59 protein-coding genes and 1 riboswitch (1 of these 60 only partly in view) are annotated in these 57,435 nt (G+C 48.3%); of the genes, 5 read left to right on the forward strand and 54 right to left on the reverse strand.

All coding sequences use genetic code 11. From position 1 onward, the window contains the following. Nucleotides 1-284: 284 nt before the first annotated feature. From rnz to mce, 5 genes are all read right to left on the reverse strand, one after another. Nucleotides 285-1,229: a ribonuclease Z gene (rnz, locus tag DIJ65_RS10975; RefSeq protein ID WP_117302315.1), complete on the reverse strand. Its 945-nt coding sequence runs from the start codon at nt 1,227-1,229 to the stop codon at nt 285-287. 7 nt (nt 1,230-1,236) lie between these two features. Further along, complete coding sequence (locus DIJ65_RS10980) at nt 1,237-2,478, reverse strand: DNA polymerase IV (RefSeq protein ID WP_117302320.1); 1,242 nt, start codon at nt 2,476-2,478, stop codon at nt 1,237-1,239. Nucleotides 2,479-2,565: 87 nt separating this feature from the next. Continuing rightward, on the reverse strand, nt 2,566-3,684 hold the full coding sequence (locus tag DIJ65_RS10985; protein WP_117302313.1) for a M20/M25/M40 family metallo-hydrolase: 1,119 nt from the start codon (nt 3,682-3,684) through the stop codon (nt 2,566-2,568). Nucleotides 3,685-3,932: 248 nt separating this feature from the next. Next, entirely contained in the window at nt 3,933-5,474 is a 1,542-nt protein-coding gene (locus DIJ65_RS10990; protein WP_117302311.1) for an acyl-CoA carboxylase subunit beta, read from the reverse strand. A gap of 15 nt (nt 5,475-5,489) precedes the next feature. Then, nucleotides 5,490-5,888, reverse strand: coding sequence for a methylmalonyl-CoA epimerase (gene mce / locus DIJ65_RS10995; protein ID WP_117302309.1), 399 nt, complete (start codon nt 5,886-5,888; stop codon nt 5,490-5,492). A gap of 166 nt (nt 5,889-6,054) precedes the next feature. On the opposite strand from mce, the gene prli42 reads away from it, so the two are divergent. Continuing rightward, a complete protein-coding gene (gene prli42, locus DIJ65_RS16350) occupies nt 6,055-6,150 on the forward strand; it encodes a stressosome-associated protein Prli42 (RefSeq protein WP_154718724.1) in 96 nt (31 codons plus the stop codon). A 29-nt stretch (nt 6,151-6,179) separates the two neighbouring features. On the opposite strand, the gene DIJ65_RS11000 is transcribed toward prli42, so the two are convergent. The 13 genes from DIJ65_RS11000 to DIJ65_RS11060 all read right to left on the reverse strand — a co-directional run bounded on the left by DIJ65_RS11000 (nt 6,180) and on the right by DIJ65_RS11060 (nt 23,633). Next, nucleotides 6,180-7,169, reverse strand: coding sequence for an aromatic acid exporter family protein (locus DIJ65_RS11000; protein ID WP_117302307.1), 990 nt, complete (start codon nt 7,167-7,169; stop codon nt 6,180-6,182). 64 nt (nt 7,170-7,233) lie between these two features. After that, nucleotides 7,234-7,674: a BrxA/BrxB family bacilliredoxin gene (locus DIJ65_RS11005; RefSeq protein WP_071152336.1), complete on the reverse strand. Its 441-nt coding sequence runs from the start codon at nt 7,672-7,674 to the stop codon at nt 7,234-7,236. A gap of 65 nt (nt 7,675-7,739) precedes the next feature. Next, the gene (gene meaB / locus DIJ65_RS11010) at nt 7,740-8,807 is read right to left on the reverse strand and encodes a methylmalonyl Co-A mutase-associated GTPase MeaB (RefSeq protein ID WP_117302305.1); all 1,068 of its coding nucleotides are present in this window, start codon (nt 8,805-8,807) and stop codon (nt 7,740-7,742) included. Then, entirely contained in the window at nt 8,807-10,954 is a 2,148-nt protein-coding gene (scpA, locus tag DIJ65_RS11015; RefSeq protein WP_117302303.1) for a methylmalonyl-CoA mutase, read from the reverse strand. Before scpA ends, meaB begins: the two co-directional genes overlap by 1 nt. Then, a complete protein-coding gene (locus DIJ65_RS11020; protein ID WP_117302301.1) occupies nt 10,947-12,650 on the reverse strand; it encodes a methylmalonyl-CoA mutase family protein in 1,704 nt (567 codons plus the stop codon). Before DIJ65_RS11020 ends, scpA begins: the two co-directional genes overlap by 8 nt. 99 nt (nt 12,651-12,749) lie before the next feature. Continuing rightward, nucleotides 12,750-14,081 carry a dihydrolipoamide acetyltransferase family protein gene (locus tag DIJ65_RS11025; RefSeq protein WP_071152335.1) on the reverse strand — a complete coding sequence of 444 codons (1,332 nt, stop codon included), beginning with the start codon at nt 14,079-14,081 and terminating at the stop codon, nt 12,750-12,752. A gap of 283 nt (nt 14,082-14,364) precedes the next feature. After that, a complete protein-coding gene (locus tag DIJ65_RS11030) occupies nt 14,365-15,348 on the reverse strand; it encodes an alpha-ketoacid dehydrogenase subunit beta (protein WP_071152334.1) in 984 nt (327 codons plus the stop codon). Further along, on the reverse strand, nt 15,348-16,352 hold the full coding sequence (locus tag DIJ65_RS11035; RefSeq protein ID WP_117302299.1) for a thiamine pyrophosphate-dependent dehydrogenase E1 component subunit alpha: 1,005 nt from the start codon (nt 16,350-16,352) through the stop codon (nt 15,348-15,350). The genes DIJ65_RS11030 and DIJ65_RS11035 overlap by 1 nt, the downstream gene beginning before the upstream one ends. Before the next feature lie 15 nt (nt 16,353-16,367). Further along, on the reverse strand, nt 16,368-17,795 hold the full coding sequence (gene lpdA, locus DIJ65_RS11040; protein ID WP_117302297.1) for a dihydrolipoyl dehydrogenase: 1,428 nt from the start codon (nt 17,793-17,795) through the stop codon (nt 16,368-16,370). Nucleotides 17,796-18,318: 523 nt separating this feature from the next. Then, entirely contained in the window at nt 18,319-19,404 is a 1,086-nt protein-coding gene (gene buk, locus DIJ65_RS11045) for a butyrate kinase (RefSeq protein ID WP_117302293.1), read from the reverse strand. A 21-nt stretch (nt 19,405-19,425) separates the two neighbouring features. After that, nucleotides 19,426-20,520, reverse strand: coding sequence for a Leu/Phe/Val dehydrogenase (locus DIJ65_RS11050; protein WP_117302291.1), 1,095 nt, complete (start codon nt 20,518-20,520; stop codon nt 19,426-19,428). A gap of 21 nt (nt 20,521-20,541) precedes the next feature. Next, nucleotides 20,542-21,420, reverse strand: a complete 879-nt coding sequence (gene yqiS / locus DIJ65_RS11055) for a phosphate butyryltransferase (protein WP_230321397.1) — start codon at nt 21,418-21,420, stop codon at nt 20,542-20,544. Between the two features lie 167 nt (nt 21,421-21,587). Then, on the reverse strand, nt 21,588-23,633 hold the full coding sequence (locus DIJ65_RS11060; RefSeq protein WP_117302318.1) for a sigma-54 interaction domain-containing protein: 2,046 nt from the start codon (nt 23,631-23,633) through the stop codon (nt 21,588-21,590). 122 nt (nt 23,634-23,755) lie between these two features. Between DIJ65_RS11060 and DIJ65_RS11065 the strand changes: the two genes are divergently transcribed. After that, nucleotides 23,756-23,989 (forward strand): DUF2627 domain-containing protein, encoded by a 234-nt coding sequence (locus tag DIJ65_RS11065; RefSeq protein WP_117302288.1) that lies wholly within the window; start codon nt 23,756-23,758, stop codon nt 23,987-23,989. Nucleotides 23,990-24,092: 103 nt separating this feature from the next. Here DIJ65_RS11065 and DIJ65_RS11070 read toward each other — a convergent pair whose 3' ends face one another. The 18 genes from DIJ65_RS11070 to DIJ65_RS11155 form a co-directional block, all read right to left on the reverse strand. Next, on the reverse strand, nt 24,093-24,812 hold the full coding sequence (locus DIJ65_RS11070; protein WP_117302286.1) for a glycerophosphodiester phosphodiesterase: 720 nt from the start codon (nt 24,810-24,812) through the stop codon (nt 24,093-24,095). 118 nt (nt 24,813-24,930) lie between these two features. Further along, the gene (gene spo0A, locus DIJ65_RS11075) at nt 24,931-25,689 is read right to left on the reverse strand and encodes a sporulation transcription factor Spo0A (RefSeq protein WP_117302284.1); all 759 of its coding nucleotides are present in this window, start codon (nt 25,687-25,689) and stop codon (nt 24,931-24,933) included. A 35-nt stretch (nt 25,690-25,724) separates the two neighbouring features. After that, entirely contained in the window at nt 25,725-27,422 is a 1,698-nt protein-coding gene (gene recN, locus DIJ65_RS11080) for a DNA repair protein RecN (protein WP_117302282.1), read from the reverse strand. Between the two features lie 17 nt (nt 27,423-27,439). Beyond that, on the reverse strand, nt 27,440-27,889 hold the full coding sequence (gene ahrC / locus DIJ65_RS11085; protein ID WP_117302280.1) for a transcriptional regulator AhrC/ArgR: 450 nt from the start codon (nt 27,887-27,889) through the stop codon (nt 27,440-27,442). A gap of 102 nt (nt 27,890-27,991) precedes the next feature. Further along, the gene (locus DIJ65_RS11090; protein ID WP_117302278.1) at nt 27,992-28,813 is read right to left on the reverse strand and encodes a TlyA family RNA methyltransferase; all 822 of its coding nucleotides are present in this window, start codon (nt 28,811-28,813) and stop codon (nt 27,992-27,994) included. Further along, complete coding sequence (gene dxs, locus DIJ65_RS11095) at nt 28,810-30,714, reverse strand: 1-deoxy-D-xylulose-5-phosphate synthase (RefSeq protein ID WP_117302276.1); 1,905 nt, start codon at nt 30,712-30,714, stop codon at nt 28,810-28,812. The genes DIJ65_RS11090 and dxs overlap by 4 nt, the downstream gene beginning before the upstream one ends. A 93-nt stretch (nt 30,715-30,807) precedes the next feature. Continuing rightward, nucleotides 30,808-31,686 carry a polyprenyl synthetase family protein gene (locus DIJ65_RS11100; RefSeq protein ID WP_071151776.1) on the reverse strand — a complete coding sequence of 293 codons (879 nt, stop codon included), beginning with the start codon at nt 31,684-31,686 and terminating at the stop codon, nt 30,808-30,810. After that, entirely contained in the window at nt 31,683-31,919 is a 237-nt protein-coding gene (locus DIJ65_RS11105) for an exodeoxyribonuclease VII small subunit (RefSeq protein ID WP_071151775.1), read from the reverse strand. The genes DIJ65_RS11100 and DIJ65_RS11105 overlap by 4 nt, the downstream gene beginning before the upstream one ends. Then, nucleotides 31,920-33,272: an exodeoxyribonuclease VII large subunit gene (gene xseA, locus DIJ65_RS11110; protein ID WP_071151778.1), complete on the reverse strand. Its 1,353-nt coding sequence runs from the start codon at nt 33,270-33,272 to the stop codon at nt 31,920-31,922. An 84-nt stretch (nt 33,273-33,356) separates the two neighbouring features. Continuing rightward, complete coding sequence (gene folD, locus DIJ65_RS11115) at nt 33,357-34,217, reverse strand: bifunctional methylenetetrahydrofolate dehydrogenase/methenyltetrahydrofolate cyclohydrolase FolD (RefSeq protein WP_071151774.1); 861 nt, start codon at nt 34,215-34,217, stop codon at nt 33,357-33,359. Between the two features lie 15 nt (nt 34,218-34,232). Beyond that, nucleotides 34,233-34,622, reverse strand: a complete 390-nt coding sequence (gene nusB / locus DIJ65_RS11120) for a transcription antitermination factor NusB (RefSeq protein ID WP_071151773.1) — start codon at nt 34,620-34,622, stop codon at nt 34,233-34,235. Nucleotides 34,623-34,814: 192 nt separating this feature from the next. Further along, nucleotides 34,815-35,213, reverse strand: a complete 399-nt coding sequence (locus DIJ65_RS11125; protein WP_071151772.1) for an Asp23/Gls24 family envelope stress response protein — start codon at nt 35,211-35,213, stop codon at nt 34,815-34,817. A gap of 14 nt (nt 35,214-35,227) precedes the next feature. Beyond that, nucleotides 35,228-36,577: an acetyl-CoA carboxylase biotin carboxylase subunit gene (gene accC / locus DIJ65_RS11130; RefSeq protein ID WP_117302274.1), complete on the reverse strand. Its 1,350-nt coding sequence runs from the start codon at nt 36,575-36,577 to the stop codon at nt 35,228-35,230. A gap of 17 nt (nt 36,578-36,594) precedes the next feature. Continuing rightward, nucleotides 36,595-37,098: an acetyl-CoA carboxylase biotin carboxyl carrier protein gene (accB, locus tag DIJ65_RS11135; RefSeq protein ID WP_071151771.1), complete on the reverse strand. Its 504-nt coding sequence runs from the start codon at nt 37,096-37,098 to the stop codon at nt 36,595-36,597. A 102-nt stretch (nt 37,099-37,200) separates the two neighbouring features. Next, a complete protein-coding gene (efp, locus tag DIJ65_RS11140; RefSeq protein ID WP_071151770.1) occupies nt 37,201-37,761 on the reverse strand; it encodes an elongation factor P in 561 nt (186 codons plus the stop codon). A gap of 15 nt (nt 37,762-37,776) precedes the next feature. Continuing rightward, nucleotides 37,777-38,844, reverse strand: a complete 1,068-nt coding sequence (locus DIJ65_RS11145; RefSeq protein ID WP_282955787.1) for a M24 family metallopeptidase — start codon at nt 38,842-38,844, stop codon at nt 37,777-37,779. Continuing rightward, nucleotides 38,841-39,281 (reverse strand): type II 3-dehydroquinate dehydratase, encoded by a 441-nt coding sequence (aroQ, locus tag DIJ65_RS11150; RefSeq protein ID WP_071151768.1) that lies wholly within the window; start codon nt 39,279-39,281, stop codon nt 38,841-38,843. Before aroQ ends, DIJ65_RS11145 begins: the two co-directional genes overlap by 4 nt. Before the next feature lie 149 nt (nt 39,282-39,430). Beyond that, a complete protein-coding gene (locus DIJ65_RS11155; RefSeq protein ID WP_071151767.1) occupies nt 39,431-41,989 on the reverse strand; it encodes a vitamin B12-dependent ribonucleotide reductase in 2,559 nt (852 codons plus the stop codon). Nucleotides 41,990-42,474: 485 nt separating this feature from the next. On the opposite strand from DIJ65_RS11155, the gene DIJ65_RS11160 reads away from it, so the two are divergent. Then, nucleotides 42,475-42,858 carry a rhodanese-like domain-containing protein gene (locus DIJ65_RS11160; RefSeq protein ID WP_071151766.1) on the forward strand — a complete coding sequence of 128 codons (384 nt, stop codon included), beginning with the start codon at nt 42,475-42,477 and terminating at the stop codon, nt 42,856-42,858. Nucleotides 42,859-42,964: 106 nt separating this feature from the next. Here the strand turns inward: DIJ65_RS11160 and gcvPB are convergent, their stop codons facing one another. The 11 genes from gcvPB to comGA form a co-directional block, all read right to left on the reverse strand. Next, a complete protein-coding gene (gene gcvPB, locus DIJ65_RS11165; RefSeq protein ID WP_117302272.1) occupies nt 42,965-44,428 on the reverse strand; it encodes an aminomethyl-transferring glycine dehydrogenase subunit GcvPB in 1,464 nt (487 codons plus the stop codon). Next, entirely contained in the window at nt 44,421-45,767 is a 1,347-nt protein-coding gene (gene gcvPA / locus DIJ65_RS11170; protein WP_117302270.1) for an aminomethyl-transferring glycine dehydrogenase subunit GcvPA, read from the reverse strand. The genes gcvPB and gcvPA overlap by 8 nt, the downstream gene beginning before the upstream one ends. Nucleotides 45,768-46,040: 273 nt before the next feature. After that, nucleotides 46,041-47,138 carry a glycine cleavage system aminomethyltransferase GcvT gene (gcvT, locus tag DIJ65_RS11175; RefSeq protein ID WP_117302268.1) on the reverse strand — a complete coding sequence of 366 codons (1,098 nt, stop codon included), beginning with the start codon at nt 47,136-47,138 and terminating at the stop codon, nt 46,041-46,043. A gap of 140 nt (nt 47,139-47,278) precedes the next feature. Next, a riboswitch (glycine riboswitch) is annotated at nt 47,279-47,370 on the reverse strand. 142 nt (nt 47,371-47,512) lie between these two features. After that, nucleotides 47,513-48,025, reverse strand: coding sequence for a shikimate kinase (locus DIJ65_RS11180; RefSeq protein WP_117302266.1), 513 nt, complete (start codon nt 48,023-48,025; stop codon nt 47,513-47,515). A 23-nt stretch (nt 48,026-48,048) separates the two neighbouring features. Next, nucleotides 48,049-48,252 carry a hypothetical protein gene (locus tag DIJ65_RS11185; RefSeq protein WP_117302264.1) on the reverse strand — a complete coding sequence of 68 codons (204 nt, stop codon included), beginning with the start codon at nt 48,250-48,252 and terminating at the stop codon, nt 48,049-48,051. After that, nucleotides 48,233-48,685 (reverse strand): ComGF family competence protein, encoded by a 453-nt coding sequence (locus tag DIJ65_RS11190; RefSeq protein ID WP_117302262.1) that lies wholly within the window; start codon nt 48,683-48,685, stop codon nt 48,233-48,235. Before DIJ65_RS11190 ends, DIJ65_RS11185 begins: the two co-directional genes overlap by 20 nt. Further along, nucleotides 48,673-49,005, reverse strand: coding sequence for a hypothetical protein (locus DIJ65_RS11195; protein WP_117302260.1), 333 nt, complete (start codon nt 49,003-49,005; stop codon nt 48,673-48,675). Before DIJ65_RS11195 ends, DIJ65_RS11190 begins: the two co-directional genes overlap by 13 nt. After that, nucleotides 48,962-49,456 carry a type II secretion system protein gene (locus DIJ65_RS11200; RefSeq protein WP_117302258.1) on the reverse strand — a complete coding sequence of 165 codons (495 nt, stop codon included), beginning with the start codon at nt 49,454-49,456 and terminating at the stop codon, nt 48,962-48,964. Before DIJ65_RS11200 ends, DIJ65_RS11195 begins: the two co-directional genes overlap by 44 nt. After that, the gene (gene comGC, locus DIJ65_RS11205; RefSeq protein ID WP_117302256.1) at nt 49,387-49,707 is read right to left on the reverse strand and encodes a competence type IV pilus major pilin ComGC; all 321 of its coding nucleotides are present in this window, start codon (nt 49,705-49,707) and stop codon (nt 49,387-49,389) included. The genes DIJ65_RS11200 and comGC overlap by 70 nt, the downstream gene beginning before the upstream one ends. Before the next feature lie 13 nt (nt 49,708-49,720). Continuing rightward, nucleotides 49,721-50,764, reverse strand: coding sequence for a competence type IV pilus assembly protein ComGB (gene comGB, locus DIJ65_RS11210; protein WP_117302254.1), 1,044 nt, complete (start codon nt 50,762-50,764; stop codon nt 49,721-49,723). Further along, the gene (gene comGA, locus DIJ65_RS11215; RefSeq protein ID WP_117302252.1) at nt 50,718-51,761 is read right to left on the reverse strand and encodes a competence type IV pilus ATPase ComGA; all 1,044 of its coding nucleotides are present in this window, start codon (nt 51,759-51,761) and stop codon (nt 50,718-50,720) included. The genes comGB and comGA overlap by 47 nt, the downstream gene beginning before the upstream one ends. 295 nt (nt 51,762-52,056) lie before the next feature. On the opposite strand from comGA, the gene DIJ65_RS11220 reads away from it, so the two are divergent. Then, nucleotides 52,057-52,299 (forward strand): DUF2626 domain-containing protein, encoded by a 243-nt coding sequence (locus DIJ65_RS11220; protein WP_117302250.1) that lies wholly within the window; start codon nt 52,057-52,059, stop codon nt 52,297-52,299. Between the two features lie 63 nt (nt 52,300-52,362). On the opposite strand, the gene DIJ65_RS11225 is transcribed toward DIJ65_RS11220, so the two are convergent. After that, nucleotides 52,363-53,001 (reverse strand): MBL fold metallo-hydrolase, encoded by a 639-nt coding sequence (locus DIJ65_RS11225; RefSeq protein WP_117302248.1) that lies wholly within the window; start codon nt 52,999-53,001, stop codon nt 52,363-52,365. Between the two features lie 154 nt (nt 53,002-53,155). Here DIJ65_RS11225 and DIJ65_RS11230 point away from each other — a divergent pair, with 154 nt between their 5' ends. Further along, nucleotides 53,156-53,341, forward strand: coding sequence for a DUF2759 domain-containing protein (locus DIJ65_RS11230; RefSeq protein ID WP_117302246.1), 186 nt, complete (start codon nt 53,156-53,158; stop codon nt 53,339-53,341). A 101-nt stretch (nt 53,342-53,442) separates the two neighbouring features. Here DIJ65_RS11230 and DIJ65_RS11235 read toward each other — a convergent pair whose 3' ends face one another. The 6 genes from DIJ65_RS11235 to pstB form a co-directional block, all read right to left on the reverse strand. Then, nucleotides 53,443-55,356, reverse strand: a complete 1,914-nt coding sequence (locus DIJ65_RS11235; RefSeq protein WP_117302244.1) for an LTA synthase family protein — start codon at nt 55,354-55,356, stop codon at nt 53,443-53,445. A gap of 192 nt (nt 55,357-55,548) precedes the next feature. Next, complete coding sequence (locus DIJ65_RS11240) at nt 55,549-55,740, reverse strand: YqgQ family protein (RefSeq protein WP_117302242.1); 192 nt, start codon at nt 55,738-55,740, stop codon at nt 55,549-55,551. Further along, the gene (locus DIJ65_RS11245) at nt 55,737-56,312 is read right to left on the reverse strand and encodes a 5-formyltetrahydrofolate cyclo-ligase (protein ID WP_117302240.1); all 576 of its coding nucleotides are present in this window, start codon (nt 56,310-56,312) and stop codon (nt 55,737-55,739) included. Before DIJ65_RS11245 ends, DIJ65_RS11240 begins: the two co-directional genes overlap by 4 nt. 60 nt (nt 56,313-56,372) lie before the next feature. Further along, nucleotides 56,373-56,522: a 50S ribosomal protein L33 gene (gene rpmG / locus DIJ65_RS11250; protein ID WP_084226083.1), complete on the reverse strand. Its 150-nt coding sequence runs from the start codon at nt 56,520-56,522 to the stop codon at nt 56,373-56,375. Nucleotides 56,523-56,747: 225 nt separating this feature from the next. Beyond that, nucleotides 56,748-57,407, reverse strand: coding sequence for a phosphate signaling complex protein PhoU (gene phoU / locus DIJ65_RS11255; RefSeq protein WP_071152128.1), 660 nt, complete (start codon nt 57,405-57,407; stop codon nt 56,748-56,750). A gap of 18 nt (nt 57,408-57,425) precedes the next feature. Further along, nucleotides 57,426-57,435, reverse strand: partial view of a phosphate ABC transporter ATP-binding protein PstB gene (pstB, locus tag DIJ65_RS11260; RefSeq protein ID WP_117302238.1) — the 3' portion only. It continues 821 nt past the right edge of the window; the window shows 10 of its 831 coding nt (coding positions 822-831); its start codon lies beyond the right edge, outside the window; it ends in the stop codon at nt 57,426-57,428.

The raw sequence follows: 57,435 nt of genomic DNA on the forward strand, positions 1-57,435 counted from the left end.
CACCTATCTGCTTCATTTACTGCATGCGACCTTCGGCAGAAAGGACTTCGCCTTGTTTGGCAGGCTCACCCAATCGCACATAGCCTTCTATGAAGTTCGTGTTCCTCAGACCGGAGGTTTGCCGCCCACTTCCTTCAGATTTCACGTCGCCGTGAACACCCTTGCGCTTGGCTAACTGTTACTTCTGCCTTCACAGCTCGGGACTTGCACCCTATAGATTACGCCCATGCCGGGCACACCAAAAAAAGAACCTTTGGGGTCAAAGGCTCTTTGTTCATTGCAGATTATTTTCTTTTCATCTTCGCTTCATGCACTTTCCATTCGAATTCGTCAAAATCATGCGCGATGTAACTTTCTTTATGGACGGTCTGCATGTCCTTCACCAGCCTCTTTTCATCCTCCGGTAAAAAACGAGAGCTCAAATGATTGACGATCAAGGTTTTGGCTTTCGCCTGTTTTGCTGTTTCTGCTGCTTCCCGGATTGTCGAATGGCCATATTCACCGGCCAATTTTTGTGTCTCGGCATCGAACGTTCCTTCGTGGACCATGAGATCGGCGTCCCTGGCAAGTTCGATTGCCGCAGGGCAGAATCGGGTATCTCCGAGAATCGTGGCAACAAAGCCCTTATTTCCCGCTTCAGTCACATCTTCACTCTTTACTACATCTCCGTTTTCAAGAAAGACATCTTCACCGTTCTTCAACTTTGCCAGCAAAGGCCCTTTGGGAACACCCAACTCCCGCGCACGTTCGATCAGCAACTTGGGTGGAAGTGGACGCTGTTCAATACGGTAACCGTAGGATGGGATTACGTGATCCAGTTTTGCCGCACGCACCGACATCCCTTCATCTTCAAAAATCAAACCCTCCATTTGTTCAATAAAACGCACCTCAAAACCCAGATGCGTCCGGCTGATGCGCAGAACACTTTCAACATACTCACGGATACCCGGCGGACCGTAGATCTCCACCGCGTCCTCTCCTCCCTGGAAAGAACGGGAAGCCAGAAATCCAGGCAAGCCGAAAATATGGTCTCCGTGAAGATGAGTGATAAAAATCTTGTCGATTTTTTTCGGTTTCAGCGTGGTGTGCAAAATTTGATGCTGCGTTGCCTCTCCGCAGTCAAACAGCCAGACCGTTCCCCGTTCTTCGAGCAGTTTTAATGCCAATGAAGACGTATTGCGCTGTTTGGACGGCATGCCGGCTCCGGTGCCTAAAAATAATAATTGCATGAGTCTCCTACTTTCTGCCGTGATCGTGGTCATCCAGGAAATCTTTACTGAAACTCGTTTTCGAATCGAAATTCGCTTTCTTCAGTTTGGCCCCTTTTGACAGCACACTTTTGCCGAATTTTTTCTCGAGCTTCGACATCAAATCAAGAATTGGCTCGTCTTTTGCATGTTCCTGAAAATTAAAGAGCGATAACTGCTCAGTCATTTCCCCTTTATCGACGACGTTGGAAACGGTCACCCCGACCAGGCGAAGAGGCTCTCCGTTCCAATGCTTCATGAATAGATGCCAGGCATTGCGGTTGATATCTTCCGCTTTCCAAACGGTGTTTTTCAACGTGATACTCCGCGTCCGGTTCTGCCAGTCGGCACTGCGTGTTTGGATGCTGACTGTCGGGCCTGCCAGTTCTTTCGCTTCCAACCGTTTGGCAACTTTATCACTGAGCTGACGGAAAATCTTGCGCAGGTTTTCTTCATCGGTTTCATCAATCGGCAGCGTTGTGGATGTACCGACGCTTTTTGTATCATAGATGGAATCCGGGTCGACTTCACGGCTGTCGATGCCGTTGGCGCGGTCCTGCAGCCGGATGCCATTCTTGCCCATTCTTTCTTTGATGAGCCCGGGATTTGCGGTGGCCAGATCTCCTATGGTCAGGATTTTCAACTTCTTCAACTTTTCCGCAGTGCTGTCGCCGATGCCATGCATGTCGATTACCGCCAGCGGCCATAACAGCTGCTGAATGTCCCTTTTCCGAAGGATTGTAATGCCCATCGGCTTTTTCATGTCACTGGCGGTTTTTGCCAGAAATTTATTTGGGGCGATGCCGATTGAACATGGCAGATCCAGTTCAGCTTTTATTCGCTGCTGCAGTTCTTCAGCCAAACCCGGAGCGGTCCGTTCATCGAGCAAATCGGTGACGTCCAGATAGGCTTCATCGATTGAAACCGGTTCGACCTGCTGGGTATAGGATCGTAAAATGTCGAACATCGCTTTGGAAGCGGCCCGATAGCGCTCAAAATTCGGGGGCAACAGGAGGAGTGCCGGATATTTACGCTTCGCTTCATGCACTTGCATGGTTGTGTATATACCGTGGGCGCGCGCTTCATAGGAACACGTTACGATGATGCCGCGGCGTTCCTTCGGATTTCCCGCAATCGCGAGTGCTTTTCCTTTCAGTGAAGGGTCATGCGATTGCTCCACCGAGGCATAGAAACTATTCATATCGATATGGAATATTACCCGTCCTGCCATTGCAATCGCTCCAATTTGATTTTCCTTTATTTTATCAAAAAAAGAGAGAACATACATCCTGTTCTCTCTTTTCCTGTCTCTGTTCACTTATACAATTGTGGTCTCTTTAATGATTTCAATCAGTAATTCAGCCAATTTTTCTAGTTCAACAATCGGCATGCGTTCGTTCTTCGTGTGGATTTCTTCGTAGCCGACACAAAGATTGACGGTCGGGATGCCGAAGCCGTTGAAAATGTTGGCATCGCTTCCTCCACCGCTTGTCAGAACGGGTGACGGGCGTCCGATTTTCTGTGCGGCCCGTTTGGCGATTTCGACAACCGGTTCGTTTTCTGCAAAGTGGAAGCCGGGATACATCAGTTTCACTTCCGTTTTGGCAGAACAGCCAAAGCTGGCAGCGGTGTCTTCAAAAACGCTTTCCATATGGGCTGTCTGAACAGCGAGTTTATCTTCACTGATGGAACGCGCTTCAGACAGGATATTCACTTCTTCACAAACGATATTCGTTGCTTTGCCGCCTTCGAAACGCCCGATGTTGGCTGTAGTTTCCGAATCGATACGTCCCAGTTTCATCGAAGAAATGGCTTTTGCAGCGATATTGATGGCTGAAACCCCTTTTTCAGGCGCGACTCCGGCGTGGGCTGTTTTGCCGTAAATCGTTGTCCATAACTTGGCCTGGTTTGGAGCGGAAGTGACAATGCCCCCCACTTTGCCATCACTGTCGACAGCATAGCCGAACTTGGCAAACAACAGCGACGAATCGAATTCTTTGGCTCCTGCCAGACCGCTTTCTTCACCCGCGGTAATGACCAATTGGATGTCTCCGTGTTCGATTTGCTGTTCCTGGATGGAACGGATCATTTCGAACAAAGCTGCGATGCCTGCTTTATCGTCAGCACCGAGAATCGTGGTGCCGTCCGAATAGACATACCCGTCCCGAATTTGCGGTTTTATCCCGTTGCCGGGAACAACTGTATCCATATGAGCGGTGAAGTAAATCGCCGGTACATTGGAAGCTCCTCCACGCAGCGTGGCAACCAGGTTATTGGCGCCGTGGCCATTGCGCATCGATGAGTCATCTTCTGCAACATGAAACCCCATTTTTTCGAGTTTCACTTTCAAAACTTCTGCAATATGGCCTTCATTTTTCGTTTCGGAATCGATTTGAACCAATTCCAGAAATTCATTCAACAATCTTTCTTTTTTCATTTGGCAGCACCTCTTTTCAAAAAATAGAAACAATTAAAGTTCTTTCAGCGTAAAAGATTTTGGAATGGGGGACATCTCTGTCCAGACTCCAGCGGCCCAGCTCTTCGGGTCATAAGCCACTTTGGTGTCTAGTCTCCAGTGCCTAGCTCTTCGGGACATAAGTCAACCCAGCTGTGTGGCAAAGAGCGCCACTTCGCTGGTCTGCCTTATGCCTGTCAGAGCTGAACAGGCACTTCCGCTTTTCTTTACTATAACGGCATATTGCCGTGTTTTTTCGCCGGACGTGAATCTTTTTTATGGCGCATCATTTCAAGTGCCTGGATCAATTTTATGCGGGTTTCGCGTGGATCGATGACATCATCCACCATACCGCGCGCCGCAGCCACATAGGGATTGGCGAATTTAACACGGTATTCCTCGATTTTCGCGGCACGGGTTGCTTCCGGATCATCACTTGCAGCAATTTCACGGGCAAAGATGATATTTGCCGCCCCCTGCGGACCCATTACGGCGATTTCGGCATTTGGCCACGAATACACCAGATCTGCTCCAATCGACTTCGAATTAAGTGCAACATAAGCGCCGCCGTAAGCTTTCCGCAAAATAACGGTCATTTTTGGAACTGTCGCTTCTGAATAAGCATAAAGTATCTTAGCTCCGTGGCGGATGATGCCGCCATGTTCCTGCTTGATGCCCGGGAAGAATCCGGTGACATCTTCAAATGTGATCAACGGAATGTTGAACGAATCACAGAAACGGATAAAACGTGCCGCTTTGTCGGAAGAATCGATATCAAGTCCGCCTGCCATGACTTTCGGCTGGTTGCAGACAAGGCCGACTGTTTCGCCTTTGATGCGGGCAAGTCCTACGACTATATTTCGGGCAAATTCCGGCTGCACTTCCATGAAACTGTCCTGATCGACCACCTGCTCCACAACTTTCCGCACGTCGTAAGGACGGATTGCTTCATATGGCACGACGTCCGCCAGATCCGGCCGGTAATCGTCCGCATCATCGGTCTCGAGGCGCGGCGGCATTTCCTGATTGTTCTGTGGCAAAAATGCAATCAGCCGGCGGACCATTTGCAGGACTTTTTCCTCGGAGTCCGAGCGGAAATGGGCATTGCCGCTGATGGCAGTATGTACACGGGATCCCCCGAGGTCTTCGGAAGAGATCTTTTCCCCGGTAACCGTTTCAATGACTTTTGGTCCCGTAATGAACATTTGGCTCGTTTTATCGACCATGAATACAAAATCCGTAATGGCGGGTGAATAAACCGCACCACCGGCTGACGGCCCCAGAATCACTGAAATCTGCGGGATTACGCCTGAATAGATGGAGTTGCGATAAAAAATCTGGCCATAACCGTCAAGCGAAAGGACACCTTCCTGGATGCGGGCACCACCGGAATCATTCAAGCCGATGAACGGTGCGCCGTTTTTTGCGGCAAGGTCCATCACATTGGCGATTTTCATTGCGTGCATTTCACCCAGCGCTCCACCGAAAACTGTGAAATCCTGGGAGAACAAATAGATTGGCCGTCCATTCACTTTGCCGTAGCCGGTGACAACCCCTTCACCCGGTCCCTCGGCCAAATCGAAATCGACCGTGCGGTGTTCGATGAACGGGTTCAATTCGACAAATGAATCTTCGTCGACAAGAAGATCGATCCGTTCCCGTGCAGTTAACTTGCCTTTTTCATGCTGTTTATCAATTCTTTCTTCTCCGCCGCCAAGCTCAATTTTTCTTTTGCGGTCATATAATTCATTTATTCTTTCATAAATATCCATAAAGCCACCCCTTATTTACTGTTTCTGACACAATTCGTACAGCACACCGTTCGACGATTTCGGATGCAGGAAAGCAACCAAAGCACCACCGGCTCCATTTTTCGGCTGTTCATTCAATAGACGGACTCCGTCCCTTTTCAATTCTTCCATGCGCTCTTCGATATTTGCCACACCAAACGCGATATGATGAATGCCTTCCCCTTTTTTCTCCAAAAATTTATGGATGGCGCTGCTGCTGTCCATCGGTTCAAGCAACTCGAGCTTGATGTTGCCAGCATCAAGAAAAGCCACGCGCACCTTTTCGGATGCAACTTCCTCAATTTTCAATAAAGGACAGCCGAGAGTATCCGTGTAATAAGGAAGTACTTCATCCAGATTTCTGACGGCGATACCGATATGATCGACTTTGTTCATCTTCTATCCCACCTTTTTTCTGCTTCTTTCTTATTGTACCGATTCACAGGGGAAAACTCTAGTTGTGGAGGGATATTTGGCGCAAAGGACTTGCCTCTTCAAAACTCCGGGAATTTATGTTATTCTACCTGTAAGTTCAAATGCACAAAAAGGAGATTAACGTTTAATGAGAAATCAGACTTTCCGTAAAGTCATCGTTTATGCGATGGTTGCTCTTATGCTTCTGTCGAGTTTAATGATGGGATTAAGCTTCGTCATTTAAACACCATATGAATATGAAAAGACGGCCGATTACACATCGGCCGTCTTTTTGTTTGTGAAACCTCTATAGGATTTTTTAATCTCCAGATAGGAATCCAGCTCTTCAATGATTTGGTACAGGGCTGCCATCGACTGGAATTCTTCATGTGTGGTTGGAAGGGGCAATTGGGAAAACTCGGTTTTAACGTCATCCAATTTACCCAAATACCGGGAAGCTGTGCTCCCCGCATGGACATGGTCCGCAAGATCGTTGAGGAAATCTCCGATCAATTGTGCGTGTTTCACCAAAACCGGCAATGTGGAAATTTTGGGCAGAATGCGTTCGATGATTTCAAATTGATCTTCGCGCATATCAAAATAGCGGTAATATTTATTCTCCAGACGGGTTACATGGTTCTCCACATCCTGATAGGCAAGCGCTTTGGCCTTGCTGAGCAGTTCGGCGGTTTCCACCAGCTCCCGGCCATCCCAGTCATTGTCGCCTTCCTTCAGAAAGCGAGCCATTTCATGCAGCATTTTGGCATAGAGAACTTCAATACGGTAGCGATAATCTTCCAGTTTCTTTTCAATGCTTGGCATGTACATATTGACCACCAAAGCCGTTCCAAAACCGATGACCATCAACAGAATTTCATTCAGGACCAGGCTGCCGGTAAGATTTCCGACGCTGTATATGTGGAAAATGATGACAGAGCTTGAAACAAACCCGTCAGCAAAACGCAGGCTTACGAGAACCGGGATGAACAGCAGGATCATGAAACCGACTACTACCGGATGGTACGCAATCCCTTCCAAAAAAACAAAAGCATAGGCGATTGCAATAAGGCTGGCGATAAACCGGGAAAGCGCTGCCCGAATTGAGCGTTTCTTTGTCGGCTGGATGCACAGGATCGTCAGTATCCCGGCCGATACATAAAAATCGAGCTGCAGTAATTGCGCAAGTGAAATGGCAATGATTACGCCGACCGCCGTTTTCAATGTGCGGTAACCAATCGACAGGCGTTTGAGGTTCAATTTCAGCTTCTATCCCTCCCATTTGTTCTGACATAAAAAAACGCCCCTTTTTGAGGGGCATTTCACTTTTTTAGATTTCGCTGCAATGCTCTTCAAACAATGCCTGGACATGTGTGATGACCGACATCGGATCATGGCCTTCAATTTCATGGCGTCCGATTTCGCCAACCATTTTTCCGTCTTTGACAATTGCAAACGATGGAGAAGAGGGTAAGTGGTCATCGCCGAAAATATCACGTGCCTGCGCAGTCGCTTCTTTGTCCTGTCCGGCAAACACCGTGTACAGGTTATCCGGGCGTTTGTCGTAATGGATTGCGTGAAGTGCAGCCGGTCTTGCAATTCCTCCCGCACATCCGCACACTGAATTGATCATGACAAGGCTGGTTCCCGGTTTCGCCAGGGCTTCCGTAACTTCATCAGGAGTCGTCAATTCTTTATAGCCGCCGTCGGTCAATTCTTTGCGGGCTTGTGTTGCTATATCATTCATCAGGAAATTAAAATCCATGCTCATAGGTACCACTCCTTCTATTATCTGTAATAATCATAGCAGGTGTTAGATCAGACTGCAAAAAAAGCCTACTCGAATAATTCGCGGATGGCCTGTGCCACTGTCAGCTGATCATCCAATATCTGCTGTTCAAGCTTTTTGACCAGTTCACGCTTATTGGAATCCTCAAAAAACCTGCCGTATAATTCGTCGGTGATCATTGAACGGAACCAGTCTTTCGTTTGCGCCTGACGCCTTTTTTTGAATACCCCGTTTTCTTTTGCGGCAGCTTCAAATTCCTTTGCCATCTCCCATACTTCCTGAATCCCGGTGTTTTCAATGGAAGAAACGGCAAGTGCCCGGGTTTTCCAACTTTCGGTTGCCGGCTGCAAAAAGTGAAGCATCCCTTTGTATTCACGGACGGTCTTTTCTGCCAATTGGCGGTTTGCAGTGTCGGCCTTGTGTACCAGGATGGCATCTGCCAGTTCAAGAATCCCTTTTTTCATCCCCTGCAGTTCATCTCCCGCTCCCGTCAGAACGAGGAGCAGGAACATATCGACCATTCCCCGCACCAAGGTTTCGCTTTGGCCGACGCCAACGGTTTCAACCAATATAACGTCATAACCGGCCGCTTCACATACCAGCATTGTTTCACGTGTTTTTTTATGGACGCCGCCAAGCGTCCCGGCAGTCGGCGACGGACGGATGAAAGCCCGAGGATTTTTCGCCAGCTGCTCCATCCTTGTTTTATCCCCGAGAATACTGCCCCCTGTCACGGAGGAACTTGGATCAATCGCGAGCACTGCGACCCGTAATCCGTTTGCGGTCAGCATTTCTCCGAAAGTCTCGATAAAGGTGCTTTTGCCGGCTCCCGGCACACCGGTAATGCCGATGCGCAGGCTGTTGCCGGTGTGGCGCAAGAGCTGGTTCAAAAGCTCCTGGCCATTTTGCTTGTCGGAAGGATTCGAACTTTCGAGCAGTGTGATCGCTTTGCCGAGATGAAGCCGCGAGCCCTGTTTAACGCCTTCAGCTATTTCAGCTATATCCACCGTTTTCTTTCCGGGTTTCCTGAATTTTTTCCGTGGCGCCTGCGACATGCCGTCATGGGCAGCGTTGACACCGCCCATGACACGTCTTGAGCCGCTATCCTGTTCCATCAGTCCACCACTTCCTCATAACCGAGGCGGACATAAATTTCTTCAATCACTTTCTGGGCAGCGACAGGTATCACCGTGCCGGGACCGAAAATGGCACTCGCTCCGTTATTGCGCAGGAATTCATAATCCTGTGCCGGTATGACGCCGCCGACCACAATAAGTATGTCTTCCCGTCCGAGACTTTTCAGCTCCGCTGCAAGATCCGGTACGAGTGTGCGGTGCCCGGCTGCAAGCGAACTGACACCGATGACATGGACATCATTTTCCGCTGCCTGCCGGGCTGTTTCTGCCGGCGTCTGGAATAGCGGTCCGATATCAACATCAAAGCCCAGATCCGCAAACGCAGTTGCAATGATTTTCGCTCCGCGGTCATGGCCGTCCTGGCCCATTTTCGCGACAAGAATCCGTGGTCTGCGGCCTTCATTCTCGATAAAGTCTTCCGTCATTTCCTTGACGGTTTCAATTTCCTGCTGATTGGAGAAGTTGGAACTGTATACGCCGCTCACTGACCGGATCACCGCCTTATGTCTGCCGGATGCGAGTTCGATTGCATCAGATATTTCACCGAGGGTCGCTCGTTCACGGGCAGCTTTTACAGCACATTCCAGAATGTTTTCATTTCCTTCTTTCGCTGCAGTTGTGAGTTCGTTGAGGGCCTCTTTCACTCCATCGCTGTCCCGTTTTGCTTTAACCATCTCAATGCGCTCAATCTGTTTCTTGCGCACCATCGTGTTGTCGATATTCAGGATATCGATCGGGTCTTCCTCGTCGAGACGGAAGCGGTTGACACCAATGATCGACTCTTCACCCGAATCAATCTGCGCCTGTTTTTTAGCTGCCGCTTCTTCAATGCGCATTTTCGGCAAGCCGGTTTCAATCGCTTTGGCCATGCCGCCCAATTCTTCGACTTCTTCAATCAATTCCCAGGCTTTATCCGTCAATTGCTTTGTCAGGCTTTCGACGTAATAGGAACCTCCCCACGGGTCAATGACTTTCGTCATCGCCGTTTCTTCTTGCAGGAATAACTGGGTATTTCTGGCAATTCGGGCAGAAAAATCAGTCGGCAACGCGATTGCCTCGTCCAGTGCATTTGTATGAAGGGATTGCGTATGGCCCATTGCAGCAGCATTCGCTTCCAGCAGGGTTCGCGTGACATTATTGAATGGATCCTGTTCCGTCAGGCTCCATCCTGAAGTTTGCGAATGTGTCCGTAGTGCCAGTGATTTCGGATTCTGCGGATCAAAGGACTTCATCATCTTCGCCCAGATTTCGCGGGCGGCCCGCATTTTCGCCACTTCCATGAAATAATTCATGCCGATTCCCCAAAAGAAGGAAAGACGGGGTGCGAATGAATCGATGCCGATTCCCGCCTTGAGACCAGTCCGGACGTATTCCAATCCATCAGCGAGCGTGTATGCCAGTTCGATATCGGCTGTAGCCCCCGCTTCCTGGATGTGGTAGCCGGAAATCGAAATCGAATTGAATTTCGGCATTTTCTGCGATGTATATTCAAAGATATCCGCAATGATCTTCATCGACATTGCCGGTGGGTAAATATACGTGTTTCGGACCATATACTCTTTCAGGATATCGTTTTGAATGGTTCCTGCCAGCTGCTCAGGAGCTACGCCCTGTTCTTCTGCAGCAACAATGAAGAAGGCCATGATCGGCAAGACCGCGCCGTTCATCGTCATGGAAACCGACATTTTATCAAGCGGAATGCCGTCAAACAGGATTTTCATGTCTTCGACACTGTCAATCGCGACCCCCGCTTTTCCGACATCCCCGACCACACGTGGATGGTCCGAGTCATAGCCGCGGTGGGTTGCGAGGTCGAATGCAACGGACAGACCCTTTTGGCCCATTGCCAGGTTGCGGCGATAGAATGCATTGCTTTCTTCGGCAGTCGAGAACCCGGCATATTGCCGCACAGTCCATGGGCGGGAAACATACATGGTCGGATAAGGGCCGCGCAAATATGGAGCTTGGCCCGGAAGCGAATCTTCAAATCCATCGACATCCTGTTCGTCATAGGCCGGTTTGATGGAAATTCCTTCGTTCGTTAAAAAATCATCCTGGTTGATAGGTGAACTTTCATTTATAGTCAGGTTTTGTAAATCCACTTTGGAAAAATCGGGTTTAGTCATTTGGAAGAACCTTCTTTCCTAAGTTCAGAATCTGTTCGAGCTTGGCGACAATGTTCTGTCCGGAGTAAACAGTGTCGGCAATAGCTCCAGCTTTCCTTGTGTTCAGCTGATGCGCGTCAAAGCGGCCGGCGACGTCGAGTACGGCCGAGCTGTCGATGCCCGGAATTATGGCTTCAAGTTTTTCGGCATCTCCGCACAGCACTGCGTAATCGATATGGTGATCCTTCAAGTAGCGGTTAAGTGATGCTGCATCATCCAGTTCCGGACTGATTTCGGGTTCAATCCCACCTACCGCCAGGAGGCCTTCCACAAAATCTGATTTCGCTTTTACATCTTTCAATGGTCCGAGATGCAAAATTGCGACCTTCAATTCCAGCTCACGGCAACGGGCACGCAATTTTTCAAATGGGGTGGCCAATCGTTTGGCCGTGATGTATTCGAGATGACTGCTGTCGATTGACTGGTCTTTGACCGCTTCCTGCGGATTCGCGTAGACGTTGGTGCCAATGAGCGAAATTTTCCGTTCAGCTGCCAGCTTCTTGCGTTCCAGCCATTTCGCCTGTATATCATCGGTCAGCCACCCGGAACCGATGACTTCTGAATAACCGCCGGCTTCTTCGATTTCAAGGAAATAATTCCACGAAGCCTCGACATATTCATTGGTCAGCTGCTCGATGAAATAAGAGCCGGCCGATGCATCCAGAACCCGGGATACATGGCTTTCTTCCTTGATCACCAATTGGACATTGCGGGCAATCCGTCGGCTGGAAGGCTGGGATACCGTCAGAAAATCATGCGGATGGACTGTATGCGCATCGGTGCCGCCAAGAACTGCCGCAAATGTGGCATTGCCTGCGCGCAACAGATTGACGTACGGATCCAGTTTCGAATAAGAGCGAACCGACGTTTCCGTATAAACCGGAATCATTGCAGCCTGTTCCCCGTATGCTTCACTGAATGCTCTCCACAGGACACGGAATGCGCGGAGCTTTGCAATCTCCTGAAAAAACTGCGTATCAACCGCAAAACGGATCCAGGTCTTCTCCGCTGTTTCCTTGTAGTCACCCTCCCGGATGGTTTCCGCGAGTATGCTCAGCGCCACACCCAACTCATGGATGATTGTGCCCCCTGCATGGTGCACCGGTATCGTATCCACTAATATTGTCCGGACCTTGCCGGGCGCAGCAGCCTGCTCTTCCGAGAAAATGACGCCTTTCAGCGTTTTCTTATGCTTGTCATCAATAAAATCAAAGACCCTTAATATACCGGTGTCCTCACTGGTCACTTTAAAGTAGAACGGATGCTTGATGATCAGTTCCGCCAATTGTCGGAGTGAGCTGTCGGTCCATTCAAATTCAAGGGAACTCGTATAGACGACCATATCATTTCCTTTTGAGAGGTCTTCTTTCGTCTTCGCCAAAAAATCTTCCGGTGAATCCGGCAGCACTTCCTGTGCAATCAGCCAGCCGGCCTTTTTCTTGCCGGTGCGGAATGCTTCCTGTTGGAAAGCTGTCAGCCCCCCGAGTTTATCGAACATTTCTTTTGTATATAAAGGTTCCAGTGTAATGCCTTCAATAGTTTGTGTTCTCAATGCGTCTTCAATGGACTTGCCACCGATCGCCTTTTCGGCTGAAATCTGCCAATCTTCATATGTACGCTTCGGAAATTTTGTCTGTTTCATCGATTCAATCGTCAAAATTTTCCCTCCTCATCTACCTCTTCTCCATTTTACCTGAGAACGGCGGTCTATTAAAGCCAAAAAAGCTTGAAGTCCGAAGACTTCAAGCTTTTTTTCTTAATAAACTGATGTATTTTCTTTTGACATGTTTTCAAGGATTTCTTTGACGCGTCCAAGGAATTGGCCGCAAACAAGTCCATCAAGCACACGGTGGTCAAGCGACAGGCAGAGGTTAACCATATCGCGTGCAGCGATCATGCCGTTGTCCATGATCATCGGACGTTTGACAATCGATTCCACCTGGACGATTGCCGCCTGTGGATGATTGATAATGCCCATTGACTGGACAGAACCGAATGAACCGGTGTTGTTGACAGTGAACGTACCGCCCTGCATTTCCGCCGAGCCCAGTTTACCTGAGCGGGCTTTGGATGCAAGTTCGTTGATTTCTTTCCCGATGCCTTTGACCGATTTTTCGTCCGCGGCTTTGATGACCGGAACGAATAGCGCACTGTCGGAAGCAACGGCAATCGAAATATTGATGTCTTTCTTCTGGATGATTTTATCGCCGGCCCACATGGAGTTCATCATCGGGTATTCTTTGAGCGCCTGTGAGAAAGCTTTTACGAAGAAAGCAAAATATGTGATATTGAATCCTTCTTTTTTCTTGAAATCGCCTTTGATCGAATCACGGTATTGAACCAGGTTCGTTACATCCACTTCGATCATCATCCATGCATGCGGAGCTTCGTGCTTGCTCTTCAGCATGTTGGCAGCGATGGCACGACGAACGCCGGTAACCGGGATTTCAACATCGCCCGGAGCACTTTGGATCGGTGCAGCTGGAGCTTTTTCGGCAGTCGGTTTGGATTGTTCCTGTGGAGCTTCTTCTGCCGGTTTGGAAGCTGCAGCCGGTGCATCTCCCGCTTTCGGGATATTGCCGCTTTCAATCAGCGCCATAATATCCTTGCGGGTGATACGCCCTTCATTGCCCGAACCTTCGACCTGAGTCAAATCGATATCATTTTCCTGTGCCAAACGCATGACCGCAGGAGAATAACGCCCTTTTGAACCATTTGCCTTAGCAGGCTGGGAAGATCCTTTTTCGCCTTTCAAGCCTTCCGTCGGTTTTGCGCCGGCAGCTGGCATCTCATTGGCTTTTTCATCAGCAGCCGGTTTCGCTTCTTCCACCGGTTCAGAATCTCCGCCTTCAGTTTCGATTGTGCAGACAATTTCACCGACAGAAAGGGTATCGCCTTCTGATGCAACCAGTTCCTTAATCGTTCCTGTGAATGAAGAAGGCACTTCCGCTGTTACTTTATCAGTGTTCACTTCTGCAAGTGCATCATACTTATTGACGTGGTCGCCAGGAGCAACGAGCCATTTTTCAATCGTTCCTTCAGTGACACTTTCGCCCAGTTGAGGCATCTTAATATTTTCAATAGCCAAAGGGGTTCCTCCTTTTTTGTTTTTCTATTAATATGTCCGGTGTCCAGACTCCAACTGCCCAGCTCTTCGGATCATAAGCCAACCCAGCTGCGCGGCCAAGGCCACTTCGCTGATCTGTCTTATGCCTGTCAGAGCTTAACGGGCGTTGTCGCTTTTCTACTGTCCAGACTCCAACTGCCCAGCTCTTCGGGTCATAAGCCGGCCCAGCTATACGGCAAAGAACGCCGCACCGCTGTTCCGTCTTATGCCTGTCAGAGCTTAACGGGCGTTGTCGCTTTTCTTATTAGTACTCAGCTAGCTCACGCATTGCTTTTTCAACTTTATCCGGGTTGATCATGAAGAACTTCTCCATTGTCGGTGCATATGGCATTGCTGGGATATCAGGTCCTGCAAGACGCATAATTGGCGCATCAAGGTCGAACAGACAGTTTTCGGCAACGATCGCCGCTACTTCACCGATGATGCTGCCTTCTTTGTTGTCTTCCGTTACGAGAAGCACTTTGCCTGTTTTCTTGGCAGCTTCGATAATCCCTTCTTTATCCAATGGATAGATTGTGCGTAGGTCAAGGATATGCGCAGAGTAACCATCTTCTGCAAGACGCTCGGCAGCCTGCAAAGCAAAGTGAACAGCCAATCCGTAAGTGATGACAGTAATGTCTTCGCCTTCACGTTTCACATCAGCTTTGCCGATTTCAATCGTATAATCCTCTTCCGGCACTTCGCCTTTGATCAGGCGGTAAGCACGTTTGTGCTCAAAGAACATAACCGGATCGTCGTCGCGGATTGCCGCTTTCAGAAGGCCTTTCGCATCATATGGTGTTGAAGGAATGACAATCTTCAGTCCCGGCTGGTTGGCGAAAATGGCTTCCACCGATTGAGAATGGTAAAGGGCGCCGTGAACGCCGCCACCGAATGGTGCACGGAAGACAATCGGACATGACCAGTCGTTATTCGAACGGTAGCGGATGCGTGAAGCTTCCGATATGATCTGGTTGACAGCTGGCATGATAAAATCCGCAAATTGCATTTCAGCGATTGGACGGAGGCCGTACATTGCAGCACCGATCCCGACACCGGCAATTGCCGATTCAGCAAGCGGCGTATCGAGTACACGGTCTTCTCCGAACTGATCGTAAAGTCCGGCAGTCGCTTTGAAAACGCCGCCTTTTTTACCGACGTCTTCCCCGAGAACGAATACGTTCTCGTCACGTTCCATCTCTTCTTTCATGGCGAGCGTTATGGCGTCAATATAATTCATTACTGCCATTATTCGTTCCCTCCTTTTTCTGCATAAACATATTTCAATGCATCTTCAGGGGCTGCATAAGGTGCATCTTCAGCATAGTCTGTTGCTTCGTTAACGATCACCATGATGCGGTCGTTGATTTCTTTTTCCAGTTCATCATTCAGGATGCCATTTTCTTTCAGGTAGGCACCGAACAACAGGATTGGATCCTTATCTTTTTGGGCCGCAAGTTCATCTGCAGCACGGTATTGCCTTTGGTCGTCATCTGATGAATGGGCAGTCATGCGCTCCGATACTGTTTCGATCAGGCTTGGACCTTCGCCGCGGCGTGCGCGGTCAGCAGCTTCTTTTACATGCTTATAAACTTCAATCGGATCATTTCCGTCAATCGTCACACCCGGCATTCCGTAGCCGATTGCACGGTCCGAAACATTTTTGCTGGCAATCTGGCGTTCAAACGGAACGGAAATTGCGTATTTGTTATTTTCAACCATGATGATGACCGGCAGTTTGTGGACACCGGCAAAGTTCATGCCTTCGTGGAAATCTCCCTGGTTGGAGGAACCTTCCCCAAGGGTTGTGAATGTGATGAAATCCTGCTTCTTCATTTTTCCTGCCAAAGCAACGCCCACTGCGTGAGGAAGCTGTGTCGTAACAGGTGAAGATCCTGTCAGGATCCGGTTTTTCTTCTGCCCGAAATGGCCAGGCATCTGACGGCCGCCGGAGTTTGGATCTTCCGCTTTTGCAAATGCGGAAAGCATCAAATCTTTTGGGGTCATGCCGAAATGCAGGACTACACCCATATCGCGGTAATAAGGAGCAATATAATCTTTTTCATTGTCCAGGGCGAAAGCAGCGCCAACCTGTGCAGCTTCCTGTCCCTGGCAGGAAATTACAAACGGAATTTTACCCGCACGGTTCAAAAGCCACATGCGTTCATCGACGCGGCGGGCCATTAGCATTGTTTCATACATTTTCAGGACATCGTCATTCGACAAGCCGATTTCTTCGTGTTTTGCTGACATTCAATAATTCCTCCCTTAACTGTGGATTGCTTTGCCGTCTACGGCAAGAGCAGCTTCACCCATGACTTCGGATAATGTCGGGTGAGGGTGAATCGTATCTGCGATTTCCCAAGGTGTCGCATCAAGAACCATCGCAAGCCCTGCTTCGGAAATCATATCCGTCACGTGCGGTCCGATCATATGGACGCCGAGGACATCATTGGTTTTCTTATCAGCGATGATTTTGACGAAGCCGTCACTTTCACCGTATACAAGCGCTTTGCCGATGGCTTTGAAAGAGAATTTGCCGACTTTGACGTCGTACCCTTGTTCTTTTGCCTGCTCTTCGGTAATGCCGACGCTGGCCGCTTCCGGATTCGAGTAAACACATTTGGAAATGTGATCATAGTTGATGGCCTGTGGATTGTTTCCTTTGATGTGCTCAACAGCGGTAATACCTTCGTGAGAAGCTACATGCGCCAGTTGAAGCCCGCCGATGACGTCGCCAATCGCGTAAATGTGGGACTCTTTGGTCTGGAAAGTGTTTTTTACCTGAATAAAGCCTTTATCGACGATGATGTCGGTGTTTTCAAGGCCTATACCTTCTACATTGGCCTGGCGTCCTACTGACACCAGCATTTTTTCAGCCGAGAAGGTTTGGTTTTCACCATTGATCTCTGCCTGGATCGTCACGCCGCTGTCGCCTTTTTCGAGCGTGCCAGCCATAACTTTCGCACTGGTTACAAAATTGACGCCTTTTTTCTTCAATAATTTCTGCATTTCTTTTGAAACGTCTTTGTCTTCCGTTGGAATAATGCGGTCCGCATATTCAAGGACCGTAATTTCAACACCGAAATCATTCAGCATGGAAGCCCATTCGATTCCAATGACACCGCCACCGACGATCAGCATCGATTTCGGCAACTCAGTAATTTTCAGGAGTTCATCAGAGCTCATCACGTAATCTCCATCGATTTCCAGGCCTGGCAGGCTGCGCGGACGGGATCCGGTTGCGATGATGACGTTATGGGGAATCAACATTTCGTTTTCTTCGCCATTGTTCATTTCCACTGAAATCGTTCCAGGGTTTGGAGAGAAAATAGAAGGTCCAAGAATACGGCCGAGGCCTTCGTACACATCAATCTTCCCTTTTTTCATCAAACCTTGTACACCGCTATGCAATTGATCGACGATCCCTTGTTTACGCTGCTGCACGCGTGAAAAATCAAGGCTTACGTCACCAGTTTGCACCCCGAAATCAGCTGCGTGATTTTTAGTGGTCGAGTAAACCTCTGCACTTCGGAGCAGAGCTTTGCTTGGAATGCATCCTCTGTGCAGGCAAGTTCCGCCAAGCTCTGCTTTTTCGACAATCGCAGTTTTTAAACCGAGCTGTGCTGAACGGATTGCGGCTACATATCCGCCGGTTCCGCCGCCAAGGATGACTACATCATAATTTTGTGCCATGTAAATGTCCTCCTTCTATTTATATATAAATTGAACTAATAAACTTTAGTAACCGATATTCCGCAAAACAGCTGCGAAGGCAGTATCCGACGCCTGCGAGGATATTGCCTTTGCGACGAAGTGCGTAGCACTGCAGGAGCACGGTTGTTCAGGCTGCTCCTGCATCGCTTCGCTAGCTTCGTCGCAAAGCGCCGGCCGAACTACCTTCGACCGACACTTGGCTTGTGCTAAGCTAACTCGGGCTCGTTGCACTTCGTCCGAGTGGATCTCAGCACTTCGCTTGGTCCCCCAGGAGTCTTCGCTGTTTTGCTCCATATCTCTTGAGATTTCTCTCAGCACCGGCGCGCCTATGGAGCAGGCGAATGCCGACGGAGCAAAGACGAGTGCTTTTCTCGGCTTATTGCGGGAGCTAAGGTCGCCATACGTAGATGGCGCACCTTTGCGACGAGCAGTGCGCAGGAGCATAATCTTTGCCCTGTCCTAAGCGCCGAAGCGGCATATGAAGGGTAATTCTTTTTTCAATTTATATAGCTGGATAATTTTTAGCTGTCTCTTCTCCATTTAGAACACGGACTGCACCTTCTGCAAGTGCCTGCAATTCATTTTCACCGGGGTGCACCTCCACATCAGCTATCCAGCTGATGCGATCGGAAATGGCTTTGACAAAGCCTTTCCCATATGCAAGTCCGCCGGTTAAAATGATGGCGTCCACTTTGCCCTGGAGCACGGCGCTGGCCGAACCTATTTCTTTGGCGACCTGATAAGCCATGGCATCGTACACCAATTCGGCCTCTTTATCGCCTTTTTGTATACGCTTTTCCACGGTGACAGCATCGTTTGTTCCAAGGTAACTGACCAGTCCCCCCTGGCCGACAAGGCGTTTCATAATTTCGTGGCGGTAATATTGCCCCGAAAAACATAATTCAACAAGATCGCCTGCCGGTACGGTTCCTGCGCGCTCCGGGCTGAAAGGTCCATCGCCGTGGAGTCCGTTATTGACTTCGACCACACGTCCTTCTTTATGGACACCGACAGTGATACCACCACCCATATGGGTGACGATCAGCCGCAGGTCTTCATAGCGCCGCCCTTTTTCCTTAGCATATCTTCTGGCAACTGCCTTCTGATTCAAAGCATGAAATATTGATTTCCGTTCAATCAGGGAGAATCCTGAAATTCTTGCAATCGGATCCAATTCATCGACAACGACCGGATCGACAATAAAAGCAGGGATGTTTAAACCTTCCGCAATTTCGCTCGCCAGTATGCCCCCGAGATTCGAGGCGTGCTGGCCCGACACTCCTTTGCGGAGATCTGCGAGCATCGCATCATTGACTGAATAGGTGCCGCCTTCGATCGGGCGCAACAATCCCCCTCTGCCGCAAACGGCTGAGAGTTTCGAGACATTCATCCCTTCCTCGTCCAGGGCTTCCAGGATTGTTTGTTTCCGGAAAGCATATTGGTCGATAATCGCAGGAAATTCATTGATTGCTTCCGCTGAATGGCGGATCGTTTTTTCCATGATCAGAATATCGTTGTCAAAAACGCCGATTTTGGTTGAGGTTGATCCAGGGTTGATGACCAATATGCGATACAACTGTTCTAGCAAAGCGATCCCTCCATTCTACAATCAGCGTCTGCTGATGATATTGTGTTCATTGCGAAGAAATTGGCTGCGCGATTTGCGCACACGTTCAATGCGCTCTTCCGCCATACGGTCTGCAGCCTGATAGCTTGGAATTCCGTCACGTTTTGCAATTGCAAAAATACGGGTGATGCTGTCGTAAATTGTTTCTACACGTTTCATCGCACGTTCGTTGTTATATCCGTACAATTCATCGGCAACATTGATGACGCCGCCTGAATTGATTACATAATCAGGGACATATACGATGCCAAGCGCTTCAAGTTCATCGCCATGGCGTTCTTCTTTCAGCTGGTTGTTTGCCGAGCCGGCAACAGCTTTCACTTTCAATTGTGGAATTGTATCGTCGTTGATGATTGCACCCATTGCACATGGAGCAAAAATATCCGCTTCCTGGGAATAGATTTCATTCGGTTCAACCGCAGTGGCACCGAAATTATCAACAGCGCGCTGAACCGCTTCTTTGTTGATATCTGTAACAATCAGGTTTGCGCCTTCTTTGTGCAGATATTCGCACAATGTGTAAGCAACATTACCGACTCCCTGAACTGTGATCGTTTTGCCTTCCAGTGAATCATCACCGAATGCTTCCAGAGCAGCAGCTTTCATCCCGATATAGCAACCGTAGGCTGTTACCGGAGATGGATTGCCTGAAGAACCGAATGCCGGTGAAATACCAGTAACAAAGTCAGTTTCTTCGTGGATCAGGTCCATATCCGCTACAGTCGTCCCGACATCTTCAGCAGTGATATAACGGCCGTTCAGCCCTTGGATGAAACGTCCGAATGCACGGAACATTTCTTCGTTTTTGTCTTTCAATGGATCACCGATGATAACCGTTTTACCGCCGCCGAGGTTAAGGCCGGCTGCCGCGTTTTTATATGTCATGCCGCGACCAAGACGGATTGCATCTTCGATTGCTTCTTCTTCTGTATCATAATTCCACATGCGTGTTCCTCCGAGGGCAGGCCCTAAAGTTGTGTCGTGGATACAAATGATTGCTTTCAAACCGGAATTTTTATCCTGGCAAAATACCAATTGCTCATAGTCGTGTTCTTCCATTTTATCGAAAATCTTCATATTAAATTCCTCCTAATGATCTTATCGTGTAGCTGATGTTTTAATCGCCAATGCAAGTGAATACAACTTGCTTTCTGCACTGTCTGCGCGGGACGTCAGGACAATCGGTGCTTTTGCACCGGCAATGATTCCCCCGACTTTCGCTTTCGCGAAATAGACCAGTGATTTATAAAGGATGTTTCCGGCTTCGATATTCGGGACCAGCAGGATATCCGCTTTGCCGGCTGTGGTACCCGTTATGCCTTTATGTTCAGCAGCTGTTGGCGAGATGGCATTATCAAGCGCCAAAGGGCCATCGATGATGCAGTCAGTTATCTGTCCGCGTCGGTTCATCGCTGCAAGCGCAGCTGAATCCATAGTTGCCTGCATAGCGGGATTGATGACTTCGACGGCCGCCAAAGGGGCAACTACCGGGGTTTCGATTCCCACAGCCCGTGCTGTCTGAACTGCATTTCGGATGATTTGGGCTTTTTGCATCAGATCCGGTGCGATGTTCATACCGGCATCCGTGATAAAGATGAGCCGGTCATAACCCTCGATCTCGAACGCAGCAACATGGGACAGGATACTTCCGGTCCGCAAACCATAATCCTCATTAAGCACCGCTTTCAGCAGGACCGCTGTCGGAATATGGCCTTTCATCAATACATTCGAATCTTTGACAAAGACGGATTTCACAGCAGCGTTGGCCGCTTGAACCGCGCCTTTTATATGGATGAGCTTTACTTTCGGATGCGTGAGAAGATGCGGGTAATGGGCACCAATCATTTCCTTCAGTTTCGCTTCATCATCGAAAAGGCTGAAACTTGCAATATTGCGTGTTATCGCCATGTTGACTGCTTCCAGTACTTCCAGGTCAGCAGCTGCGGCGACAGCCACATCGTTTTGTTTTTCTTCCATAGAAATCTGTTCGACTATTTCATTTAATGTGGTCACTTCATATCACCTCATTCTTCTTAATTAAAGCAGAAAAAAACGTGTGTTATAAGGGATGTAAGCGTTTTATCCGGCAAAAACAGCCGATCTCTTTGCAAATTATTGCAAAACCATGCAAGAAACTGCAAAAACTAGGCTAATCCGAATTTTTCCAGCTTATAATACAAGGTTCGTAGGGACACATCCAGTGCTTTTGCCGTCTTCGATTTATTCCCCTTATTTTGTTCCAGTGCACGCTGCAGAATTCCCCGTTCCACGGTATCGAGCTGTTCCTGCAGCGGACTTCCTCCTTCTATTGCCACTTCATTTTTCGCTTCTGTGGCTTTGATCATATTCAGGGGTATATTTTTTTCGGTCAAAACCCTTTCATTGATATTCATAAAGATCATTGAGCGGCTTATGACATTTTCAAGTTCCCGCACATTTCCCGGCCAGTCATAGAGACGCAGGAGCTGAAGCGCTTTGTCCGTTACCGTTTCGATATTGCGGCCGTATTCCTGATTCAATTTCATCAGCAGCCTTTCAACGATGCGGGGGATGTCCTGTTTTCTGCTTCTGAGCGGAGGGATCAGAATCGGCATCCTGTTCAACCTGTAATAGAGGTCTTCGCGGAATGTTCCTTCAAGAAGCGCTTTTTCCATATTGGCATTTGTTGATGCGATGACCCGGACATTGACCGGCACCGGTTTGCTGCCGCCGACCCTCAGAATTTCATGTTCCTGCAGAACCCTTAAAAGCTTGCTTTGGATGGACGGTGACAGCTCACCGATTTCATCGATGAAGATGCTGCCGTTATTCGCCTCCTCAAACAGCCCTTTCCGCTCTCCGCTTTTGACACCCGGCAATGCCCCTTCCTCGTAGCCGAAAAGTTCGTTTTCGAGCAGCTCTTCTGACAATGCCGCGCAGTTGACCCGGACGAATTTGTTGAATTTGCGGTCGCTTGCGCTGTGGATGGCATGTGCGAATAATTCCTTGCCGGTCCCTGATTCACCGCGCAGCAACACCGTCACCGGGGTTTGGGCTGCCAGCTTTGCCTGCTGGAGCGACAACTGCATTTCAGCTGACAGGCCGATGATGTCATCAAAGGTGTATTTGGATTCCAGCGTCCGGATGATGCTGCGTGCGCGGTCCAGTTCTTTCATGAGAGACCGGATTTCGGTCGTATCGTGAATGACCCCGACACTGCCCTTCAAGATGTTGTCCACGATAATCGGGGCGACATTGACAATCACTTCGCGGTTTGCCGGACCGACTTTGAGATTCACTCCACGGACAGGTTTCCTTGTTTGAAGTGCTTTCAAATGCATGCTTTCCCCTTCTGAAATATCCGCTGAAGCCGGTCGGCCGATCACGTCTTCCACCTGCAGGCCGGTAATCCGGGTATAAGCAGGGTTGACCATCAGGCCATAGCCATTCTCATCAACGACGGAAATAGCGTCATCGCTCGAGTGGATGATGGCCTGCAGCATCGTCTGAATCTCTTTCAGGTCCGTGATTTCCTCTGCCAATGAAACGACTTCCGTGATGTCTTTGAACACTGCGAACGCACCGATAATTTCCCCATGTTCATCTATCATCGGAAATCTCGAAGCAACTATCTTCAAACCGTTCTTCAATTGCAATTCTCTGTTCAACTCGGTTCTCCCTGTTTCGTATATCCGGGGAAGTTCACTCGTTGAGATCAACTCATGGATATGTTTGCCGATTGCGCTTTCAGAATCACGTTCGAGCATCCGGGAAGCAGAGCGGTTCATGAAAATGATCCTGCTCTTCCGGTCAATGCCTATCATACCTTCTTCGATGGAATTGAAAATGATATTCTGTTTATGGCTTTCACCGCTGAGCTTTTTCAGGAAATGTTCTTTTTCATCGACCAGTTTGACGAAAAAGTTTGCAAGGCTGCCGGGAACGATTTCCGCTTCCCTGGGGAAATACTCTTCCAATTGCCGCTGCACCTTTTCACTGCCGGTCACATTGATGACGATGTCAAACTCTTTTGGATGGAAATCAAAATGATGTTCTTTGACGGCAATGCCCAGCTGCCGGGCCACTTCAATCGCCGGTGCGTCCGGTTTGATATCCGCAATGCCCGCCAGTTCAAGATACTCTGAATCCCCAAGCATGTTCAAAAGCGCCAGTCCGCCCGCACCGCCGCCTATTATCAACACTTTTTGCAACATTCTTCAAACTCCTTTATGTACCATGCAATCTTTTGCAATTCTATTTAAGGGTACAACAGGTTGGAATTCTTGACAACTTTAATCGAAATCGGAACAATGGACAGAGAAGGAGTGGAAACATGGGACGTTTAATTGCATTTATCATTCTTCTGATTCCTGGAATCATGGCCGCATACGGCATTAAACTGATGAGGGATTCCATATTCAATAAACTGCTGGAACCTTATCCGGTTCTCTGGCTGCAGTTTTCGCTTGGGTTGCTGTTCACAGTGCTTGGCATCGGGTTTTTTGCCGGCTTCCTTCTGAACCGGGACCGTAAAAAAGGCAACGTGTCAAAAAGGTTCCAAAAGTAAAGAAAAGCATTCAGCAAAACGGCACCCTTTTCATCGCCGGCAAGACCGAAGCATCCCGCGGAACCGGGACGCCGAAAAATGGACAAATAAAAATGCGTCCGCCTTATACAGGCGGACGCATTTTTTCTTTTATTCGATCCGGGTAATCCGTAATGACGCCGGCAACTACGGGGGATAGTTGATCCAAAATACGTTCAGTCCCGGCCAATCCATAAATCCTGACCTTTTTCCCCAAACTCTTCAGGCTGTTCAGCAGATTTTCCGAATAGAGCCTCTTATGAAGATGTACACTGTCAATCCAGTGCATATCATCCATTCGGGCAGCTGAAAAATTCTTTTTGATCACCAAAGCCGTCTCGATGTCCGGCTTTAATTTCTTCATTTTTTTCAATAGTTCGGCGTTGAAGGAAGACAAATGAACGTCGTCCAACCCTTCCAGCATAGCTGCAAGAATTTCTGCGCCATCGGGATGCACGGAAAATGATTCTTTCATCTCGATGTTAAGCGGCACCGCTTTCTCCTTTGCCCAGTGAAAAACTTCATAGGCCAGTGGAATTCGGTGGTCAGACAATTTTCGCCTGCCTCTTTTGCCGATTCTCGTATCTTTTATCTTGTCATAATCAACGTCAGCAATATTCAGATTCCTGCCGCTAAGCCTCTTGAGATTATCGTCATGAAACACCAGGATGACGCCGTCATTGGTGATCTGGAGATCCAGTTCAATGCCGACACTCAGTTCACAGGCTTTGCAAAAAGCGCTCCAGGTATTTTCGAGCGCGTATGCGGAAGCTCCCCGATGACTGTAAATTGCCGGATTCTCCATTAGAACCACACTTTCTGATCGAGTATTTTCAAATGCCCATTGGATTGTTCCATTCGGTCCCCATTCTAACACGCCTGCAATCCATGTACAGCCAGACGATCAGAAAACAGAACAATGCTTATTCCGCTTCGTTTTTTTCCTTTTCCATGTTTCTGCTTACCGTGTCATAGACCATGGCAATAAACTCTGAATTTGATGGCCGGCTTCTCAAGTGTTCTTCACTGTAACCGAATGTCTGGGCTATCACTTTTACATCGCCGCGGTTCCAGACAAGCTCGATGGCATGCCGGATGGAACGTTCCACACGGGTAGGTGTTGTATCGAACCTGTCTGCAATTCCCGGATAAAGTGACTTCGTCACTTTTTGGATGATGCCCGGTTCTTCCAGCACAAGATTGACCGCTTCCTTCAAGTAAACATAGCCGTTGATGTGGGGTGGGACGCCAATTTCTTTGATGACAGCAGTTATTGGATCATCCTTAACTTCCTGTGAGGCCGCCTGTTCCTGCATTATATGCTCAATCTGCATTGCCAGCCGGTCGAGTTCAAATGGTTTCATGATAAAATAGGATGCACCATTTTGAGCTGCCTGGCTCATCAGCGTTTCCTGTCCAAAGGCTGACAGCATGATGACGCGGAGGTTTTGAAGGCCTTCTTCATTTTTGATGGCATCCAACACCCCAATCCCGTCCAAAAAGGGCATGATATTATCCAGCAAAAGAATATCCACTTTGTTTTTTTTCAGTAATTCGATGCATTCCCGGCCATTATGGGCGACCGCCACAACTTCCATATTAGGCTGCAGGTTCAGGTATTCTTCCATCATATCCGCCAACTGGCGATTATCATCGGCAATTCCGATTGTGATCTTTTCCATTGTGTCTCTTCCTCCTGTAACTGCTCGATGGAGTGTTATCTCATAGCCAGCTTCCGGTCTTTGGCAAGCTTCAGCAGTTCATCTGCATGCTGCAAAGTCAGTTCGGTGATTTCCGCGCCCGACAGCATCCGGCTCATCTCTTCTGTGCGTTCCCGTCCGTCCAATTCATGGACAGCTGTTATCGTGCGTTTTTTCTCGATCCGTTTTTCAATGAAAAGATGCTGATCCGCCATTGCCGCGACCTGCGGCAAATGTGAGATGCACAGCACTTGTGAATGCACTGATATGGCCGCAATCTTTTCTGCAATTGCCTGCGCCACCCGTCCGCTCACACCGGTATCCACTTCATCGAAAATGATGGAGGTAATCCCCTGGTGTTTTGAAAAGATGGTCTTTAATGCAAGCATCATCCGGGATAATTCTCCGCCGGATGCCACTTTCGTCAACGGCTTCAGCGGTTCACCCATATTCGTGGAAATATGGAACGCAATGGCGTCGCCGCCGTTGCGGTCGAATTTCCCCTGACCGAGCGGTTCAAATACTACTTCAAACGCCGCTTTGCCCATATGCAATTCGCGGAGCTGCTCCATGATGTCTTTGCTCAGACGCACCGCCGCTTTTTTACGCAGCAGCGTCAGCTCCTCAGCTTCCACTTTCAGGTCTTCCGTCAATTCTTTCAGCTTCTGTTGGTCCAGCTGCAGACGCTGATCGCGATTCAGCAATTTATCCAGTTCGTCTGTCTGTGCATCGTGGTAAAGGAGGATATCTTCCACAGAAGCCCCATATTTCCTTTTTAAAGTTTGGATGGTTGCAAGGCGCTGTTCGATTTCATTGAGCCTCGACGGATCGAATTCCATCGCATCGAGCATCCGCTTGATTTCGGTTGCCGTGTCCTGCAGCTGATAAAATGAGCCACTGACCATTTCGGAGTGGCTTAGAAAGGTCTCATCGACTGAAGCGGCATGTTCCAGTTCAGACATCGCGGAACCCACCCAATCGAGCCCTTTGGACTCCCCTTGAATCGCTTCGTGGGCTGCGGACACCGATTCGTAGATTTTATTGAAATTTTGGAGTTTTTTGCGCTCCAGCGCCAACTCTTCTTCTTCCCCGGCAATCAGGTCGGCAGCTTCGATCTCTCTCAGCTGGAATGTCAGCAGATCGATGCGCTGGGCAATTTGCTGCTCGTTTTCATTATAGGAAGAAAATTCACGTTTCAACTTCATGTATTTTTCAAATGTATTTGAATAACTGGCTTTTGCCTTTGACAGGCTTTTGCCTGCGTATTGATCCAATAAGTGGAGATGGCGCTTTTCGTCCATCAGCTCCTGGGTTTCGTGCTGGCCATGGATATCGATCAACGCGCCTCCGACTTCCCGGAGGATAGAAATGGTCACGAGTTTTCCATTGATGCGGCAAACGTTTTTCCCTTTATCGTTCAGCTCTCGGCGCAACAGAACATCGCCGTCTGCGAAATCTATCCCTAACTCTTCCATCTTGCGGAACACGGGGTGTTTGGGGTCCTCAATCGAAAAAAGCCCTTCTATCTCAGCTTTGCTCGCGCCGTGCCGGATAAATTCCTGGCTGCCCCTGCCGCCTGCCAAAAGATTGACGGCGTCGATGATAATTGATTTTCCTGCACCGGTCTCTCCTGTCAGAACAGTAAGGCCTTCGGTAAAACTGACTGTAAGATTATCTATAATAGCAAAATTCCGAATATCCAATTCACGAAGCATCAACTTTCACCTCTTCATCAAAGCATTTCAATAAGTCGCTGTTTTAAAACATCCCGTTGCTCTGTATCCCTGCAGATGATCAGGCAGGTATCGTCGCCGCAAAGCGTCCCCAGAATTTCCGGCCAGTCCAAGTGGTCGATCAATGAGCCGATTGCATGAGCATTGCCCGGCAAAGTTTTCATCACCAGAAAATGGCTGGCACCGTCAATGCTGACAAAAGCATCCGTCAGGGCCCGGTGCAATTTCTGCATAGGGTTGAAACGTTGGTCCGCCGGCAGGCTGTATTTATAACGGCCATCCTGCAAAGGCACTTTTACAAGATGCAATTCTTTGATATCTCTTGAAACTGTGGCTTGTGTCACTTCATATCCTGCAGCTTTCAATAAATCCACCAATTCATCCTGTGTTTCGATCTCCCGGTTCGAGATGAGATCCCGGATTTTGATATGGCGTTGTCCTTTATTCATAATGCGCCCCCTGAATGAATAATTATTCTAATTCCTTTATATCGTAACCTTTAGCGGCTACAAAAACAAGAAAACACATGCCTGTGAGCATGTGTTTTCTGATCAAAGATTATCGTGTGCAAGTTTGACTGTCTGCTCTGCCAGGGATTCGGAAATGGGCTCGATGCTGTCATTTTCGAATGCCGATTGCAGATGGAACAAAAATTCAATATTGCCTTCTCCTCCGGTGATCGGCGAAAAAGACATATTCCGGATATGGAATCCGGCGGCGGCCGCAAAGCCACCCACCTTCTTCAACACATCAAGGTGAATTTTGGGATCACGGATAATTCCTTTTTTCCCCACGTTTTCGCGCCCCGCTTCAAACTGCGGTTTGACGAGCGCTATAACATCCCCGCCCGGAACAAGAACGGCCTTCAGGACCGGCAGAATTATTTTCAAGGAAATAAACGATACATCAATACTGGCGAATTCAGGAAGTCCTTCGTTGAAATCCTCCGGTTTGGAATGGCGGAAATTGGTCCGCTCCATGACCGTCACCCGTTCATCCTGCCTGATTTTCCAGGCCAGCTGATTGGATCCCACGTCAAGTGCATAGCAGTGCGACGCTCCGTTCTGAAGTGCGCAGTCGGTGAATCCGCCGGTTGACGACCCGATGTCGAGCATCAGTTTGCCGTCTACCGACAGGTCAAATTCCTCCAGCGCTTTTTCAAGCTTCAAGCCGCCCCGGCTGACGTATTTCAGGTCATTGCCCTTCATCTGAAGAGGGGCATCCGAAAGGATCTTTTCGCCGGGTTTATCCATCCGTTCTGTACCGGAATAGATGATGCCTGCCATGATGGCACGTTTTGCTTTTTCCCGCGTTTCACAAATTCCCCTTTCAACCAGGAGAACATCGACGCGTTCTTTTTTCACTTTGATCATAGGGCCTTGTAACCTGCCTGTGATTTTTCGGGAATCAAATTTTTCACGTTTTGTACCAATTGGTCACTGTTCAAATGGATTTCATCCATCAATTCAGACACATCGCCGTGTTCTATGAATTGATCCGGGATGCCCATGCGGTCGACAGTTGCGTCGTGATAGCCGTTGTCATGCGCGAATTCGAGAACCGCACTGCCGAAGCCACCTTGAAGGATCGCTTCTTCAAGTGTAACGACGGGAACGGAGCGTTTGAATATGGAGTGCAGCATGTTCTCGTCCATCGGTTTGATGAATCTTGCATTCACCACTTCAGCGTTGATGCCCTGTTCTGCAAGCTTTTCAGCAGCATCAATCGCCATCGGAATGGTCGTGCCGAATGTCAGGATGACGGCGTCAGTGCCAGCTTTCAGCACTTCCCAGCTGCCGATCGGCAAAGCTTCCATTTCCTCATCCATCGCTACACCCAGTCCGTTGCCCCGCGGATAACGGAGCGCAATCGGACCGCCATTATACTCGATAGCCGTTTTGACCATATGTTGGCCTTCGTTTTCATCTTTTGGCATCATGACCACCATGTTCGGCAGGTTGCGCAGGAAGGCGACATCAAATACGCCCTGATGGGTTTCCCCGTCAGCGCCAACAAGACCGGAGCGGTCGATTCCAATAAAGACATTGAGGTTCTGGCGGCATATATCGTGAACCACCTGATCATAGGCACGTTGGAGGAATGTGGAATAAATGGCCAGGAAAGGTTTCATATCCTGAGTCGCCAGGCCAGCCGCCATTGTCGTGGCATGCTGCTCAGCAATGCCGACATCGTAAAACCGTCCAGGGAACTCATTGGCGAATTTTTCCAGTTTGGATCCGACCGGCATTGCCGGCGTGATGGCTACGATGCGTTCATCAGTTCGCGCCAGTTTGCTTACGGATTCTGCAATCAGCCCGCTCCACGACGGAGCAGTGGAAGAGGACTTCACGAGATCACCGGTATCAATTTTATAAGGGCCGGTTCCGTGCCATGTGCCGATTTTATCTTCTTCAGCCGGCAGGAAGCCTTTTCCTTTTTTTGTAATGACGTGAAGAAGGACCGGACCTCCGACTTTTTTGGCGTATAGAAGATTTTCTTCCAACTCCTCAAGGTCATGGCCGTCGATGGGACCGAGATACGTAAATCCGAGTTCTTCAAAGAACATTCCGGAAACGAAAAGATATTTCAGGCTGTCTTTGACTCGTTCCGCCGTGGACGCAAGTTTGCCGCCGACTGCAGGAACTTTTTTCAGCAGATACTCGAGATCGTCTTTGACCTTATTGTATTTGCCTGCCGTCCGCATTCTGCCAAGGACAGAGTGAAGCGCCCCGACATTCGGAGCTATCGACATTTCGTTATCGTTGAGGATGACCACCATATCCGTATTGGCATGGCCGATATGGTTCAGTGCTTCGAGAGCCATTCCGCCCGTCAACGCACCATCGCCAATGATCGGAATGACGTGATTGCCCGCTTTCTTGATATCCCGGGCGGCTGCCATTCCCATCGCTGCCGATAGTGAAGTGGAACTGTGGCCGGTTTCCCAGACATCATGGTCGCTTTCATTCCGCTTCGGAAAACCGCAAAGGCCCTTGAATTGGCGCAATGTATCAAATTGCGCAGCTCTTCCGGTCAGAATTTTATGGACGTAGGATTGATGTCCTACATCCCAGATCAGCTTGTCTGAAGGGCTGTCGAAAATGCGGTGAAGCGCTATCGTCAATTCGACGACTCCGAGGTTTGGTCCGATGTGGCCGCCAGTTTTTGATAAATTCTCTATTAAAAATCGTCTGATATCTTCGCTTAATTCGACGAGCTGTTCATTGTTCAGCCCTTTTAAGAAAGATGGACTAGTAATCGTATGAAGATCCATTCCATCACACACCTTTTTTAAAAATTTTTCCGACTTTATTTCTTTCTACATTATATCAATTGTCAGCAAATGTACAAACGGAAGCCTCTATTATCAGTTTTTTCTTTGGACAATCATGGCCGTCAATTCTTTCAATAATGCCATTTCCCCATCCAGGCCTTCGATTGACTGCAATGCTTCCTGAGCATGATGATCCAATTTTTCCTTCGCACGCGGCAAAGTCAAAATGCCGGGATAGGTGCTTTTGTCACTGTTTTCATCTTTGCCGGCCGTTTTGCCCAGTTCTTCTGAGGTTCCGGTGACGTCCAGGATATCATCCTGAATCTGGAATGCCAGCCCAAGATGTTCACCGAATCGTGATAATGACAGTATTGTGTCGGGTTTGGCCTCGGCCAAAATGGCGCCAGCCAAAATGCTGAATGTCAGCAAAGCGCCAGTTTTTAACCGGTGGACCTGTTCGAGTTCTTCCAGGGCCAGCTTTTTCTCTTCGCCTTCGATATCCAGAATTTGTCCGCCGACCATGCCTTCCGCTCCGGATGCAGTACTCATCAGATCTATCAGCTGGACTTTGTCATCGTTCGAGACGTTCGGAAGGCGCGCAATCAAACCGAAACTGTATGTCAATAATGCATCGCCTGCCAGAATGGCAACCGCTTCCCCGAAAACCTTATGGTTTGTCGGCATTCCTCTTCTCAGATCGTCGTCGTCCATGCTTGGCAGATCGTCGTGAATCAGTGAGTAGGTATGGATCATTTCAATTGCCGCGGCAACTTTCAATGCATCCGGGTGGTTACCCCCAAGTTCGTGCATGGCAGCAAGCATCAGAATCGGGCGGATGCGTTTGCCGCCTGCCTGAAGGGAATAATTCATGGATTCCTTTAATGAAGCCGGAATTGGCAAAGCCGCGATTTGATCCAGCAACTCCTGCTGGATCAACGGTTCGTAATGGCTGCGGAATTCCTTTAATCTCATTTCGCAGTCCCATCCTTTCCGATGTCAACAGCTGTTTCTTTGCCGTCTTTCATCATCGTCACCAATTGTTCTTCGGCATTCTGCAATTTATCGTGGCACACTTTTGATAGTTCCATCCCTTTTTGGTATAAGGTCAACGCTTCTTCGAGAGGGACATCCCCCTGCTCCAATTGGCGGACGATTTCTTCCAATTGCTGCATTGCGTCATTGAACTTGATTTCTTTTTCAGCCATTTATATGCACCCCTTTTTCGTCGGAATAGTGTTTTTGACGGTCGCTTCGACAGTCCCGTCCTGCATCGTCACGTTCAATTCGTCTCCGGCTTCCACCTGATGGATGCTCTTGACGACCAGCCCGTCTTTATATGGAATGGTGTAGCCTCTTTCCATTAGTTTCAACGGACTCAGTGCATCGAGTGTCCGAATGGCAGAGGATAATTTCATCTTATTATTGTTTAGAACGATATGAGCGGATTGATCGAGCCTCTTTTGCAAGTGGCCAATATCCGCCTGTGATTGTTTTATCCGCTGGACCGGTATGCGGTTGGCCAACTGCCGATCGAGATTTTCAAAACGTTCCCGCGAACGGTTCAGATGCTGGAAAACTTCGCGTTGCAGTGAATCTGAAGCGCGTTCCACCCTTTCGATGAAAGGGCGGTATAAACGGTCCGGATAAGCAAACGGCATCGAAGCCGCGACTTTTGTTAAAGCCGTTTTCTCCCTGTCAAGCAGATTGGAAACGACACGGTACATACTGCTTTGCTGATTGATAACCTTATCCAGCAAATCCGCACGGCTCGGCACAGCCAGTTCCGCTGCAGCAGTCGGTGTGGCAGCCCGCAAGTCGGCCACAAAATCCGCTATTGTCGTATCCGTCTCATGGCCGACAGCCGAAATGACCGGAATCCGCGAATCGAAGATGGCCCGTGCGACTGCTTCTTCGTTGAACGACCAAAGATCTTCAATCGACCCGCCTCCACGTCCCACGATCATGACATCGAAATTTGCGGCATTGGCCGCCTGAATCGACTGGACAATGGATCTGGTAGATTGTTCTCCCTGCACCAGGGTCGGGAAAATTGTAATTTTCGCCATTGGGTACCGCCGGTTCAAAGTAATGATGATATCCCTTACCGCCGCTCCAGTCGGAGCAGTCACCACCGCTATTTTGTCCGGATATCTTGGCAGCGGCTTTTTATGGACGGCATTGAACACACCTTCTTTGGAAAGTTTTTCCTTCAATTGTTCAAAAGCCAGGTAATAATCGCCGATGCCGTCCGGCTGCATCGATTGCGCATAGAGCTGGTATTGTCCGGACGCTTCGTAGACACTGACATCTCCGCGGATAAGCACTGTCATGCCACTCTCCGGTTTGAATTTGACAGTGCGGGCACTGGCTGCAAACATCACGGCAGGAAGCCTCGCCGAATTGTCCTTCAGCGTAAAATAGATGTGGCCGCTCGAATGGATCTTCACATTCGAAAGTTCCCCTTTGACATACACGTCACGCAAATGGGGGTCTGCATCAAATTTCTTTTTTATGTATTTTGTTAAAGCTTTTACACTTAAGTATGGGTCGGACGTCAAATTTTCAGCCCCTATCTTCCATATTAAAAAGCTGTCTTTCTTTCGAAAAACAGCTTTGTTTCTTATTATTTTACATGGTCACAGTCATTTTGTCTCCGCTAATCCTTTTTCAGCCGAAAGCAGCGTATTCTCCATAAGCATCGCAATGGTCATGGGACCGACTCCGCCCGGCACAGGCGTAACATGGGAGGCTGTCTCCAGGACGTCCTCGAAATCCACATCCCCGCATAATTTTCCTTCGTCATCGCGGTTCATGCCGACATCGATTACAACAGCACCGGGTTTGATGAATTCTTTCCCCAGGAATTTCGCCCGGCCGACAGCGGAAATGAGTATGTCCGCCTGGCGTGTGTAATCGGCCAAACCGATTGTTTTGGAATGGCAAAAAGTAACTGTTGCATCCCTTTGGAGAAGAAGCTGGCCGGCCGGTTTGCCGACGATGTTGCTTCTGCCGATTACAACAGCATGTTTGCCTGCAGGGTCGATATCGTATTCTTCCAGCAATTTCATGATGCCGTGAGGTGTACAGGGCAGAAAGGCTTCACGGCCGATCATCATATTGCCGACCGAAATGGGATGGAAACCGTCAACGTCTTTTTCAGGATCGATTGCCAGAATTACGTTGAATTCATCGATATGTGCAGGCAGCGGCAATTGAACAAGGATTCCATGGATTTCCGGATCATGGTTCAGTCCGCTGATCACTTCCAGCAATTGATCTTCCTGAAGCGTTTCCGGAAACTGCAACAGGTCGGACCGCATACCGAGGGCTTCGCATGTTTTCTTCTTGTTTTTTACGTATGTATGGGAAGCCGGATTGTCACCGATCAAGACAACTGCCAATCCCGGGATGATCCCTTTTGATGCCAACGAGGCCACACGCTGTGAAATTTTATTTTTTAATTTGAGGCTCGTTGCTTTTCCATCGATTATTATCGCTGACAAGTGAATCCCTCCAAATCAGTTTTTCAGTTCATCTGTAAACTTCGACAATACGCCGTTGACAAACCGGCTCGATTTATCATCACCGAACGTTTTGCTCAATTCGATTGCTTCGTTCATGACGACGCGTGACGGTGCATCTTCCATATAAGCCAGTTCGAAAACTGCCATCCGCAGAATTGTGCGCTCGATCTTTGGAAGTCTTTCAAGAGACCAATTTTCGAGATGGCCCTTCAACTTCTCATCGATGTCCACCATATTCGTATACGTTCCTTCAACCAGAAGGGTATAGAAATTATCTTCGCTGCCGTCCATGACGTGCTCGACCGCTTCTTTCATTGTTAACTCCGTGCCTTCCAACTGAAATAAAGTCTGAAGTGCTTTTTCGCGTGCTTCGTGTCGTTTCATATTAAACCCGGTCTCCTTTTCACTGCTAAGTAACACTCATTATACAGATAATACACCGGAACTTCCATGTTTGAAATGTTCGGAAAACGGCAGAGCAAACAACTGGCCGTGAATTCTGCAGATACAATGGATCTTCGTGAATCAAAAAAGCCGCCCACCACCATTGAAGGTGTCGGGCAGGCTCCTGGTCAGTCAATCTGATGCTGGTTGGTTTTCGAACTGGATGCCCGTTATATGGACATTCACTTCCTGTGTCTCCAGTGAAGTCATGTTCTCCAGTGTCTGGCGCACCTGCTGTTGGATTTTCTGAGCGGTTTTCGGAATGGAAACCCCATAATCAACCACACAATAAACATCGATCATCAGGCCGTCAGCGGCAAGTTCCGTTTTCACGCCTTTGCCATGCACTTTTTTACCCAGACGTTCTGCAACGCCCGATGCAAAGTTGCCGCGCATGCTGGCCACTCCCTCGATATCGGAAGCTGCAATGCTGGCGATAATCTCCAGAACTTCGGGTGCGACTTCGATACTGCCGAGATCCTGTTTGTTCATCGGCTTCATCTTTACATACGGAATCATTTTTTCAGCCATAAAGACACTCCTCCTTAGGAATTCAACACATCATACTTTTCAAGGAATTTCGTATTGAAATCACCTGATTTGAAAACTTCATGGTCCATCAATTTCAAATGGAATGGAATCGTGGTGAATACGCCCTCGATTACAAATTCTTCCAGCGCACGTTTCATCTTGGCCACTGCCTCTTCGCGGGTATCAGCGAATGTAATCAGTTTGGCCACCATGGAATCGTAATACGGCGGAATCGTGTAGCCCGGATACATTGCCGAATCGATGCGTACCCCCATACCGCCCGGAGGCAGGTACATATCCACGCGCCCGGCGGACGGCATGAAGTTTTTCGCAGGATTTTCTGCGTTGATGCGGCATTCGATCGACCAGCCTTTGAACGTGATGTCTTCCTGTTCAAAACTCAATGTTTCTCCAGAAGCCACCCGCAATTGCTGCTGGATCAAATCCACTCCGGTGATCATTTCAGTTACGGGATGCTCGACCTGGATCCGGGTATTCATTTCCATGAAATAGAATTTCTGGTTTACAGCGTCAAAGATGAATTCCACTGTTCCTGCTCCGCGGTAGTCAACTGCCAAAGCGGCTTTAACGGCTGCCTCGCCCATTTCTGCACGCAATTCAGGAGACAGCGCCGGTGAAGGGGCTTCCTCGACCAGTTTCTGCATGCGCCGCTGAATCGAACAATCGCGTTCGCCCAGATGAACGGCATTGCCATGGGAGTCCGCCAAAACCTGAATTTCGACATGGCGGAAATCTTCGATGAATTTTTCGATATAAACGCCGGGGTTGCCGAAAGCTGCGGCAGCTTCCTTTTGTGTCATACGGAGTCCGGTAATGAAATCTTCGCGGTTTTTTGCCACACGGATTCCTTTACCGCCGCCTCCGGCTGTCGCTTTGATGATGACCGGAAAACCGAGTTTCTCAGCGATTTCCAGTCCTTCTTCTTCGCTTGCCACGATTCCAGTAGATCCGGGCACGACCGGCACTCCAGCTTTCCGCATCGTTTCCCGGGCGACATCTTTGGTGCCCATCCTGGAAATCGCATCTGATGTTGGACCGATGAACATGATGTCGCATTCCTCACACAATTCAGCGAAGCTGGCATTCTCTGCCAGAAAACCGTACCCCGGATGAATGCCGTCACAATTGGTCAATTTCGCCACAGAAATGATATTGGAGAAATTCAAATAGCTGTCTTTTGAAAGTTTAGGCCCGATGCAATAAGCTTCATCGGCCAATTCAACGTGCAAAGCCTCTTTGTCAGCTTCCGAATAGACTGCGACAGTGCCGATATCCATTTCCTTGCAGGCGCGGATAATGCGCACAGCAATCTCGCCGCGATTTGCAATCAATACTTTTTTCATCGTCATGTCCCCCTTCCTCAGTTCGCTTTTACGAGGAATAAAGGCTGGCCGTATTCGACGAGTTGTCCGTCTTTAACAAGAATTTCAGCAATTTCCCCATCTACTTCAGCTTCAATTTCATTGAAGAGTTTCATGGCTTCCACTATGCAGACCACTTGTTCAGCGCCTACTTTTGAACCGACCTGCACATATGCAGCTTCTTCCGGTGAGGGAGACTGATAAAATGTGCCGACCATCGGCGACAGAATTTTGTGCATGTTGGCATTTGCAGTATCCGGTGCAGCAGCTTCTTCTGCTCCCTTGTCTGCTGCAGCGGGTGCCTGTGGAGCTGCCGGGGCTGCAGGTGCTGGTGCCGGAGTTTGTGGTGCCGCTGGCGCCGCATCTGCTGCAACTGCCTCAGACGGTGCAGCAGCGGTTTTTTTCAATTTGATTTTAGTGCCTTCTGCTTCGTATGTGAACTCGTTGATCGACGAGCCATCCACCAATTTTATGATTTCACGGATTTCTTGGATTTTCAAAATTTCCTACTCCCCTTATGTATGGATTTGATTCGTGCCAAACTTGTTTATCAGTAATCGGGCTTTTTAAAAATGGCCCCCCGTTCCAGGAGGGCTCCAAACTTTTTATTGTGCACGTGATACGTATGAACCATCTGTTGTATTGATGATCAGCTGGTCGCCTTCATTGATGAAGAAAGGCACCTGAACGGATAATCCGGTAGAAAGCACGGCGGGTTTCGTTCCGCCGCTTGCCGTGTCACCTTTAATGCCGGGATCGGTGGCGACAACTTCAAGCACAACAGTATTCGGCAATTCGACGCCGAGCACTTCTCCATGGAATTGCATAACCTGGACTTCCATGTTCTCCTGAAGGAATTTCAATTCATATTCAATGCTTTTTTCAGGCAATTCGATCTGATCGTATGTTTCGTTATCCATGAATGCATGGACATCGCCATTTGCATACAGATATTGCATTTTACGGTTATCAATTTGGGCTTTTGCCACTTTCTCGCCTGCGCGGAAAGTTTTCTCTGTCACACTGCCTGTACGCAGGTTGCGTAACTTCGAACGGACAAATGCCGCTCCTTTTCCGGGTTTAACGTGCTGAAATTCCATGACGCGCCAAATGCCGCCATCCACTTCAATCGTCACGCCGGTTTTAAAATCGTTTACTGAAATCATATCTATTCCTCCGTTTTATAAAATACGCAGCTCTTTTGTTGATTTGGTCAGTCTTTCGTTTCCGGACTCGGTAATCAGTATATCATCTTCGATGCGCACTCCGCCAATACCCGGCAAATAAATCCCGGGTTCCACTGTTACGGCCATGCCGGGTTCAAGGACTACCTGCGATTTGAATGAAAGTCCAGGCCCTTCGTGTACCTCAAGTCCGATTCCGTGGCCTGTCGAATGTCCGAACGCATCCCCGTAGCCTTTGGATTTGATATGATCGCGGCCGATTGCATCAGCGTCATAGCCAGTCATCCCGGGAGCAATTTTCTCGACACCCAATTCTTGCGCCTCCAAAACGATCTGGTATATTTCCTTCAGTTTTTCGGAAGGCTCGCCGACCGCCACTGTGCGGGTAATATCAGAGATATAACCTTTATACAATGCGCCGAAATCCATTGTCACAAGGTCACCGGATTCGATCACTTTCTCTGATGCCACTCCGTGCGGCAAGGCAGAGCGCAATCCGGAAGCGACAATAACATCAAATGATGATGAAGTTGCTCCCTGCTTGCGCATGAAGAATTCCAGTTCGTTCGATACTTCCAATTCAGTCATACCCGGTTGGATGAATGTGCAGATATATTCAAAAGTTTCATCTGCGATTTTTGCTGCCGCTTTCAGGATTTCGACTTCTTCCGGCGTCTTGATCATGCGGATTTTTTCGATGATCCCGCTTACCGGTTTCAATTCGGCATCCATTTTTTCACGGTATTGTTCATAAGTTGAGTATGTAACAAAATCCTTTTCAAAACTGATCGTTTTCAGTCCGAGTTTCATGGCCTGTGCAGCTGCTTCTTCCAGCAGATTCGTTTTTGCCTGGATAATGTCAAAACCCTTCACCTGCTCGGCTGCCTGTTCAGTATAGCGGAAATCCGTTATGAACAAGGCATCGTCTTTTGTTACGATTGCCAAACCGGATGAGCCGGTAAATTCCGTAATATAGCGAAGATTAAATTCGCTCGTAATCAGGAACGCTTCGATCTCGTGCTGAGTCATTTCGTTTCGCAGTTTTTGCAGTTTCAATCCAGTCATCCTCTCTGATTTCGTAAAAGTAATGCATGCAGACCCAAAAAATAAACATCTTTTCCAAATCCGGTAATCTGCCCATCCGCCACCGGCGCTATATAGGAATGGTGACGGAATTCTTCGCGCTTATAAACATTTGAAATATGCACTTCTATAACAGGGACTTCCATGGAAGCAATGGCATCGCGGATTGCGATACTGGTATGTGTGTAAGCACCGGCATTCAGCACGACTCCATCGAAACTTTGCCGCTCTGCCTGCTGGAGCCAATCGATGATTTCCCCTTCATGGTTCGACTGGCTGTTGGTCAACTCTATGCCGTTGGCGTATGCAAACTGTTCGAGCTCGCCTATAAGCTGATCCAGTGTGAATGTACCATATGCATCCGGCTCCCGTTTGCCGAGCCGGTTCAGATTGGGGCCGTTCAATATCAAAACACGCATCTTCTCCACTCCCTGTCAGAAACTTCTTCATTATTTTATCATACGTACGGCATCGAGCAACACTAAACGGGAAAATGGGGGATTGAGCAGGCTCTGCCTGGTCCATTAAAAAAAGCGGAAGCCTCGGCTTCCGCTTGTTGTTCGTTATTTTATAAGCCGCATTTCAATTGTGCAGCACAATTTGTGCAGGTATTGCAGCCGCCCATTTCTTCGACCGTCCCCTGTCTGCAGACAGGACACGTATCGCCGACTTCCGAGCCGATGGTGACGTTGGTTGAACGCAGATCCTGGATCGTATCGATCAACACGATCGGGCGCTTTGTCTGGACTTCTTCCTGAGCTTCTTCTTCAAACGTGTTTTCTTCCGCTTTCAGCGTCAGGACCTGGGAATCACGGCTTCCATCAACGTAAACCGTTCCGCCCTTGGCGCCTCCTTTATAGAGGCGTGTATAGAGGCCTTCCACCTGATCTACGGTGTAGCCGCGTGGAGCATTGACGGTTTTCGAAATTGACGAATCTATCCAGCGCTGGATGATGCACTGGACATCCGCGTGTGCTTCCGGTGCCAAATCCATGGAAGTGATGAACGCCTGCGGAAGATTCTCTTCACTGGCTTCCGGATTGTTCTTCAGGTATTCACGGACGATGTCCGCTTTGACTTCGATGAATTTGCCAAGACGGCCGCTGCGGTAATAAGTGAATGAATAATATGGTTCAAGACCGGTGGAAACACCGACCATCGTGCCTGTTGAACCGGTAGGAGCAACCGTCAGCAAATGCGAGTTGCGGATGCCGTTTTCCAGGATGCCCTGGCGAATTTCTTCCGGCATGCCCTGCATAAAGCCGGTTTCCGTAAATGCTTTCCGTAGCGATGCTGTCTCTTCGGCAGTTTCGCCTTCAAGGAACGGGAAGCTTCCGCGTTCAGCTGCCAGCTCCGTAGAAACTTCATAGGCAGCCACAGCGATTGTCTTGAAAATCCGGTCGACAAGTTCATTGCCTTCCGGCGAGCCGTATTCTTTATCACAATAAATCAGTAGATCGGCGAGTCCCATTACCCCGAGTCCGACACGGCGTTCTCCCAGTGCCTGGATGCGGTTATCTTCCAGGAAATAAGGAGTTGCATCAATTACATTGTCCTGCATGCGGACACCGACACGTACTGTTTCTTTCAAAGCGTCGAAGTCGACGGTTTTTGTTTTCGGATCAGCAAATTGCGCAAGATTGACAGCAGCCAGGTTACAAACCGAATACGGCGCCAGCGGCTGTTCTCCGCATGGATTAGTGGCCACGACTTTTTGGCCATAGGCTTTGGCATTCGTTTTTTCATTGGCGTTATCGATGAAGAATATGCCCGGTTCTGCTGAATAGGTCGCACAGACATTGATAAGGTTCCACAAATCCCGCGCTTTCATCGTGCGGTAAGTGCGGACTTTATGGCCCAGGCGCTCCCATTCACGGACATCGCCGACTTCCTGCCATTGCTCGTTATAGACGGCCATTTCTTCTTTCGAATATGACTCAACCGCCGGGAAGCGTAAATCGAAATCTGCGTCGTTTTCAACAGCTTCCATGAAATCATTCGTTAACGTGATGGAGATATTTGCGCCGGTAAGGAACTCCTCGTGGTGAACGGAATAGGTGCCGCCGTCACGCAGCTTGGTTTCAGCGTCGCGCATTATCTTCTCGTTGAATCCGCCCATGCCCGGAATTGTCCGGTAATTGAGAACGCCTTGGTACATCGCTGTTTCCTGTTCAGTCAATGGCTTGAACTTCAATTTATCCTTCGCCAATTTCTTGATTGTTTCATCTTCCGTGTTTTCAATGAGGTATCGAAGGATTCGTGGATTCTGCATTTTCGAAATGATGAATTCCACAATATCCGGGTGCCAGTCGGCCAGCATGATCATCTGGGCGCCGCGCCGCGATCCACCCTGTTCCACGAGGTGAGTCAGCTTAGCAATATCATCAAGCCAGGATACCGAGCCTGATGATTTGCCGTTCACTCCGCGGGCCAGCGTATTGCGGGGCCGCAATGTCGATCCGTTCGTACCCACACCGCCGCCGCGGCTCATGATTTCCATCACCTGTTTGCGGTGATCAGAAATACCTTCGCGCGAGTCCGCAACAAAAGGCATGACGTAGCAGTTGAAATAAGTTACATCCGTATCAGCACCCGCTCCGTAAAGGACCCGGCCAGCCGGAATGAATTTCAGGCCGACAAGCTGTTCGTAGAACTTCGAAAACCATTCCTGGCGTTTTTCTTCTGTTACTTCCACAGATGCCAGGCCAGTAGCATTTCGTTTGGCGATCTGCTCATAAAATACTTCCAGCGGTTTTTCAATAACGTCAAGCGATTTTACAACAATGCCGTCGCCGCTATTTTCCTGGTTGTCGATTGCACTGCGGTAATCTTCCTCGATCCAGACTTTCGCCTGATTTGCCGCCTGATCAATCGATACGATGAACCCAAGTCCCCGGGCAGGGAATTTCGGATCTTCCTTGACGGTTAGAACAACAAAATCTCCAGCTTTCAAGGTCTTTTTCTCCGTATCCTTGAATGAATAGCGATCGATCATTACAAGACGTGATACCCCTTTATGCGTTGTCGACATGTCCGGTGTAATCGGATGCACTTGCGGAAACTGTTCAATGTCTTTGTTTAATGCCTCGGGCTTTAATGTGAAAACAGAATTAGTTGCAGAAACCATTTGACAATTCCTCCTTTATATTATAAGGGCAAACACTATATGTAGTATTTATTCTTTTCCCATGATACAAGATATTGAAACTTGTTTCCATAACAAAATTTTGCTTCCGGCAGTGCAGGGAGCAAAACCTTACACGCAGCAGGCTTCATACGAGTCATCAATTTTAAAATGAGTCTAAAGTGATAATTTTTGAACCAAATGCTTTTTCACGGCAAAGTTTCGGTAAACCGACTCCGAAATTGCGCCACATCCCGTGTTCCAGGTCAATGTCCCAGCTGCATCCACACTTCAGGTTTGTAACTCATCTGCGTCTCATTGAACTTGTCTTTCGTTGGCAATGATAAATTTACATGATTGCTGAAAGGATCCGATTCCCTTACATTTCACAGCATCGCCTCTTTTTATCCCCCAACTGCCAATATTGCCATTGAATTACCGAACCACTTTCTTTTATAATGAAGAGAGAATAGAAAGGGGCAAGACCATTGGAATTTTTGTATTTTATCGCAGCACTGTTATTTGCGATTATTGTGTACGCGATCGTAATGTATCTTCGCACGAAAAAAGCGGTCACCACGCTGACTCAGGACCAATTTATCGAAGGCTACCGCAAAGCGCAGCTGATCGATGTGCGCGAACCGAAAGATTTCGCCGCCGGACATATCCTGGGAGCGCGGAACATTCCTCAAACGCAATTGCGCCAGCGCCATAAGGAAATCCGTTCAGACAAGCCTGTTTATATCTATGACCAGAACGGCGCACGTGCAGGCCGTGTGGCAATTTTCCTGAAAAAACAGGGCTATGACCAAGTGTATCAATTACAGGGCGGCTTTAAGCAATGGACCGGTAAGATCAAGTCAAAAAAATGACGCCGTCCCCTCCCTTGCTTGACTGCTTTCAACTCCTTGAAAAGAATAAGCACCGAAACTTTACAGAAAAATGCCTGGAAGCAAATCGCTTCCAGGCATTTTTCTGTTATTCAGCTTTATGGTAGCGCAACACCGGTTTGCGTGCAGCCTTTGTTTCATCCAGGCGCTTGATAACCGTGGTATGAGGTGCATCCTGGACAATCTCCGGGTTCTCTTCCACTTCACGTGCGATCTGGATCATTGCATCGATGAACGCATCAAGTGTTTCCTTCGATTCCGTTTCGGTCGGTTCGATCATCATGCCTTCTTCCACATTTATCGGGAAGTAGATTGTCGGCGGATGATATCCGAAGTCAAGCAGGCGCTTCGCCATATCCAGGGTGCGGACACCCATTTTTTTCTGGCGGCGGCCGCTCAGGACAAATTCATGTTTGCAGTGACGGTCATACGGCAGATCGAAATGCGGCTGCAGTCTGCGCATCATATAGTTGGCGTTCAAAACGGCATACTCCGTCACAGCTTTCAGGCCGTCCGGTCCCATTGAACGAATATATGTGTAAGCACGCACGTTGATGCCGAAGTTGCCGTAAAACGGTTTGACGCGGCCGATTGATTGCGGGCGGTCGTAGTCGAATGAAAAGACGCCGTCCTTTTTGATCAGAATCGGTTTTGGCAGGTACGGCAATAAATCTTTGTTGACGCCGACAGGACCGGATCCCGGGCCGCCGCCGCCGTGTGGACCTGTGAATGTTTTATGCAGATTCAAGTGGACCACATCAAAGCCCATATCTCCCGGACGCGCTTTGGACATTACCGCATTCAGGTTGGCGCCGTCATAATACAGCTTGCCGCCGACTTCATGGATAATTGCAGCCATTTCCAGAATCTGTTCTTCGAAAAGACCCAGCGTGTTCGGGTTCGTCAGCATCAAAGCAGCTGTATCTTCCCCGACAACGCGTTTCAGATCTTCCAGATCAACCAGGCCGTGCTCATTCGATTTCACGGTAACGGTTTCAAATCCGGCTACCGTTGCAGAAGCGGGGTTTGTGCCGTGCGCGGAATCCGGAACGATGACTTTCGTACGTTTCATGTCGCCATTGGCTTCGTGGAAAGCACGGATCATCATCAGACCCGTCCATTCGCCGTGGGCACCAGCAGCCGGCTGCAGCGTCACTTCGTCCATACCGGTAATTTCCTTCAAATGCTCCTGAAGGTCATACATCAATTCCATTGCCCCCTGGACAGTCGATTCGTCCTGCAGCGGATGGATATTGGCAAATCCGGAATAGCGTGCAACGGATTCATTGATTTTCGGGTTGTACTTCATTGTGCAGGAGCCGAGTGGATAGAAACCGGAATCAACTCCGTGGTTGCGTTTCGACAACGCCGTGTAATGGCGCATAATGTCGAGTTCCGAGACTTCCGGCAGGTCAGCAGCTTCTTCGCGCAGCAAGCCTTCCGGCAACAACTCAGCAAGATCGATTTCAGGAACGTCAAGTTCCGGCAGGCTGTAGCCGACGCGGCCTTCTTTGGTCATTTCAAAAATGAGTGGTTGGTTGTCTTTATGCATGAGAAGCCCCCATTTCCTGCACGAATGCATCGATTTCTTCTTTTGTGCGCTGTTCTGTAACGGCAACAAGCACATGTCCTTCAAATTCTTCGTAGCTCAAGCCCAGGTCATAGCCGCCGATCATCCCTTTTTGCAGTAGAGAAGCATTCAGCTTTTTGACCGGTGAATCTGTTTTTACGACGATTTCATTGAAATGGGCTCCTTCAAACGCAATTTCAAACCCGGCCGCTTTCAATTGTTGCTTCATATAATATGTTTTTGTGATGTTCTGGATGGCAATTTCTTTTGTGCCTTCTTTGCCGAGCGCTGTCATGGCAACAGAAGCCGCCAAAGCGTTTAAAGCCTGGTTCGAACAGATATTCGACGTGGCTTTGTCGCGGCGGATGTGCTGTTCTCTGGCCTGCAGGGTCAAGACGAAACCGCGGCGGCCATCTTCATCCGTCGTTTCACCGACAAGGCGTCCTGGCACTTTTCGCATCAATGCTTTGGTTACTGCGAAATAACCGCAATGGGGTCCGCCGAAAGCTTCCGGTATGCCGAAAGGCTGGGCATCGCCCACTGTAATATCCGCACCGAGCTTGCCTGGCGGTGTAAGCGCGCCAAGTGCCAGCGGATTCGATGATACTGCAAACAAAGCACCGGCTCCATGGACAATCGGTTCGATTTCTTTCAGGTTTTCCACCTGGCCGAAAAAGTTCGGGTACTGGATCATGACCACTGCTGTATTGTCATCGATCATATTTTTTAGCGCTTCCAGATCCGTGTGGCCGTCCTTCAATGGAATTTCTTCCACCGCGATGGACTGACCAAGTGCATATGAACGGACAACGGCACGCGTCTCTGGATGGACCGCCCGCGACACAAGAATTTTTTTGCGGCGCGTATGGCCGGCAGCCAACATCCCGGCTTCAGCAAGGGCAGTTCCGCCGTCATACATCGATGAGTTGGCGATTTCCATGCCCGTCAATTCGCTGATCATGGTCTGGAATTCAAAAATCGCCTGCAATTCTCCCTGAGAAATCTCCGGCTGGTATGGCGTGTAAGCCGTATAGAACTCGGAACGCGAAATTACATGATCGACGATGATCGGTTTGTAATGGTCGTAAACCCCTGCTCCAAGGAATGAAGCATATGTGTTCGAATCGGCGTTTTTCGCAGCCAATTGGGACAATTCCTTTGTCAGCGATGATTCGGATTTTGCCGGTTTGATATTGTACTCACCTTTAAAACGGACTTTCTCCGGGATATCGGCAAATAATTCCTCAATCGACTGGATGCCGATTGTATCGAGCATAGCTTTTTCATCTTGAGGCGTCATTGGTAAATAGCGATGTTTCATCGAGTGCTGTCCCCTTTTCAATTGAAATTATATAAGTCGAATTAATAGTCTTAAGTAGCCGATATTCCGCAAAACAGCTCCGAAGACATTAGCCATCGCTTGCGAGGCTAAGTCTTTGCTGTTTTGCTCCATATCTCTAGAGATTTCTCTAGCGCCGGCGCGCCTCCGGACTGGGCGAAGCAATAAGACAAGTGTTCTTCTTGGCTTATTGCGGGAGCTTTGTCCAAAGCGCCGAAGCGGTTTAAATAAAGTTATATCATTGATTCGACTTAATTAATTGCTGCGCTTATAAAATGGTGTTTGGACTGTAACTGCTTTTAACCGCTTGTTGCGGATTTCAACTTCGAGTTCCTGGCCGAGTTCAGCGTGTTCTGTCGCAACGAGGGCAAGGCCGATGTTTTTCTTCAATGTAGGAGATTGGGTGCCAGTGGTCACTTCTCCGATTCTTTCGTCATTCAAATAGACGGAATAGCCGTGGCGCGGAATGCCTTTGTCGATCATTTCAATGCCGACAAGCTTGCGCGGAACGCCGCCTTCTTTCTGAGCGGCCAGCGCCTCTTTCCCGACGAAATCTTCTTTTGCCAGTTTCACGACAAAATTGATGCCTGCTTCTAGTGGAGAAATGTCTTTGGTCAGCTCCTGGCCATAAAGCGCAAGGCATGCTTCGAAACGCAATGTATCACGGGCACCAAGGCCGGCAGGAATGACGCCGTCCTCTTTGCCTTCATTCAGAATTTCCTCCCATAACGCTATGGAAGCTTCCGGAGAAGCATAAATCTCGAAACCATTTTCTCCAGTATAGCCCGTACGGGAAAAGAGAACCGGATGGCCGGCAATTACAACGTCTTTTTTAAAACGGAACGGCCTGATATCGGACAAGTTTTCATCGGTCAGCCGTTGAAGCACTGTCTCAGCAAGCGGCCCCTGCAGAGCAAGCAAACCGTATTGATCGGAAACATTTTCCAGTGTGACACCGTCAATCGATTGCTTTTGCATCCACTCGAAATCCTTTTCGATATTCGAGGCGTTGACGACCAGCATGTAATGTTCTTCGTCAAAGCGGTAAGTCAGCAGATCATCGACCGTTCCCCCGTCCGGATAGCACATTGCCGTATATTGCGCTTGCCCGTCTTTGATTTTGGAAATATCGTTGGTCAGAAGGTTTTGAAGGAATGCCAGGCTGTTGGGACCGGAAACCAGAATCTCCCCCATGTGCGAAACGTCGAAAAGCCCCGCTTTTGTTCGCACAGCTTCATGCTCTTCTTTGATGCTCGAAAACTGCACCGGCAACTCCCAGCCACCGAAATCGATCGTTTTTCCTCCATACTGCGCGTATGACTCAAATAAAGGTGTGCGTTGTAATTCTCCCATTCATCTTCCTCCTCATTTAACAGATGCCATAAAAAAAGACAGAGATTTCCCCATGAAGGGAAATCTCTGTCCTGGAACCTGAAAGTTTACCGTTACGGTTTTCCTCTTTGGTAGCTGCACTGCAGCGTTCTCCAGAGATGCGTCCGGCACGAGTCTTTTTGCCTGAGAGATTCATGGCCTTTGCCACTTGCTCCTTCGGCGACGCTTTCGCGTTCTCTCCCCGTGCTTTCATCCGCCCAAATCAAAACGTTTGGTCCATAGCGCTATACAAATTTCGTATAACTTCGTCTATATCCTAACATTATTGAAGGGTAAGCGCAATCTTTTTTACGCAATCCCACAAAACACGAACATTTAATCACAAGTAATATTTATCATCCGCCTTTTAACCGATTTACTTGAAAAGCGGCATATTGTGTAATTTGCCGCAAAGTACGGAATTCGGTGCGGATGGTGATGTGAGCTGCCGCCTTGTAATGCGGATAGCGGGATTTGTATAGAGTCTCAATCTGCTCTTTGGTAGAGTTAACGACAATGGGCCGTTTCGGATCTTTATGAATCCGCCGCCAAATTTCGCGGAACGGTGCGTCGAGAAACAGCACAAGACCCGTCCGGCGCATGATCTTGCGGTTGATTTCCCGCATAGCAACACCGCCGCCTGTGGAAATGATGCATTCCTCTTCCTTCAGGTTTTGCAGGAATTGCGTTTCCAGCCCCCTGAAATACGCCTCTCCGTGATTTTCGAATATCTGCGCGACAGTCATGCCCATCTGCCGCGCAATTTCCTTGTCCATATCGTAATAAGGCATCTTCAGTACAAAACTGAGCCTTCTGCCCACTGCGCTTTTGCCGCATCCCATGAATCCGACCAAATATATTCTTTTCATCCAACCACCCGATACTACCCTAATCACTCAGGAATTTTATTTTTCTCGATTTCTGCCAGTAGTTGTATAGTAGCATGCCGGTGCATATTTTCCAATGCGTCATATGTTTTATAATGCTGGCCATATACAGCCCCGGCGTGCGACATGACGATTAATGCCGACAGAAAAAATATGAGAGAGACAGGATAGACGGCGGCTTTCTCCGACTTAAGGACTTGTAATGGCATACTCGGCCCTCTCTTCCAAGCCATTCGACAGCAGCGCCGTGATGTGCAGCACATCCCCTTCCACGCTGAAACTGCAACGGCTGATACCCGTCATCATAATTTCATGTCCCTGGTTGTATTTTTGCTTGCGGATATATGTTCCATACACTTCGATATCATATTCGACGCCGTTGCGGACAATCCTCAAACCCGTTCCCTCATTAATGATCCGAACAGAATCGGTGGCTGCCAGATAGCTTTGGAGGTCTGCCGTAAAAAGGCGCCACTCAATTTGCCCCGATTCCATACTCTTCATATATTCTGCTGAATACAAATAGAATAGGATGATGAGCGGCATCAGAGTCGCCAGCAGCAACAGATCAAGCAAAGCATTATAGTAAACAAAGCCTTGTTCCTTTGATGTTTCGGCGGTTCCCTTTTTTACTCTGCGCATACGGTCACCGGCATGAAGCGATAGTTGTTATAGGAAACGCACAATTCGCTGTTGAACTCCCACGTGTAAATAGTGCCATTCACCGCCCGCCGGCCGGATGATGAACCAGTCGCCAGAATTGTCCTGGCCGCTTCATGCATTGTCTCATAAGCCGTTGCCTGCATTTGCTTGTCATCCAGCGTCTGCTGCATTTTCTGCATTAACGGCAACAGCGTACCAAAAAGCATGAAAATGATCATCAGGCTGAGCATTGTTTCAGCCCAGGATATGCCTTTTTCACCCAGAGAATACCACCCTTCCTTTGCCCAGATGGACGACAATCGTTATTTCTCCCTTGCTGGTACCGAACCGGAGCGTTCCTGAATCCATCACGGAGCCCGTCGACCAGTAAACGATTTCAGTCAAATTGCTTGTTGGTTTCAAAGTAACCGTCACTGGCATTTTCCGTGACGAAAGCGGGTTATAGATGTCTTTTACAATATCGTACCGGCCCAAGTCAGGCCGAAAGACCAGGGAAACGGAACTTCCCGAACGGTAGGCTTCACTTTGCGCAAAATAAATATCGTTTCTCAGCAGCTGGAAAAAACGCCGCTCTTCTTTCTCAGCAGAAATCTGGTTGTACGCCGGCAAACCGATGCCCATGCCCGCCATCAGAATTGCCAGGACGATGACAACTTCCAACAGCGAAAAGCCCCTGTCGTTTAAACTGCCGGTTCTGATGATGATACGACCCCATCCACAGAAATATTGACGACATCTCCGTTCGGGCAGTTTGTTTCATCCGCTTTCAAGTAGCCTGCCGCCACCAAGTCCGCCATCGTCGGAATCGCTTTTTCATCCATTCTGTAGGATTCCACCTGTCCCTGGACCATCTGGACAAATGCCTTGCAGCCTTTTTCGTCGACAGCGGACGTTTGTTTCGAAACATTTGGTATTGCAATAGCGATCAGAACGGTGATGATGAGCATGACAATCAACATTTCAATCAATGTAAAACCTTTTTGGTTTTTCAGTTTTTTCATTTTCAATTCCTCCTCAAATGGTATGGACCAAATTATACATCGGCAACAGGATCGCCAGATAAGCCGCGACAATACAGGCTGCTATAATGACGAAAAAGGTGGGTTGGATGATTTTCAGCCATTTTTGGGTTAGCTGTTCAATCTGCTCCATTTGCACCTCACTGTAGAGAATCAATTCCTTCCCCAGGTATCCGGTCAACTCCCCGTGCCGCAGAAATGCCGGCATATCTCCGGACAGAATGCCAATCCTTTCGACTGCCGTGGACATGGACTGTCCGAGAATGATTTCGGATTCTGCGGCCACCGCAATATAGCGGATGACCTCATGGTGGTTCTGTTCGCGCAGCACCCGCAGGGATTCCTGCAAGGAGACTCCGCTGTGAATCAGCGTGCCAAGTTCCCGGGCAAGCAGGTGGGACCAATAGAGCCGGATATAGCTTCTGATAACCGGAATGCGCAAAAGCCAGTCAATTTGCCTCGTTACCGGCTGCATCTTCAGCAGTTTCGAGAAAACTGCCGCTCCTGCCAGACAGATTGCCATAGCAGCGATAAACAGATCCGGCAATTTCAACAGGTATGCAGGCACTCCTTTGCCCCCATCTCCTGTTTGCAGCGACGCCATCAGCTCCGACAGATTCGGAACATAATTCATCCGAAAAAAAAGGAACAGCAACGAGGTGAACACAAGAAGCGATACCGGATAGACTAGAATATTCTTCAATTTCATCCTCACCTGTTCCGTTCTCCCATAGCTTTTGGCGATGCTTTCCAGAGATTCCGACAAACGGCCATGATGTTCCGCTATTTCGACCGGAAACAGCACACCCTCCCTGAAGCCGAGGAACCTCAACAATTCCGCTGCATTTCCGCCGCTTTTCAAAATTACGGTGAGTCCGGCTTCCGCAGCATCCAGTTGCTTGCTGTGGATGGGAAGCAGAAGATTCAGCGCAGTCGGCAGTAAATACCCCTCATTTAACAGGACAGCGAGCCGCGCAAGAAAACGGCCGCGTTCACGCAGGTGAATCTTCGGAGGTTGCTTCCTGGCGGTCAAACGCACCAATGGTCACCCCTTCCCGTATTTGCCCGGTGAACGAAAGGCGGTCGGGAAGTGCATAATCCCGGTTTTCCCTGGCAGCTGCCAGGGCTTCCGCCAATCGGTTGCCGTGCAGGATTTCATACAAAGCGCGATAAGAAGCTTGTTGATCGCCTATTTCAGCATAAACCGGCAATATACGCTGCGCAGAAACCGCTATCAAGGTCTGCGACATGTCTTCATGGGATATCCCCAGATCCTTCAGCCGGTGAATACAGCCCACAGAGTGTCTGGCATGGATCGTCGAGAAGACGAGATGGCCGGTCAAAGCTGCCCGAACAGCGATCTGTGCGGTTTCAGCATCCCGGATTTCGCCAATCATGATAATATCGGGATCGTGCCGGAGAATCGCCCTGAGTCCTGCGGCATAATCAAGGCCTGCTTTTTCATTGACCTGAATCTGCAGGATTGCCTGGTTTTTCCGCTCCACTGGATCTTCCAGCGTAATGATGTTGCGGTTCAGTTTGTCGGAACAATGTTTCAGCAGAGAATACAGCGTTGTTGATTTACCGCATCCGGTTGGCCCCGTCAAAAGGATCAGCCCTTGACCGGCTTCTGACAGCTGTTCAAGCAGCCGCGCAGAATCCCGGAAAGCCGCAAGTTCGCGGATCGGCTTTGCCGCTTCATCCGGCATGATACGGATAACAATACTTTCTTTGGTCAACACGGAAGGCAATGTGGAGATACGAAAATAATAGGATTTGTTTTCTAGAAGAAGATGGAAAGAGCCGGTTTGGGGTTTTCTTTTTTCACTCATGTCCAAAAGGGATAGGTATTTGAAATAAGCAATCATCCGACCGCCGAAATCAAAGGGGATTTGTGTCACTTGCCGCAAACCTTCGAAGGAGCGGAAAGAAACATTATAGCAAGAAGGTGCGGGTTGGATGTGGATATCGGTTGTGCCGCATTGGGCTGCTTTTTGCAGAAGATCGACACATTTTCTTTCGATAATTTCCTGCATAAACTCCTCCTTTATGAATTGGAACAGCGCCGCCCCGCTGTTCACACATAGTATAACCATGCTTATGGGGGAAGGAAACAGTTTCTTCCAAAATAATTATTTGACCCCCTGTTTTCCGCCCAAAAATGATTTTTGGACCATCAGTACGTATTTGCAAATCCACTTCCCCAGTTTTTCATTTGCCAAATTACACCGGTTTGTCACAAAGAAAGACCAACTCGCGGTTTACACATCCACTCGTTTTCCTATATAATAAACAGGAGATTATTGTGTAGTGTCAAAGGAGGGATTACCCATGAATAACATGTTTAAATTAATGGGATGGTGGACTGGGATTTTTGCAGTTCTGTTTTATGTAGGCGATATGGTGGAAGTTTCTTTATTGATGGTTGCCAATACCGGCTTGTTCGTGCTTCTAGGATTCTTAAATATTTCTGAGCGTATGTATATGTATATCTTCGCAGCTTACTTAACAGTATTCTTCGTTGGCTTCACATACTACTCAACTTTCATCCATATTCCGGGTGGAGGACATTAATCAACTTAATGAACAGAAAAAAGCGGCCAGCATTGGCCGCTTTTTTCTATTTGATCCCCTTATTCAAATCTCTCTGAGAAACGGGTTGCTGCTGCTTTCAGCTGCAGGAGTTGTATCCGGTCCGTGGCCAGGGAACAGTACGGTTTCCGCAGGAAGCGTCAATAGTGATGACCGGATCGACTGCAATAGCTTCTTTTCAGATCCACCGATAAGATCAGTCCTGCCTATGCTGCCGCGGAACAGGGTATCCCCCACAATGGCAAAGCCTTCTTCTTCAAAAGAGAAAGTGACACTGCCCGGGGAATGTCCCGGCGTATGCAGCACGTCCATTTGAAAAGACCCGATTGCCAGCTCTTTTTCATCCGTGAGCAGAATATCTGCCGCTTTTACCCGGTAATCCGGCACAGCGGCGTATTTGCCCGAACCATTCAGGTTAGGCCGGCCAAGCCAGTCCTGTTCGAGACTATGGAGATAAACCGGAATTCGATAGGATTCCCTGACTTCGTCCACGGCCCCTATATGGTCGAAATGGGCATGTGTCAAAAGAATCCCCTGCGGAGAAAGACCGCGTTTTTTCAAAAGTCCCTGTATCTTATCCGCTTCTTCACCCGGATCAAATATGAGTGCTTCTTTTCTATCGTTCGAGACGATATAACAATTCGTCTGGACGGGACCAAGTTCCAATTGTTCAATTTTCAGCATTGATTTCACCTCCATCAGATTATATCATGCCTGCGGATCATTTGAATGTTCATGGGAATGCCATTTTTCACGCTCGACAAACTCTCCAAAATTCATTACAATAGTAGAGAACAAGACGGCACTGGCTGTTAATGTTGAAGGGAGTGTCCTATATATGGATTCAGGTTGGCTGTTAGTAATCATTTTTGGCCTCATTGCTATTTTGGCAGCAGTAGGAACTGTACAGACATTGAAAAACAAAGAAGTATTAGGATTTTTATTTAATTTTGGAACTTTTGCTATTTTTGGAGCCTTTGCAGTAGCTACTGCAATCACTCAAGGTTTTCCAGCACCGATTTAATTCAAAAAAACCTGCCGCAGACATCTGCGGCAGGTTTTTTTAGGAATATTTTCAGTGGAACATAAAAAAACGGATCCGGTTTTATGCGGATCCGTTTTTGTTTATTCGATTTCGTCGATGTTTTCTTCTGCTTCCTCCGTGAGAAGCGCTCCAGTCTCTTCATCGTAAAATCTCAGCAAATCACCATTGATGATGGCTTCCGAGTAATCCAGTTGCTGCACTGAACGTTCGATGAACGGTTCACAGGCAACAGGATCATCGATTTCCCCTGTTTCGCTGTCATAACAGGTTCCTGCGGCGTATACGTTTTCGTCAGTTACAAAGCGGCCATCACGGAACACTGTGAATTCTTCGTACTCTTCCGAAAACAGGTCGTCACCGAATTGAATATCATCATCTGATTCCAAGCCCATCAGGTTCAGAATCGTTGGACGCATATCAATTTGGCCGCTGACTTTTTCGTCGACATAGCCTTCGCCGTATCCAGGGATGTGCACAAACATCGGCACTTTCTGAAGTTGGGCATTTTCATAAGGTGTGATTTCCTTGCCAAGATATTGGGACATCGCCTCGTTATGATTTTCGGAGATACCATAATGGTCGCCGTACATAACGATTATGGAGTTTTCATACAATCCTTTTTCCTTCAGATCATCAAATAACTCCTTGACCGCTTCGTCAAGATATCTTGCGGTCTGGAAATATCGGTTTAATGTACCGGAATTTGAATCGAATTCGGAGATGTACTTGTCTTCCTCATCCAAATAGAAAGGATGATGGTTGGTTAATGTGATTAACCGGCTATAGAACGGCTGAGGCATTTCGGCCATATGCTCGACCGACTGCTCCATGAAAGGAGTATCCTTCATCCCCCAGTTCACAGCTTCGCCTTCTCCGATAGTAAAGCTTGCAACATCCTGGAATTCATCAATGTCCATGGCTTTGTACATGATATCGCGGTTCCAGAAGCTCCCCGTATTGGCATGCTGCACATTCGTGAAATATCCATTTTCGCCTAATTTCTCCGCCATCGAATTATAGGTGTTTCCGCTGTGGGTGAAGAATACAGCACTGCCTCCCCGCGGATAAAGGGAATTTTCCAAAAGGAACTCCGAATCGGACGTTTTCCCGAGGCCCGTCTGGTGATAGAAATTAGGGAAATAAATCGTATCTTCATCTTTTGTCAGATCGTTCATGAATGGCGTAATGGTCTCGCCGTTCATTTCGTTATTCATCACAAAAGTCTGAAGCGATTCAAGCGTGACTACGATCAGATTGCGGTCTTCAGCAATGCCGTGCATCTCCTCGGATGGTTCTGCCTGTGTGGAGCTGACATAATTGGTCACTTCCACCAATTCAGAACCGTTCGCCAATGCACGCTGAGCCTGAGATTTCGACTGGACATAAACATCATACAGATGATAATTATACATCCCGATATTTTTGACCAGCATTTCACGGTCGAAACTGCGGGTCAACAATTGTGGACGTTCAGCTTCCGCAAGCCCGAGGTTAAAGAACATCAAAGCGGCGGACAGGATGAAGTAAGCTTTTCTCTGCACTGAAGAAATGTTTGAAGTGATTTTGACTGTCGGCAGGAATTTAACCGCCAGCAGGACGATTAAAAAGTCAGAGAAATAGAAGATGTCTGTCCAGAAAATACTGGCTGCCGCACTGGATTTCAGATCGCCAAAATTCTGTGTCTGAAAAAGCAGTGGCAACGTGATAAAATCACTGAAAAACCGGTAAAACGCCACATTCCCGTACAGGATGGCCGAAGTGATTAAAGTCATGGCCAGCAAATAGCGGTTTTTCGCCTTTTCACTCTTGAAGAACAGCACTGCTCCGTAGAGAAACAGCAGCAGGCTCAGAGGGTTTATAAATAAGATGAACTCCTGCAATGCATTGTCAATGGTGATTGAAAATGCAGTCTTATACACAATGTAGGTTTTTAACCACGTTGCGATGATTGCGATTGCAAGAATCGAATGTTTTGGCCATTCTTTTTTCAACATCCAGCACATCCTCCTCTTGATGCCTTTTCCAAAGTTACATTTTTCATTGGGTATCAAATCCGTTTCATTTGAATGTAAAAAATCAGTAAATCATTTTCCGTTTATACTTTAAAGATTTATACTGCCTCAACATACTACTTACCCTCTAGTAGACGGATGAAACACCAAAAAGTTTCAAAACCTGCCCAAAATTCAGCGTTTTTTATTTTGCTCGCTCCGCAGGATCAGCAAGGCAGCAGAAAATTCCTTAGCGCTGATAAACTGCAGCCGGTAAAGCTCCCTGATTTCTTCTTCCATTAAATGAAGGTCGGCCTTACGATCGGCTGTGTAAATGATTGTTCCGTACCTTTTCAGCAACTGCATGACATCGTACAGGCTTTTCATCGCTCCACCTGCCCTTTGTCCAGGCATCCATTTTCTGTGCAGATGCGCTCGACCGGCAAATCATGTGCTTCGACAGGTACGGCGTCCACGAGCTGGCTGGCGAAGGCCAGCGACCGGGTCGGTCCATTATACCGGGTCAGGTAGCGGTCATAATAGCCGCCGCCGAATCCGATGCGGTAACCGTCCGCAGAAAACAGGACACCCGGCACTATCAGCAGATCAATTTGTTCCGGAGCCACTTCCTCTGTCAATTCGACAATTGGTTCTTTCAGCTTCATATATACGGTCTCCAATTGAACGGGATCGTCGACCAGCCGGAAAGTCATTACCTTTGTAACCGGATCACATTTCGGCACGGCTGTCTTTTTGCCGGACTCCCAGCATTTCTCCAAAAGCCTGCGGGTGTCTACTTCGGGATAAGCCGAAATTGTCGTGCCGATGACAGCAGCTTCTTTAAATACCGGATCATCCAGAAGAAAATCGATGATTGCATCCGATTTTTGTTTATGTTCTTTGGCATCCATATTTTTTAATAACCTGATCATTTCTTTGCGCTGGCTTGCTTTATCCATAACAGACTCTCCTTTTAAAAGAAAAAAGCCAAAACCCTGGAGGTTTTGGCGGTCCATTCATTACTTTGTTTCACGGTGTACAGTCATTTTTCTTTCACGTGAGCAATATTTTTTCATTTCAAGACGCTCAGGGTTGTTGCGCTTATTTTTAACAGTGCTGTAGTTACGTTCGCTACATTCTGTACAAGCTAAAGTGATGTTTACACGCATCGGTTTCCCTCCTAATTCTTTCAAAGATCATTTTTAAATAAGCAAGATCTATACGACTTAATTATTATAGCATATATCACCATAAAGTCCACATAAATAAATCCTGAAACAATAATTTTATTTCATGTAAAAAATAATTAAACCACAGGGCTCTCCAGTCAGGTGTTTTCTCTCCAGCACTACCATAAAAAAAACCGGTGAGGTCTTCTCCCCACCGGCCGACTGTTATTTATTCAAATCGTAATGTCTGCCTCGCACAAGATAGAATAACTGCTCCGCGATATTCGTGGCATGGTCTGCCGACCGTTCCATATAACGCCCGATAAAGGCCAATTGAGTAATCTGCCTTATTTTTTCCGGGTTTCCGCTGCCTGCCAACATCAACTCCGTCAGGACTTCGCCGTACAGGTCATCCACCTGATCATCAATTTCTGCAATTTCCCGCGCCTTTGAAACATCTTCTTCCACGAATGCATCAATGACCTGCAGAAGCATGGTGGTCGCCAGTTTGTGCATTTTTTCAATTTGGACAATTTGGACCAAATGTTCTTCTTTTCCGAGTCGGATTGTTTCTTTCGCGATGTTGACCGCGTAATCTCCGACGCGTTCCATATCACTTGCTACTTTGATGATGACGATCAGCCTGCGCAAATCCGTTGCCACCGGTGCCTGCCTTGCAATCAGCAGGATGACGCGGTCGTTGATTTCTTCTTCGAGGCGGTTGATCTTTTCATCTTCTTCAATTACTTCCAGGGCTGCATCTATATCATGATTGAGCAAAGCGCCGACCGATTTCCCAAGTGCATTAACTGCCATATTGCTCAACTGGATCAATTGGTCCTGGGAAGAATATAATTCTGAATCAAATTTTTCACGTACTGACAAAATAGAACGCTCCCTTTCTTAACCGAAC

It is taken from the genome of Planococcus salinarum, assembly GCF_007004625.1.
Classification (GTDB): Bacteria; Bacillota; Bacilli; order Bacillales_A; family Planococcaceae; genus Planococcus; species Planococcus salinarum.

Excerpts from the sequence above, each read along its gene's own strand:
- rnz (WP_117302315.1), bottom strand. The coding sequence starts at position 1,229 with ATGCAATTATTATTTTTAGGCACCGGAGCCGGCATGCCGTCCAAACAG.
- DIJ65_RS10980 (WP_117302320.1), bottom strand. The coding sequence starts at position 2,478 with ATGGCAGGACGGGTAATATTCCATATCGATATGAATAGTTTCTATGCC.
- DIJ65_RS10985 (WP_117302313.1), bottom strand. The coding sequence starts at position 3,684 with ATGAAAAAAGAAAGATTGTTGAATGAATTTCTGGAATTGGTTCAAATC.
- DIJ65_RS10990 (WP_117302311.1), bottom strand. The coding sequence starts at position 5,474 with ATGGATATTTATGAAAGAATAAATGAATTATATGACCGCAAAAGAAAA.
- mce (WP_117302309.1), bottom strand. The coding sequence starts at position 5,888 with ATGAACAAAGTCGATCATATCGGTATCGCCGTCAGAAATCTGGATGAA.
- prli42 (WP_154718724.1), top strand. The coding sequence starts at position 6,055 with ATGAGAAATCAGACTTTCCGTAAAGTCATCGTTTATGCGATGGTTGCT.
- DIJ65_RS11005 (WP_071152336.1), bottom strand. The coding sequence starts at position 7,674 with ATGAGCATGGATTTTAATTTCCTGATGAATGATATAGCAACACAAGCC.
- meaB (WP_117302305.1), bottom strand. The coding sequence starts at position 8,807 with ATGGAACAGGATAGCGGCTCAAGACGTGTCATGGGCGGTGTCAACGCT.
- scpA (WP_117302303.1), bottom strand. The coding sequence starts at position 10,954 with ATGACTAAACCCGATTTTTCCAAAGTGGATTTACAAAACCTGACTATA.
- DIJ65_RS11030 (WP_071152334.1), bottom strand. The coding sequence starts at position 15,348 with ATGGCAGTAATGAATTATATTGACGCCATAACGCTCGCCATGAAAGAA.
- DIJ65_RS11035 (WP_117302299.1), bottom strand. The coding sequence starts at position 16,352 with ATGTCAGCAAAACACGAAGAAATCGGCTTGTCGAATGACGATGTCCTG.
- lpdA (WP_117302297.1), bottom strand. The coding sequence starts at position 17,795 with ATGGCACAAAATTATGATGTAGTCATCCTTGGCGGCGGAACCGGCGGA.
- DIJ65_RS11050 (WP_117302291.1), bottom strand. The coding sequence starts at position 20,520 with ATGAAGATTTTCGATAAAATGGAAGAACACGACTATGAGCAATTGGTA.
- yqiS (WP_230321397.1), bottom strand. The coding sequence starts at position 21,420 with ATGGAAGAAAAACAAAACGATGTGGCTGTCGCCGCAGCTGCTGACCTG.
- DIJ65_RS11065 (WP_117302288.1), top strand. The coding sequence starts at position 23,756 with ATGGGACGTTTAATTGCATTTATCATTCTTCTGATTCCTGGAATCATG.
- DIJ65_RS11070 (WP_117302286.1), bottom strand. The coding sequence starts at position 24,812 with ATGGAGAATCCGGCAATTTACAGTCATCGGGGAGCTTCCGCATACGCG.
- spo0A (WP_117302284.1), bottom strand. The coding sequence starts at position 25,689 with ATGGAAAAGATCACAATCGGAATTGCCGATGATAATCGCCAGTTGGCG.
- recN (WP_117302282.1), bottom strand. The coding sequence starts at position 27,422 with ATGCTTCGTGAATTGGATATTCGGAATTTTGCTATTATAGATAATCTT.
- ahrC (WP_117302280.1), bottom strand. The coding sequence starts at position 27,889 with ATGAATAAAGGACAACGCCATATCAAAATCCGGGATCTCATCTCGAAC.
- DIJ65_RS11090 (WP_117302278.1), bottom strand. The coding sequence starts at position 28,813 with ATGATCAAAGTGAAAAAAGAACGCGTCGATGTTCTCCTGGTTGAAAGG.
- dxs (WP_117302276.1), bottom strand. The coding sequence starts at position 30,714 with ATGGATCTTCATACGATTACTAGTCCATCTTTCTTAAAAGGGCTGAAC.
- DIJ65_RS11100 (WP_071151776.1), bottom strand. The coding sequence starts at position 31,686 with ATGAGATTAAAGGAATTCCGCAGCCATTACGAACCGTTGATCCAGCAG.
- DIJ65_RS11105 (WP_071151775.1), bottom strand. The coding sequence starts at position 31,919 with ATGGCTGAAAAAGAAATCAAGTTCAATGACGCAATGCAGCAATTGGAA.
- nusB (WP_071151773.1), bottom strand. The coding sequence starts at position 34,622 with ATGAAACGACACGAAGCACGCGAAAAAGCACTTCAGACTTTATTTCAG.
- DIJ65_RS11125 (WP_071151772.1), bottom strand. The coding sequence starts at position 35,213 with ATGGCTGAAAAAATGATTCCGTATGTAAAGATGAAGCCGATGAACAAA.
- accC (WP_117302274.1), bottom strand. The coding sequence starts at position 36,577 with ATGAAAAAAGTATTGATTGCAAATCGCGGCGAGATTGCTGTGCGCATT.
- efp (WP_071151770.1), bottom strand. The coding sequence starts at position 37,761 with ATGATTTCAGTAAACGATTTTAAAACCGGCGTGACGATTGAAGTGGAT.
- DIJ65_RS11145 (WP_282955787.1), bottom strand. The coding sequence starts at position 38,844 with ATGACTGGATTGAAACTGCAAAAACTGCGAAACGAAATGACTCAGCAC.
- aroQ (WP_071151768.1), bottom strand. The coding sequence starts at position 39,281 with ATGCGTGTTTTGATATTGAACGGCCCCAATCTGAACCGGCTCGGCAAA.
- DIJ65_RS11155 (WP_071151767.1), bottom strand. The coding sequence starts at position 41,989 with ATGGTTTCTGCAACTAATTCTGTTTTCACATTAAAGCCCGAGGCATTA.
- gcvPB (WP_117302272.1), bottom strand. The coding sequence starts at position 44,428 with ATGCATAAAGACAACCAACCACTCATTTTTGAAATGACCAAAGAAGGC.
- gcvPA (WP_117302270.1), bottom strand. The coding sequence starts at position 45,767 with ATGAAACATCGCTATTTACCAATGACGCCTCAAGATGAAAAAGCTATG.
- gcvT (WP_117302268.1), bottom strand. The coding sequence starts at position 47,138 with ATGGGAGAATTACAACGCACACCTTTATTTGAGTCATACGCGCAGTAT.
- DIJ65_RS11180 (WP_117302266.1), bottom strand. The coding sequence starts at position 48,025 with ATGAAAAGAATATATTTGGTCGGATTCATGGGATGCGGCAAAAGCGCA.
- DIJ65_RS11185 (WP_117302264.1), bottom strand. The coding sequence starts at position 48,252 with ATGCCATTACAAGTCCTTAAGTCGGAGAAAGCCGCCGTCTATCCTGTC.
- DIJ65_RS11190 (WP_117302262.1), bottom strand. The coding sequence starts at position 48,685 with ATGCGCAGAGTAAAAAAGGGAACCGCCGAAACATCAAAGGAACAAGGC.
- comGC (WP_117302256.1), bottom strand. The coding sequence starts at position 49,707 with ATGAAAAAACTGAAAAACCAAAAAGGTTTTACATTGATTGAAATGTTG.
- comGA (WP_117302252.1), bottom strand. The coding sequence starts at position 51,761 with ATGCAGGAAATTATCGAAAGAAAATGTGTCGATCTTCTGCAAAAAGCA.
- DIJ65_RS11220 (WP_117302250.1), top strand. The coding sequence starts at position 52,057 with ATGAATAACATGTTTAAATTAATGGGATGGTGGACTGGGATTTTTGCA.
- DIJ65_RS11225 (WP_117302248.1), bottom strand. The coding sequence starts at position 53,001 with ATGCTGAAAATTGAACAATTGGAACTTGGTCCCGTCCAGACGAATTGT.
- DIJ65_RS11230 (WP_117302246.1), top strand. The coding sequence starts at position 53,156 with ATGGATTCAGGTTGGCTGTTAGTAATCATTTTTGGCCTCATTGCTATT.
- DIJ65_RS11235 (WP_117302244.1), bottom strand. The coding sequence starts at position 55,356 with ATGTTGAAAAAAGAATGGCCAAAACATTCGATTCTTGCAATCGCAATC.
- DIJ65_RS11240 (WP_117302242.1), bottom strand. The coding sequence starts at position 55,740 with ATGAAAAGCCTGTACGATGTCATGCAGTTGCTGAAAAGGTACGGAACA.
- DIJ65_RS11245 (WP_117302240.1), bottom strand. The coding sequence starts at position 56,312 with ATGGATAAAGCAAGCCAGCGCAAAGAAATGATCAGGTTATTAAAAAAT.
- rpmG (WP_084226083.1), bottom strand. The coding sequence starts at position 56,522 with ATGCGTGTAAACATCACTTTAGCTTGTACAGAATGTAGCGAACGTAAC.